At 47.1% G+C, this 57,671-nt stretch carries 45 protein-coding genes; 26 read left to right on the top strand and 19 right to left on the bottom strand.

Features of this window, described 5'->3' with window-relative positions:
* Positions 1-135 precede the first annotated feature (135 nt).
* The 7 genes from rbsD to GMA8713_RS15315 all read left to right on the top strand — a co-directional run bounded on the left by rbsD (position 136) and on the right by GMA8713_RS15315 (position 7,039).
* Positions 136-555, top strand: a complete 420-nt coding sequence (gene rbsD / locus GMA8713_RS15345) for a D-ribose pyranase (RefSeq protein WP_062711705.1) — start codon at positions 136-138, stop codon at positions 553-555.
* Positions 556-640: 85 nt separating this feature from the next.
* Complete coding sequence (rbsA, locus tag GMA8713_RS15340; protein WP_232314456.1) at positions 641-2,095, top strand: ribose ABC transporter ATP-binding protein RbsA; 1,455 nt, start codon at positions 641-643, stop codon at positions 2,093-2,095.
* Positions 2,092-3,072 carry a ribose ABC transporter permease gene (rbsC, locus tag GMA8713_RS15335; protein ID WP_062711702.1) on the top strand — a complete coding sequence of 327 codons (981 nt, stop codon included), beginning with the start codon at positions 2,092-2,094 and terminating at the stop codon, positions 3,070-3,072. Before rbsA ends, rbsC begins: the two co-directional genes overlap by 4 nt.
* Positions 3,073-3,163: 91 nt before the next feature.
* Complete coding sequence (rbsB, locus tag GMA8713_RS15330; RefSeq protein WP_062711700.1) at positions 3,164-4,042, top strand: ribose ABC transporter substrate-binding protein RbsB; 879 nt, start codon at positions 3,164-3,166, stop codon at positions 4,040-4,042.
* 176 nt (positions 4,043-4,218) lie between these two features.
* The gene (gene rbsK / locus GMA8713_RS15325; RefSeq protein WP_062711697.1) at positions 4,219-5,139 is read left to right on the top strand and encodes a ribokinase; all 921 of its coding nucleotides are present in this window, start codon (positions 4,219-4,221) and stop codon (positions 5,137-5,139) included.
* 13 nt (positions 5,140-5,152) lie between these two features.
* Positions 5,153-6,169: a substrate-binding domain-containing protein gene (locus GMA8713_RS15320; RefSeq protein ID WP_062711694.1), complete on the top strand. Its 1,017-nt coding sequence runs from the start codon at positions 5,153-5,155 to the stop codon at positions 6,167-6,169.
* Entirely contained in the window at positions 6,170-7,039 is an 870-nt protein-coding gene (locus tag GMA8713_RS15315; RefSeq protein ID WP_062711691.1) for a patatin-like phospholipase family protein, read from the top strand. It begins immediately after the preceding gene.
* Here GMA8713_RS15315 and GMA8713_RS15310 read toward each other — a convergent pair.
* A complete protein-coding gene (locus tag GMA8713_RS15310; RefSeq protein ID WP_062711688.1) occupies positions 7,033-7,275 on the bottom strand; it encodes a hypothetical protein in 243 nt (80 codons plus the stop codon). The genes GMA8713_RS15315 and GMA8713_RS15310 overlap by 7 nt on opposite strands.
* Positions 7,276-7,359: 84 nt before the next feature.
* A complete protein-coding gene (locus tag GMA8713_RS15305) occupies positions 7,360-8,271 on the bottom strand; it encodes a LysR family transcriptional regulator (RefSeq protein ID WP_062711685.1) in 912 nt (303 codons plus the stop codon).
* Between the two features lie 84 nt (positions 8,272-8,355).
* Here GMA8713_RS15305 and GMA8713_RS15300 point away from each other — a divergent pair, with 84 nt between their 5' ends.
* A complete protein-coding gene (locus tag GMA8713_RS15300) occupies positions 8,356-8,577 on the top strand; it encodes a DUF2798 domain-containing protein (protein WP_062711682.1) in 222 nt (73 codons plus the stop codon).
* Between the two features lie 30 nt (positions 8,578-8,607).
* Here the strand turns inward: GMA8713_RS15300 and GMA8713_RS15295 are convergent, their stop codons facing one another.
* The 4 genes from GMA8713_RS15295 to GMA8713_RS15280 form a co-directional block, all read right to left on the bottom strand.
* Positions 8,608-8,958, bottom strand: coding sequence for a hypothetical protein (locus GMA8713_RS15295; RefSeq protein ID WP_062711680.1), 351 nt, complete (start codon positions 8,956-8,958; stop codon positions 8,608-8,610).
* A gap of 73 nt (positions 8,959-9,031) precedes the next feature.
* Positions 9,032-9,754: a YebC/PmpR family DNA-binding transcriptional regulator gene (locus GMA8713_RS15290; protein ID WP_062711676.1), complete on the bottom strand. Its 723-nt coding sequence runs from the start codon at positions 9,752-9,754 to the stop codon at positions 9,032-9,034.
* A 194-nt stretch (positions 9,755-9,948) separates the two neighbouring features.
* Positions 9,949-11,520 (bottom strand): glycoside hydrolase family 16 protein, encoded by a 1,572-nt coding sequence (locus GMA8713_RS15285; protein WP_062711673.1) that lies wholly within the window; start codon positions 11,518-11,520, stop codon positions 9,949-9,951.
* A gap of 77 nt (positions 11,521-11,597) precedes the next feature.
* On the bottom strand, positions 11,598-13,079 hold the full coding sequence (locus GMA8713_RS15280) for a carbohydrate porin (RefSeq protein WP_062711670.1): 1,482 nt from the start codon (positions 13,077-13,079) through the stop codon (positions 11,598-11,600).
* Positions 13,080-13,906: 827 nt separating this feature from the next.
* Here GMA8713_RS15280 and GMA8713_RS15275 point away from each other — a divergent pair.
* Complete coding sequence (locus GMA8713_RS15275; protein WP_198159521.1) at positions 13,907-17,872, top strand: glycosyl hydrolase family 17 protein; 3,966 nt, start codon at positions 13,907-13,909, stop codon at positions 17,870-17,872.
* Between the two features lie 379 nt (positions 17,873-18,251).
* On the opposite strand, the gene GMA8713_RS15270 is transcribed toward GMA8713_RS15275, so the two are convergent.
* Positions 18,252-19,472, bottom strand: a complete 1,221-nt coding sequence (locus GMA8713_RS15270; RefSeq protein WP_084387752.1) for an eCIS core domain-containing protein — start codon at positions 19,470-19,472, stop codon at positions 18,252-18,254.
* Between the two features lie 954 nt (positions 19,473-20,426).
* On the opposite strand from GMA8713_RS15270, the gene GMA8713_RS15260 reads away from it, so the two are divergent.
* The 6 genes from GMA8713_RS15260 to GMA8713_RS15235 all read left to right on the top strand — a co-directional run bounded on the left by GMA8713_RS15260 (position 20,427) and on the right by GMA8713_RS15235 (position 29,550).
* Positions 20,427-22,040, top strand: coding sequence for an ABC transporter substrate-binding protein (locus GMA8713_RS15260; protein ID WP_062711739.1), 1,614 nt, complete (start codon positions 20,427-20,429; stop codon positions 22,038-22,040).
* Positions 22,041-22,080: 40 nt separating this feature from the next.
* Positions 22,081-23,055, top strand: coding sequence for an ABC transporter permease (locus GMA8713_RS15255; RefSeq protein WP_062711658.1), 975 nt, complete (start codon positions 22,081-22,083; stop codon positions 23,053-23,055).
* A gap of 53 nt (positions 23,056-23,108) precedes the next feature.
* Positions 23,109-24,038, top strand: a complete 930-nt coding sequence (locus tag GMA8713_RS15250; protein WP_422615202.1) for an ABC transporter permease — start codon at positions 23,109-23,111, stop codon at positions 24,036-24,038.
* Positions 24,038-24,991, top strand: coding sequence for an ABC transporter ATP-binding protein (locus GMA8713_RS15245; protein ID WP_062711651.1), 954 nt, complete (start codon positions 24,038-24,040; stop codon positions 24,989-24,991). The genes GMA8713_RS15250 and GMA8713_RS15245 overlap by 1 nt, the downstream gene beginning before the upstream one ends.
* A 14-nt stretch (positions 24,992-25,005) precedes the next feature.
* On the top strand, positions 25,006-25,974 hold the full coding sequence (locus GMA8713_RS15240; protein WP_062711648.1) for an ABC transporter ATP-binding protein: 969 nt from the start codon (positions 25,006-25,008) through the stop codon (positions 25,972-25,974).
* A gap of 117 nt (positions 25,975-26,091) precedes the next feature.
* Positions 26,092-29,550: a 1,3-beta-D-glucan phosphorylase, GH149 family gene (locus GMA8713_RS15235; RefSeq protein WP_062711646.1), complete on the top strand. Its 3,459-nt coding sequence runs from the start codon at positions 26,092-26,094 to the stop codon at positions 29,548-29,550.
* A gap of 63 nt (positions 29,551-29,613) precedes the next feature.
* Here the strand turns inward: GMA8713_RS15235 and GMA8713_RS15230 are convergent, their stop codons facing one another.
* Together GMA8713_RS15230 and GMA8713_RS15225 are read right to left on the bottom strand one after the other, a co-directional pair.
* Positions 29,614-30,636, bottom strand: coding sequence for a LacI family DNA-binding transcriptional regulator (locus GMA8713_RS15230; RefSeq protein ID WP_062711644.1), 1,023 nt, complete (start codon positions 30,634-30,636; stop codon positions 29,614-29,616).
* A gap of 306 nt (positions 30,637-30,942) precedes the next feature.
* On the bottom strand, positions 30,943-31,425 hold the full coding sequence (locus tag GMA8713_RS15225; RefSeq protein ID WP_198159520.1) for a 2-thiouracil desulfurase family protein: 483 nt from the start codon (positions 31,423-31,425) through the stop codon (positions 30,943-30,945).
* A gap of 198 nt (positions 31,426-31,623) precedes the next feature.
* On the opposite strand from GMA8713_RS15225, the gene GMA8713_RS15220 reads away from it, so the two are divergent.
* Positions 31,624-32,511, top strand: coding sequence for an alpha/beta fold hydrolase (locus GMA8713_RS15220; RefSeq protein WP_062711642.1), 888 nt, complete (start codon positions 31,624-31,626; stop codon positions 32,509-32,511).
* Positions 32,512-32,819: 308 nt separating this feature from the next.
* Here GMA8713_RS15220 and speB read toward each other — a convergent pair whose 3' ends face one another.
* On the bottom strand, positions 32,820-33,734 hold the full coding sequence (speB, locus tag GMA8713_RS15215) for an agmatinase (RefSeq protein ID WP_062711733.1): 915 nt from the start codon (positions 33,732-33,734) through the stop codon (positions 32,820-32,822).
* 260 nt (positions 33,735-33,994) lie between these two features.
* Here speB and GMA8713_RS15210 point away from each other — a divergent pair, with 260 nt between their 5' ends.
* From GMA8713_RS15210 to GMA8713_RS15200, 3 genes are all read left to right on the top strand, one after another.
* Entirely contained in the window at positions 33,995-35,122 is a 1,128-nt protein-coding gene (locus GMA8713_RS15210; protein WP_062711640.1) for a patatin-like phospholipase family protein, read from the top strand.
* A 243-nt stretch (positions 35,123-35,365) separates the two neighbouring features.
* Positions 35,366-35,881, top strand: a complete 516-nt coding sequence (locus GMA8713_RS15205; RefSeq protein ID WP_062711638.1) for a GNAT family N-acetyltransferase — start codon at positions 35,366-35,368, stop codon at positions 35,879-35,881.
* A gap of 3 nt (positions 35,882-35,884) precedes the next feature.
* Positions 35,885-36,487, top strand: coding sequence for an HAD family hydrolase (locus GMA8713_RS15200; protein ID WP_062711635.1), 603 nt, complete (start codon positions 35,885-35,887; stop codon positions 36,485-36,487).
* Here the strand turns inward: GMA8713_RS15200 and GMA8713_RS15195 are convergent.
* The 6 genes from GMA8713_RS15195 to GMA8713_RS15170 form a co-directional block, all read right to left on the bottom strand.
* Positions 36,477-37,658, bottom strand: a complete 1,182-nt coding sequence (locus tag GMA8713_RS15195) for a M24 family metallopeptidase (RefSeq protein WP_062711632.1) — start codon at positions 37,656-37,658, stop codon at positions 36,477-36,479. The genes GMA8713_RS15200 and GMA8713_RS15195 overlap by 11 nt on opposite strands.
* 27 nt (positions 37,659-37,685) lie before the next feature.
* The gene (locus tag GMA8713_RS15190; RefSeq protein WP_062711629.1) at positions 37,686-39,032 is read right to left on the bottom strand and encodes a TRAP transporter large permease; all 1,347 of its coding nucleotides are present in this window, start codon (positions 39,030-39,032) and stop codon (positions 37,686-37,688) included.
* Positions 39,032-39,574, bottom strand: a complete 543-nt coding sequence (locus GMA8713_RS15185; RefSeq protein WP_062711730.1) for a TRAP transporter small permease — start codon at positions 39,572-39,574, stop codon at positions 39,032-39,034. The genes GMA8713_RS15190 and GMA8713_RS15185 overlap by 1 nt, the downstream gene beginning before the upstream one ends.
* Positions 39,575-39,662: 88 nt before the next feature.
* Entirely contained in the window at positions 39,663-40,706 is a 1,044-nt protein-coding gene (locus GMA8713_RS15180; protein WP_062711626.1) for a TRAP transporter substrate-binding protein, read from the bottom strand.
* A gap of 122 nt (positions 40,707-40,828) precedes the next feature.
* Positions 40,829-42,004, bottom strand: a complete 1,176-nt coding sequence (locus GMA8713_RS15175; protein WP_062711622.1) for a M20 aminoacylase family protein — start codon at positions 42,002-42,004, stop codon at positions 40,829-40,831.
* 86 nt (positions 42,005-42,090) lie between these two features.
* Complete coding sequence (locus tag GMA8713_RS15170; protein WP_062711619.1) at positions 42,091-42,864, bottom strand: maleate cis-trans isomerase family protein; 774 nt, start codon at positions 42,862-42,864, stop codon at positions 42,091-42,093.
* A gap of 233 nt (positions 42,865-43,097) precedes the next feature.
* Here GMA8713_RS15170 and GMA8713_RS15165 point away from each other — a divergent pair, with 233 nt between their 5' ends.
* Complete coding sequence (locus GMA8713_RS15165; protein ID WP_062711616.1) at positions 43,098-43,583, top strand: Lrp/AsnC family transcriptional regulator; 486 nt, start codon at positions 43,098-43,100, stop codon at positions 43,581-43,583.
* A gap of 70 nt (positions 43,584-43,653) precedes the next feature.
* Here the strand turns inward: GMA8713_RS15165 and GMA8713_RS15160 are convergent, their stop codons facing one another.
* The 3 genes from GMA8713_RS15160 to GMA8713_RS15150 form a co-directional block, all read right to left on the bottom strand.
* Positions 43,654-44,844, bottom strand: a complete 1,191-nt coding sequence (locus GMA8713_RS15160) for a diaminopropionate ammonia-lyase (protein WP_062711613.1) — start codon at positions 44,842-44,844, stop codon at positions 43,654-43,656.
* Positions 44,845-45,000: 156 nt separating this feature from the next.
* Entirely contained in the window at positions 45,001-46,956 is a 1,956-nt protein-coding gene (locus GMA8713_RS15155) for an EAL domain-containing protein (protein WP_232314457.1), read from the bottom strand.
* A 257-nt stretch (positions 46,957-47,213) separates the two neighbouring features.
* Positions 47,214-48,848, bottom strand: a complete 1,635-nt coding sequence (locus GMA8713_RS15150) for a methyl-accepting chemotaxis protein (RefSeq protein ID WP_062711610.1) — start codon at positions 48,846-48,848, stop codon at positions 47,214-47,216.
* Positions 48,849-49,331: 483 nt separating this feature from the next.
* On the opposite strand from GMA8713_RS15150, the gene GMA8713_RS15145 reads away from it, so the two are divergent.
* From GMA8713_RS15145 to GMA8713_RS15120, 6 genes are all read left to right on the top strand, one after another.
* Positions 49,332-49,667, top strand: a complete 336-nt coding sequence (locus GMA8713_RS15145; RefSeq protein ID WP_062711605.1) for a zinc ribbon domain-containing protein YjdM — start codon at positions 49,332-49,334, stop codon at positions 49,665-49,667.
* A 126-nt stretch (positions 49,668-49,793) separates the two neighbouring features.
* Positions 49,794-51,146: an ABC1 kinase family protein gene (locus GMA8713_RS15140; RefSeq protein ID WP_062711603.1), complete on the top strand. Its 1,353-nt coding sequence runs from the start codon at positions 49,794-49,796 to the stop codon at positions 51,144-51,146.
* Between the two features lie 100 nt (positions 51,147-51,246).
* Complete coding sequence (locus tag GMA8713_RS15135; protein WP_062711600.1) at positions 51,247-51,882, top strand: YdcF family protein; 636 nt, start codon at positions 51,247-51,249, stop codon at positions 51,880-51,882.
* 146 nt (positions 51,883-52,028) lie between these two features.
* Positions 52,029-52,808, top strand: a complete 780-nt coding sequence (locus tag GMA8713_RS15130; protein WP_062711597.1) for a DUF1266 domain-containing protein — start codon at positions 52,029-52,031, stop codon at positions 52,806-52,808.
* Positions 52,805-55,594 (top strand): DnaJ domain-containing protein, encoded by a 2,790-nt coding sequence (locus tag GMA8713_RS15125; RefSeq protein WP_062711594.1) that lies wholly within the window; start codon positions 52,805-52,807, stop codon positions 55,592-55,594. Before GMA8713_RS15130 ends, GMA8713_RS15125 begins: the two co-directional genes overlap by 4 nt.
* 718 nt (positions 55,595-56,312) lie before the next feature.
* The coding region (locus GMA8713_RS15120) for a LamG-like jellyroll fold domain-containing protein (protein ID WP_198159519.1) at positions 56,313-57,671 on the top strand (1,359 nt) is incomplete at its 3' end.

Below are 57,671 nucleotides of genomic sequence, written 5' to 3'. Positions count from 1 at the left end.
AATTTCTTCTAAAGACGAATCGAAACGTTTCGATTACTGTCAGCGAAACGTTTCGACGAGATCGGTTTTCCAGCCAAATTTCCCAAGTCAGGCTGGTGATTCATCGATTAATGACCGCTGTAAGAAGGTTTAAGAATGAAAAAAAGCACCTTACTGAACTCTGATATCGCGCACCTGGTCTCTACGCTGGGCCACACCGACGAATACACCATTTGTGATGCCGGTTTACCCATTCCTCAACATGTCGCGCGCATTGATTTGGCGTTGACTCATGGTGTTCCGGGCTTTTTGGAGACGGTGCGTGTTGTGCTGACGGAGTCTCAGATCGAAGGGATCATGCTGGCAGAAGAGTTCGTGGCAGTAAGCCCTGATTGCCATGAGGCACTGATTCAGGAAATCCGTAACGAAGAAACACGCAGCGGTAAATCGATTTCCATCCAATACCTTTCGCATGAGGAATTCAAAGAACGCACCAATGACAGCCATGCGGTGATTCGCACTGGTGAATGCACACCTTATGCGAACGTGATTTTCCAAGCTGGCGTGGTTTTCTAAACGCTTTGAATTTGAGTGAGACGAGGACATTCCTATGACTCAGGCAATATTGCAACTCAGCGAGATTGAGTAAGCTTTTCCCGGAGTGAAAGCGCTGGATAAAGCCAGCCTCAACGTTTACTCAGGCCGGGTGATGGCGCTGATGGGAGAGAACGGTGCAGGCAAATCGACGCTGATGAAAGTGCTGACTGGCATTCACGCGTTGGACGGTGGCTCGATTCATTACGAAGGCAAAGAAGCCGCATTCAAAGGGCCACGTGATTCGCAGCAGGCAGGTATCAGCATTATCCATCAGGAGTTGAACCTGATCCCTGAACTGACGATTGCTGAGAATATTTACCTCGGCCGTGAATTCACTGGCCCATTCGGCCGCGTGCTTTGGGAAAAGATGTACGCCGAAGCGGATAAATTGCTGGCACGACTGAACGTGAAACACAGCTCGCAAACCTTGTTGGGTGCGCTGAGTTTGGGCGAACAGCAAATGGTAGAGATTGCCAAAGCGCTGTCGTTTGAATCTAAGGTCATCATCATGGATGAACCAACAGATGCATTGACTGACACCGAGACAGAATCGCTGTTCAAGGTCATCAATGAGCTTCGGGACGAAGGCTGCGGCATCGTTTATATCTCTCACCGTCTGAAAGAAATCTTCACTATTTGCGATGACATTACTGTGCTGCGTGACGGCAAATTTATTGGTGAATGTCAGGTGAAAGATATCGATGAAGACAGACTGATCGAAATGATGGTGGGCCGCAAGCTGGAAGAGCAATATCCGCGTATTGCCGTGACCCATGGTGACACTTGTCTCGAAGTGAAAAACGTTTCCGGTGCGGGTGTGAAAGACGTCAGCTTCACCCTGAAGCGAGGAGAGGTTCTCGGTGTGTCCGGCCTGATGGGCGCAGGCCGCACTGAACTGATGAAAGTGATATACGGCGCGCTTTCACGCGACGGCGGCGACATCATACTCAATGGCAAAACCGTTAACCCAATCAGCCCACGTGATGGATTGATCAACGGTATTGCTTACATCTCTGAAGATCGAAAAGGCGATGGTCTGATTCTGGGACTGTCAGTGAAGGAAAACATGTCAATTTGCTCTCTGGACAAGCTGAGCAAAGGTATGCAAATCCGCCACAACGATGAAGTCATGGTTGTCGACGATTTCATCCAACTCTTCAACATCAAAACCCCAACCCGCGAGCAGCTTATCGGCAACTTATCTGGTGGTAACCACCAGAAAGTCGCGATTGCCAAAGGCCTGATGACCAAGCCGCGCGTGCTTATTCTCGACGAGCCAACCCGTGGCGTCGATGTGGGTGCAAAGAAAGAGATTTATCAGCTAATCAACCGATTCAAAGCAGAAGGTATGAGCATCATTCTGGTTTCTTCTGATATGCCGGAAGTACTTGGAATGAGTGATCGAATCATGGTGATGCACGAAGGCCGTATTACTGGGGAGTTCGATGCCAAAGATGCCAATCAAGAAACATTACTGGCCTGCGCTGTAGGTAAACACGTTAAGAAGGATGCAGCATGAATAGTAACGCCGTAACCCAACCAAAAGCTGAAGGTAAAAAGCTGTTCAGCAAAGAGTGGTTGATTGAACAGAAATCTCTCATTGCGCTTCTGTTCCTGATTGTCGTGGTGTCGTTTTTAAACCCGAACTTCTTTACCGTCGACAACATCCTGAACATTCTTCGCCAAACGTCAATTAACGCGATTATTGCGGTGGGTATGACACTGGTGATCCTGACAGCAGGTATCGACCTGAGTGTGGGTTCAGTTCTCGCGTTATGTGGCGCATTTGCCGCAACGTTGATAGCGATGGAAGTGCCTGTGCTGGTGGCAGTGCCAACTGCGCTCTTGGCTGGTGCGGTATTGGGTGCGATTTCCGGCATCATCATCGCCAAAGGCAAAGTGCAGGCGTTTATTGCCACGCTGGTCACCATGACATTGCTGCGTGGCGTGACCATGGTTTACACCGAAGGTCGTCCAATCTCTACCGGTTTTACTGATACCGCTGATGCGTTTGCCTGGTTCGGTACTGGCTATGCACTGGGTATTCCGATTCCAGTCTGGTTGATGGTGATTGTGTTTGCAGCGGTCTGGTACTTGCTTAACCACACCCGTTTTGGTCGCTACATCTATGCGCTTGGTGGCAACGAATCTGCTACCCGCCTGTCCGGTATTGACGTAGACAAAGTGAAGATCGGTGCTTACGCAATTTGCGGCCTGTTGGCAGCGCTTGCAGGCATTATCGTGACCTCACGTCTTTCTTCAGCACAACCTACCGCAGGTATGGGCTACGAACTGGATGCGATTGCTGCAGTGGTACTGGGTGGCACCAGCCTGATGGGCGGTAAAGGCCGCATCATGGGTACCTTGATTGGTGCGCTGATCATCGGCTTCCTCAATAACGCCCTGAACCTGTTGGACGTTTCCTCCTATTACCAAATGATTGCCAAAGCGACAGTGATTCTCGCGGCGGTCATGGTCGACAACAAAAACAAGTAACCCTACGAATCCAACATTAAACCAACGATTTACGTGTAGAACGCGCCAGTGTCCCCCTCGCTGGCGAACCAAAAACAAAAGGATGAAGACAATGAAAAAACTATCCATGCTTATCTCAGCCGCTCTGCTTTCCTCAACCGTTTCCGTGGCTGCACAAGCGCAAGACACCTTGGCGATTGTTGTGTCTACACTGAACAACCCCTTCTTTGTCACCATGAAGGAAGGTGCGGAGAACAAAGCGAAAGAACTGGGTTATGAACTGATTGTTCTGGATTCCCAAAACGACCCGAGCAAAGAGCTTTCGAATTTGGAAGATCTGACCATTCGTGGTGTTAAAGCGATTCTGATCAACCCGACGGATTCCGCGGCAGTTTCTAACGCTATTCGCATTGCGAACCGCAGCGAAATCCCAGTTCTGACATTAGACCGTGGTGCGCAGCGCGGCGAAGTGGTGAGCCATATTGCGTCTGACAACGTGGCAGGTGGTGAAATGGCAGGGAAGTTCATCATGGAGAAAGTGGGTGAACAGGCTAAAGTCATTCAGTTGGAAGGTATTGCAGGTACATCAGCAGCGCGTGAACGTGGCGAAGGCTTCATGAAAGTGGTGGATGGCGGCTCAATGGAATTGCTTTCGAGCCAGCCTGCTGACTTTGACCGTACTAAAGGTCTGAATGTCATGGAAAACATGCTGGCAGCTAACCCGGATGTTCAGGCGGTATTTGCGCAGAATGATGAAATGGCACTGGGCGCATTACGTGCGGTGCAAGCGTCAGGTAAAGACGTGATGATTGTTGGCTTTGATGGCACCGACGACGGTATTGCAGCAGTAAATCGTGGCAAACTGGCAGCAACTATCGCTCAACAGCCTGAATTAATTGGTGCTATTGGTGTTGAAGTGGCAGATAAATTGCTGAAAGGCGAGCAGGTTCAGAAATCGATTCCTGTTCCGCTGAAAGTGGTCACTCAGTAAGTCTAATAGGGAAAACCCCAGTCACACCCTCCTCTTGAAAAGGGGAGGGTACGTGAGTGTGATTGCTTCGAGGGAAAGAGTAGAGCCGATTGCTTTAGATTCTTGATAAAGAGCCTAAATCACTCAGTTTTTAGTAAAACAATAAGGTCTCCCTGAAGGAGGCAGAGGATAGCGCGATGAATAAGTTAGTGGTTTTAGGGAGCGTTAACGCAGACCATGTATTGCAGGTGCCTTCTTTTCCCCGTCCGGGTGAAACCCTGCATGGTCGCAATTATCAGGTGATCCCCGGTGGTAAAGGTGCAAACCAGGCGGTGGCTGCAGCGCGTTTGAAAGCTGATATCGGCTTTATTGCCTGTGTGGGCGACGACCCATTCGGCGTGAACATCCGCGAAAGCTTCAAGTGTGATGGCATCAATATCGGTGGTGTGAAAATGCAGGCAGATTGCCCAACAGGTATCGCCATGATTCAGGTTTCTGATAGCGGCGAAAACAGCATTTGTATCTCTGCAGAAGCCAACGCCAAATTGACGGCAGAAGCCATTGAACCTGAGCTTGAACGCATTCGTCATGCTGAATACTTGCTGATGCAATTGGAAACACCGCTGGATGGCATCGAGTTGGCAGCTCAAATTGGCAAGCGCCATGACACCAAAGTGATTCTGAACCCTGCTCCAGCCCGCGAATTGCCTGAAAGCTTGCTGGCTTGCATCGACATCATCACGCCAAATGAAACCGAAGCAGAAGTGCTGACGGGTGTGAAGGTGGAAGATGAATCATCATCAAAAGCAGCGGCTAATGTGCTGCATGGCAAAGGTATTGAAACCGTGATGATCACCTTGGGCGCGAAAGGTGTGTATGTCAGCCAGAATGGCGAAGGCCAAATAGTGCCAGGATTCCGTGTACAAGCAACGGATACGACGGCAGCCGGCGACACCTTCAATGGTGCATTCGTGACTGGTCTAATGGAATCAATGCCTTTAGAATCAGCGATTAAGTTTGCTCACGCAGCAGCGGCGATTTCTGTAACACGTTTTGGTGCCCAGACATCGATTCCAACACGTGAAGAAGTGGACACATTCCTGAAAGAACATGCCTGATTAAGGAGAAGACATGGCGACAATGAAAGACATCGCGAAGTTAGCCGGTGTTTCAACCTCGACCGTTAGCCATGTCATCAACAAAACGCGCTTTGTCAGTGATGAAATTGCAGAGCGCGTGAATAACGCTGCTGAAGAACTCCATTACACCGCGCCGTCTGCTTTGGCGCGCAGTTTCAAAACCAACCGCACTAACACCCTCGGCATGATTGTGACCACATCAACCAACCCATTCTTTGGTGAGGTGGTGAAAGGCGTAGAACGAAGCTGTTATCACGCAGGTTACAACCTTATCCTCTGTAATACTGAAGGCGATGCACAACGGATGAAAGCGTCTATTGATACCCTGATGCAAAAGCGTGTCGATGGTTTCATCCTGATGTGTTCAACGCTTGAAGGGGAGTATTCACAGATCCTTGAAAAGCTTCAATCCGTGCCTGTAGTGGTGATGGACTGGGGTCCAATCTCCCTGCCATGCGACAAGATTCAGGATAACTCCTTGCGTGGTGGCTATTTGGCGACCAAGCATCTTATCCAGCAAGGGCATAGGGAGATTGGCTGCATCACCGGGCCTTTGGTTAAACATCAGGCGCAAATGCGCTATCAGGGCTTCAAACGCGCTATGAAAGAGGCGGCCCTCAACATCAATCCGAAATGGGTGGTGGAAGGCGACTTTGAATGTGAAGGCGGTTATCAGGCGCTGGCAAAATTCCAGAACAGCGGTAAGTTGCCCTCCGCAATTTTCGCGGGTAACGACATGATGGCGATGGGCCTTATCAATGCTGCAAACGAACAGGGGATTTCCGTTCCAGCAGATTTGTCCGTGATGGGATACGATGACATTCACTTGGCGAAATACATGACACCATCGCTCACGACCGTGCATCAGCCTAAGTATCGTCTCGGAAAAGCCGCGGTCGATGCTTTGATTCAACGTATCAGTGACAGTGGTAGCGAACCTCAGGTCGTAGAGTTAGAGCCAACCGTCGTTGAGCGAGGCTCGGTGACGGAGTTTGTAGGAGAAAAATAAATGGAGAAGGTTGGGAAATCTGCACTCATTGTAGAAGGTGGCGCAATGCGCGGCGTATTCTCATGCGGCATTCTTGATTACTTCATGGAGAAAAACTTCTCGCCGTTCGATAGCTTCTGGGGAGTATCTGCAGGCGCCAGCAATCTGGCAGCGTACTTGGCTGATATGCCGGGACGGAACTTAAAAATCTACCTTGATTACAGCCTTCGCAAAGAATTCCTGAGACCGGGTCAGTTTGCCATGGGCGGTGACTTAATGGATCTCGACTGGATGTGGGAAGTCACGCTGGAAGAACTTGGTATCGACAAAGACGTTCTGAAAGCCGATTCTAGGCCGTTCTTTCTCGGGGTTACACGACAGGACAATGGCAAACCTGAGTACCATATACCAGACGTTGAAATGTTGGCCGAAACCATGAAAGCCAGCAGCGCGTTGCCAGTGATGTATCGACACGGTGTGGAACTGAATGGCGTGAGGTACGTCGATGGTGGCGTGGCAGATGCGATTCCTGTTGCAGAAGCGATTCGTCGCGGGGCTACCCAAATCATGGTGCTTCGCAGCCGTCCGGCAAGTTACAGAAAATCTGAGCCTAAATTCGACGCTTTAACTAAACATCTGCTCAAAGATCATCCGGCATTGATAGCGCCGATGCTGACGCGACACATTCGCTACAACGAAACGATTGAACTGATTGAGCATCCGCCTGAAGGGGTGGAAATTATTCAGATTTGTCCGCCGGAAGATTTCAAATTGAAGCGCCTTAGCAGGGAAAAGGCGCCTCTTAAAAAGGCCTATTACCTTGGGTATGAATCAGGTAAAGAAGCTATTATGCGTTGGGATAAACTGAGCCTGGGTTCGTTGACTCAATAGTGGAAAACGTCGTCACGGCTCTCTGCGAATCCCTCGTAAACGTTTGAGAAACGCTTTGGCACGCTTGCTTTCTTTTTCTGCGCCCGCTTTTTCACCGGACGCATATCCATGCTTTCTATGCGTGCCAACTCTTTTGCGTGAAGTTCAGCTTGTTCAATAAACGTATTATCTTTCAAGGCTGTTTTACGGCTTTGGTTAACCCGTTCAAGCAACTGGTCAAACTCTTTCGTATTCATGAGCACCTCCAAATGATACTGTTTATATATACAGTATCATTTGGAATCTCAGTCTCGTCAAGTATTTAAGTGATAGCTTATCTTTTACACCTTCTCTGTTGGCGTCTGTTCATAGTTAATTTCGTTAGTGGCTTTGAGTAAAGCATCGACCAATAACGTCAGCGCAAGGGGTTGGTGCTGGCGCTCGCGATAAACCAAATACGCAGTTCTGTCGGCTCGGGTATACTCAGGCAAAATTTCAATGAGCTTTTTATTACCAAAGGTATGACGAAGAGGAAGAGACGAAACGCCAATACCTTGTTCTACAGCAGTAATTACCGCAACTATGTCATTTACAACTAACTTGGGGTGTATGGAGATAGTGTGCTCAAGGCTCTGCTCGCGATATAAGTTGATGCTCCAGACTTTATCTACCGCTATCCAATCCGCTTGCTTCAGCGCTTCAACAGTTGTGATCTCCCCATGTTTTTCGAGATAACCTTGGCTGGCAAAAAAGCCATGTCTGGCTGTAAAAAGTGGCCTCGCAATGTAGCTTTCAAGACCGGTTAAATCGAAGGTCATTAAAAGATCCCTATCTGTTGTTGGGATCTGTTGTTCTTGGCTTAAAATAATCTCAAGTTTTACCTTCGGGTAATCCTCAAGGAATCGACTAATCACATCCCCAACAAACCCGTGATAGAAGTTATTTGGCATGGTCACCTTGAGGTTGCCAAACACCTCGTTGCTGTCTTGTAGAATTTGCTCAATCCCGGATTCCAGTTGCTCCATGCTACTAATAAGTTTCTCATAAGCTCGCTTTCCCGACTCCGTGGCAACAAGTTCACGTCCCCGCTTTTCCAGTAGTCGAACATTGAGCCTTTTTTCCATCGCGCTGATCCGGCGAGACACAGTAGAGGCGGGCAACCCTAATGACTTACATGCCGAAAGCAGCGAGCCATCACGGATGATTTGGCAAAAGAGATAGAGATCGTCAATGTTTCCAAAAATGGAATTCATGGTTCAAATTGTGCCTGTATATCTCGTTTATGGATTTATTTATCTTAAGTCCAAAGACAAAAGCACAGCAAGTTTGAGGTGAGAATGGAAATGAAACGTTTTTGGATAACAACTGCACTCAGCACGTTGGTAATGGCCATTGCTATGTCTGGGTTGATTTCCGGTTACAAAATGGGATTTTCCGCTGATTGGCCAAAAGCATGGGGGCAGAGTTTTGTGGTTGCTTGGCCGTGCGCATTTTTATTGAGTGTGACTGTGTTGCCGAAAGTTAAGCAGTTTTCAGAGTGGTTAGCGGAAGCGGTATAAAAAAGCCAGAGCAGTGCTCTGGCTTTTTACTTAGCTGCGTTTTGGCTGCTTGTAGGTGCGCCCAGCTGCGGCGTAAGTATCGCGGTTTTTGATGTCGAACTGGGTGAAGAAGAACCAAGCGACAAACACAATCACATCGTCGCCCACGTTCATTACGTGCTCAACAAACTCTTGCTCTTCGCCTTCGTCGTTTTCTTCGGTGAATACGTGATAAACACGGTTTTCACCTTCAATTTCTGCTAGCGCAAACTGTCCGGTCAATGCATTCGCAGCTTCAGCTACTGCTTCGTCTTCGCAGACTTTCAGCATATCGAGCGCTTCAGGGAGGCTGGCTTTTTCGCAAAGGGCCTTTACCAGCGCTTCAAAATCTTTATGTTCCATGGTGGAGCCTTAATCTAGTCAAAAAGTAAAATGCCCGGTCGAACCGGGCATTTAGAACGCAAACGTTGAGGAATTAGGCCTCGACCTCTGCGTTGTGGTACACGTTCTGTACGTCGTCACAGTCGTTCAGCATGTCCATGAACTTCTCAAACGTCGCAACATCGTCGCCGCTCACTGCAGTCATGGTCTGTGGAACGAAGGTGATTTCTTCAACGTCGATAGTGACTTCTGGCATTGACTCAGTCAGTGCGTTTTTTACTTTGAAGAACTCGGTGTGAGGAGCGAATACAGTGATCACGCCGTCTTCACATTCGATGTCAGTCACGTCAGCGTCTGCCATCATCAGTGCTTCAAGCATAGCTTCTTCGTCGTCACCGGCAAACTGGAATACAGCTTGGTGGTCAAACATGTGAGCAACAGTACCTGGGCCACCAATTTTGGAGTTGGTTTTCACGAAGCACTGACGCACTTCCATGTAGGTACGGTTGTTGTTGTCAGTCAGACAGTCAACGATCACTGAGCAACCGCCTGGGCCAAAACCTTCGTAGCGCGCAACTTCATAGTTTTCACCGCCGCCGCCAGCAGCTTTCTCGATAGCTTTTTCGATAACGTGCCCTGGCACCTGATCTTTTTTCGCTTTCTCGATCATGCGCTTAAGCGACAGGTTTGAATCTGGGTCGCCACCGCCGTTTTTCGCGATAACGTAGATTTCTTTACCGTACTTTGAGTACAGCTTAACTTTGGCGCCTTGTGTTTTCGCCATTGAAGCTTTACGAACTTCGAAACTGCGTCCCATGGGGAGTCACTCTCTTTGATATGCGTTTATTGAAGTGGCAGGGATTTTATCAATCACCCGCAGGCTTTTTCCAGCACTAAAAGCGCGATAAGGCTCGGTTTTGCTGAGTTTGATCAAGTGTTGTCCGGGTTAAATGGCTTGATGCAAAAGAAAAGGGAGGCTTTCGCCTCCCTTTTGGGTTTCAAGAAGAGGGACTATTTCTTCTCGTATCGAATGTTATCGAGTTGCAGAACCATCGGTCCTGTTGGCTCCATAACAAAGATATTGCGTAGGCCTTCTACATTCGCTTTCGCGCCTGAAGCAAAGCGGTTGCCATTTCCAATCAGTTCAGCAAAGTTGATGCGAACCTCAGTCCATTGACCGATAGGCGGTACTTCGACATCGATATCACTCGCTGCTGGCCAGCCACTGTCTACTTTCACCATGATCTTGGTTTCAGGTGCTTTTTCTTCAACCAGCAGATCAAAGACCAGCTCGCCACCTTGCATCCATTCGCCCATATTGACTTCTGGAGATTCGAAGTAGAAGTTACCGATCTCACCGGTTTTCTTCATTGCCAGTACATCACCACGGCCTTCAACAGGCTTGGTTTCTGTGTAGATCTTGAACTGTGGGTCGTACTCTTTCGAACGCAGGTGTTTGTCTGGCTTGTCGCCGAACAGCACAAACTCTGGGCCAGTGGCGTAATCCGGACCTGGGATGATGATCTCAGGTGCAGGTGTACCTGCAATAAATTGCGCTGTGTCCTGAACGGTTGCACAACCTTTGCCGGTTTCAACATCTTTCGAACACTCGTATACGCGTACGTAATCCACTTCCATTGTTTGAGGGAAGATAGAGGGATCGATGCCGCCTTCGTTAGCGTTAGATGCCCAAGAACCACCCAATGCAAGGTTCAAAATTAAGTGGAAACGCTGGTTAAATGGCGCATCTGATTCGCCCGTTACCCAACGACCACCTTCTTTATATTGGCTATACCAACCATCAGAGCGCTGAGTTGCGTAATGGATATCATCGATATACCAACGCATTTCGTCCTTTTCCCACTCCAGAGAGTAAGTGTGGAAACCGTCTGCAGGGTTAACATGGTTTGGAAGGTGATATTCCGCAGCGATGCTCACGTTATCTGGCCACTCGCGACCATAGTGAAGCGTACCGTGAATACGTGCTTCTTCCGTGCCAGGCTCTGCGCCCAGTTGGTCAGTAGGGGTTTTCAGGTTAACCGCTTCAACGATATCAATTTCACCAGAAGCTGCCCATCCACCAAATACATAGTCAGTAGGCAGCATCCAAATAGCAGGCCAGGTGCCCTGACCAAATGGCAGTTTTGCGCGGACTTCAAAGCGCCCGTACTTCCAATCGCCTTTGTTCATGGTGCGCAAGCGTGCTGAAGTATATGGAAGGGTTGCTTTGCGACGGCTCTTGCCTTCTGGGTCAGAAGGGCCAGTAAACTGATAATCACGGGCGACGATGTGAAGCTTACCGTCTTTAATGAAAGAGTTTACTTTGCGGTCGGTATAGCATTGGCGTTCATTATTACCGCCGCCATAACAGTTTTCTTCGTGACTCCACTTAGATTTGTCAATTTTGTCACCGCTGAACTCATCGTTCCAAATCAGTGTCCACGAGTCGTTCGCAGTAATCTCCGGTGCACTAGTGTCCTGTGATGCCGTGTCTATTGGAGTAAATTTCTTCGCTTGGCAGCCTGCAAGCACGCCCACTGTCGCGACAGCAATCAATGTGCGCTTGTAGGGAAATGTATTCATGATTGTGTCCTTACTTAATCGGTATCAGTAATTAAATGCAGTATTCTTGGTATCGCATGAACCTTTGTGACCTTGCTTTACCAATACACATCTGCCTGAATACCAACGATTACGTCGCTGCCGTTTTGAGTTTTGTATTGATACCCAGCATCTGGGTCTCTCTCTATGTCACCATTTGCGTCACGTACATAAGACTCGTTTGTCCAAGATTCAGGAAGGTATGTAACCATGAATCGGATTTCAGCACTGGACTCGCCATCGGACATGATAAAAGTTGGGGCAACGGTATACTTTGATTGATAAGAAGAATTTCCGTTGTAGTTTTGTTTGTACCAGCCAATATCCGTTTGAACAAAGAAGTTATCTGCAACAGGGAAGGTGTTGCGCATCATAGCTGAATACCAGTAGGTATATGTGGTGTCATCCTTGCCAGCTTCATCATTATATTGGCCTTGGATTGCTGGGAAGAATCCAATGCCGCTAGAATTGACGTAACCCCCCCATAACAATAAGCGCCCGCTTGTGGCATCTTCATGACGATGGGTGAGCAAGTATTCAGAATTACCGCCCAATGTATTGCGCGAGTAACCTTCCAATCCATCAACAGATGGAGAGGATGGGCCAAAGTAAGGCCAATCGTTGTGTACACCTTGGGTCAAAGAGCCAGAGCGATAGCCGCTATAGTCAGTGATCGTACTGCCAAGAAGGTTACCTGAACCCCGGCCTTTACCAGTTTGCGCGATGACATAAGAGAATGCATTACCTTCCAAGCCAAAGAAATGAGGCATATGGTAAATACCGGTCACATCAAAACCTGTATCAGCCCACTCATTACCGAATACATCCCAGTTGTCAGGCATATATTTGTAGTTACCAATGACCTCGTATCGACCTACTTGATAACCTACACTGAAAGTGTGCATGGTATTATTTAGGTTAGATTGGATAGCATCTTTCTGATCTGCAGTGATAATTCGGTAACGTTCTTCTTCCCAAGTAGAAATAAGCGCACCGCTTGGATCATGGAAAGTTGCGTCAACTAAATCTTCGTAGTCTTCGCTTCTGTCACTGGATAGGTAGGCGAGTGAAAGAAAGCCATCACCGATTTCGTAATCGCTGATGCCCGCGCCAATGCCTTCTAGATCTGTGTAGAAGTAATCGGTCATAAAGATATAGTTATCTTCGTAGATTTTTCGCTTGCCCGCCCACATAGAACCTGATGGCGTAACACCTTCGAATTCGATAAAACCGAGTACGTCATCAGCGTCAAACTCACTAAGTCCAACATGAATACTCAGCTGTTTTTCGTCATCAAAGATGAGTTTTGTTATAAAGTCGATGCCTCCATCATTGTCTGGTTCAATACCCAGACGGCCGAGCATTTCCTTTTGACCAGCAAAGTCGGCTTTTTTGAAGTCGTTTTCTTTACTGGCAAAAAAACCTGCGCGGAAATACCCGTGAAACTCGAACTCTGTCTCCACAGCATAGGCTGCAGAAGGAAGGTAAGAGGTCCCACCCAGTGCCCCAATGAACAGTGTGGATAAAATGGATTTTTTCATTCCTTACTCCATCAAAAAATCATCAGTTACAAGAAAGCGCTTTCTTGTAATGATTGAGTTTCCCGACGAGAGCCCCAGTTCTGCTGGGTGGCGTAAGCAGTATAAGACCATTATATTCGGGAGTTTTTACCTTTCTTTTGTTTGAACCTCTCGGGGTGCTATCCCAGATGTGTGACAAACTAAAGAAAGCGTTGGTACAGCGGACATTAATTTATCAGAGATGTTGATCGCAAATATGACTAACCTAAAATCAGCATTCGATCACATAATCATTACAAATTCGTAACTTTTAGTTGGTTTTAAAGATTGCCTGTACAGGGTTATAGTCATATTCTTTGAAACTACACTCAACGACTAAATTTAAATAAATACATATAAATCATATAGATATTTATTTTTTATTAAATTAGCAATGTCTCATTAATGAGTCTGTACAAAGTGCCTCCATAACAATATCGTTACAAATGCTAGTAGTTGTCCTCGAGTGATGGGTGGTGACCGAATCTCGGGTTTTGCTAATTCATTAAAGAAAGCGCTTTCTTTAATGGTGGGACGCTGAGCGTAAAGTCCATCAACATTCTGGTGGTTGGAATCAGGCAAAGGACAAGCCAACGAACTTCCCTTAGCCGATATAACAGCTGTAACGGATTAATACGATGAAAAACAACTTAGCAAAAATGGCTCTCGCAGTATCACTGTCACTTGCCCTTGGTGCATGTGGTGGTGGCGGTGATGAGCCAGTTACAAACCCTTTTGTTCCATCTAGTGATTTGTCACCTAACCCTGCACCTACCGGAAACTTTCCGAAATCTGTGTCGGGTGACCCTGTGTTAGGCACAACATCTCTTCAGGCGATGTCTTATGGTTCATTTCGTGATACCTCGCGCAGTGAAGCAACCGTTCAGTCGGTTCAAGATCTGAAAGAAGACTTGCGGATCATGCATGAGACGGGAATCAGAGTTATTCGCACGTACAACACTCAAAAGTACTCGGATACTGAAAATCTGCTTCAAGCCATCCGAGAGTTGAAACTTGATGATTCAAACTTCGAGATGTACGTGATGCTTGGCGTTTGGATTGATGCGCTGAACTCTTTCCCCCCAGAAGATGTTGCCGTAATCCATGATACAGAGAACCCTGACAACGACAATGAGATGTCAAAGGCAATTGCATTAGCATCGAAATACAAAGACATAATCAAAGTCATCGCAGTGGGCAATGAGTCAATGGTTGAGTGGGCGCGTGAATATCGTGTTGTTCCTTCCATTATCCTCAAGCGTGTTAATCAGCTTCAAAGTGCTAAGGCCAGAGGAGACATAGGCTCTGATGTTTGGATTACCAGCTCTGACAACTGGGCGGTCTGGGCGCGTGAAGTGGCGAGTGATTACTACAACCAACATGCAGATGACATTGAATCGTTGATAGAGGCAGTCGATTACGTTTCGGTTCACTCTTATCCATTCCACGACACCAAGCACAACTCTGTATTCTGGAATGTCCCTCTTGATGAGCAGTCTTTAAATATTACAGAGCAAGCAGACCTTGCCATGACGCGCGCTGTCGAAGAAGCAGAAAGGCAAATACTGGCTGTACAAAATGCTGTTAGAAAAATCGATCCAAACAAACAAATACATATTGGTGAGACAGGATGGGCGTCCTATTCAACTGATGGCTTCGGTGATGATGGCACGGGTGCAGCCGATGAATACAAACAAAAAGCTTTCTACGATAAGTTAAAAGCAAAACTAGACCAGAATGGCATGTCAATGTTCTTATTCGAGGCATTTGATGAGCCTTGGAAAGGCGAAGCAAGCAACGGTGGTCATTCTGAACAGCATTTTGGTTTGTTTGAATTGGACGGATCGGCGAAATATGCAGTTTGGGATAAAGTTGCTAGTGGTAGTTACAGCAATTTAACGCGTGAAGGCGTATCAATCCGTCAATCTTACTCTGGTGATTCAGCAGCTGTCATTTGTGACATTTTACCTATTCCTTATGCCTACCCTTACAACCAAAAGGTTAGCGGTGACACATATGCGGTATTCGCAGATGAAATTCAAAAATCTTTGAGTACTACTATTTGGGAAGGTGAAACCTCATGGATCGGTGTTGATGGCAACGCAAACACACTAGTTGTTGTCCCTGTAAAACCTAAAGCTTCGTTTGGTTGGGGTGCAAGCCTCGATGTTCCAGGTATTAATGAGCCAGGTGATGTTGGTCAAAACCTAGCAGGGTTTGAAAATGGCTACTTCATTTTTGATGTCAAACAAGAAGCGGATAACGACGGTTACTTGCTGGATAGCGGAATCAGTGTTGGCTTTAGCACTGGTGTTTTCGGCAGTTCCAGTAGACCTCAGTCTATGAACAGTATCTCTCTTGCTGGCAATAGTAGCCGCGCGGTCACAACCGACTGGCAGACTTATAGAATCAAAATTTCAGAGATGAGTACAGCGGGGGCTTCACCAGACATCACTGATGTTACTGCACCATTTTTTGTCAGCTCGGCAAATGGTAATACCGGTTCGGTTCAATTTAGGAACATTCGTTTTAGTAAGTCTGGTGATAGAACCGATCCTGCAAATGAAAATAGCTTGTATTTTGCCGAAAAAGATCCAAGGTGCCAGGGGCGTGAAACCGTTACTGGGCCGACTCCTCCAAATGCAGGTTATATTTTCTACACAGATCAGGCGCAAACTGTGCCGTTGGAAAATATAGATATCTGGAATGGTGACGGCGGTGCGAGCCTTGGAGGTGGCTATGACAGAACCTACAATCCAGTAATTCGGCTCTCTACGGTGAACTGGGGTGCAGTCGCTTGGCGTTCGAATGGTACAGTCGATGCCACGCAATATACAGACGCTGTATTCAAAGCGAAAACGACTCTCGATTCACTTAAAGTTTCTTTTCTAACTACTTCCGACGCAGAAACAGCGAATGTTTATTCTCTGGCAGATGGAACGGATGTGGGCAATGGTTGGGTGGAGATGAAAATTCCGCTGCCTGCTTACACTGATATGAACAGACTCGCGATCATCATAGAACAGCCAGGCTCGGTTCAAATTAGTGACCTCGCTTTGGCAGATTATGATTCGATTGACGGCGGAACCGATGGTGGTACTTCAAGTGCACCAGAAACTTTCGATTTTGAAACGGACGCAACAATATGGGAAGTGTTCGAAAATGATGACGACCCTGCGGTTGAGCTTGTTCCGAATCCAAATTCTTCAGGAGAGAACACCTCAGGTAACGTAGCGAAGCTGATTGCTCGTGCTGGTGGTAAACACTGGGCAGGTGCATCAACGGCAAGCTTCGAGCCTTATGTGCTAGATGATACCAATAACGTCGTTAAGATGATGGTACTTAAAGACACTGCTGGCCCAGTGACAGTCAAATTTGAGAATGCGGACCGAGCCGGTATTCAGGTTAAGGCTGATTACTCAAACGTTGGCGAGTGGCAGGAGCTGACCTTTGATTTCTCTAGCCAATCCCTAGCAAACACAGTAACTAAGCTAGTGGTATTCCCAGACTTTGACCCGAGTGGTGAATTTTCAAGAGATAGTGATGTGACAATGCATTTTGATAATATCTCTTTTGGCGCTCAAAGTGGTGGTACCGATGGTGGTACCGATGGTGGCACTGACGGCGGCACCGATGGTGGTACTGACGGCGGCACAACAGGTGATACTCCAATCGTGATCTTTAACGATGCAGCGAATCCGGAGTGGGTTGCTTGGAATAATGCTACTGATGCCATTCCTCCAGTTGTAATGGATAGTGATCCTGCACATGGTGCGGCTACCTCTTTCGAGATTTTGTCTACACCATCTGTAAATGGCTTTAATACACGTAAAGGAGAGCCGTCTAACCCACTTGATGTGAATGCTTGGATGGTTGATGGCGTTATTTCGTTTGATATTAAATTGCTCGAAGATGGCGCTACACCAGCAACAGTTTGGAATTTCAAAGTGGAATCAAACGGTGGTGACCAAAATGGCAACCCGGGTGAAGCTGTACAGTTAGATCTAAATAAAGCTGTGGAGTTTGACCAAAATACTGAACTGGACTCTGTACCAGAATTGAACACTTGGAAAACCTATACGTTTAGATTGAGTGACCTATCAAACGAAGGCTTAGACCTGACAAATATAGACGTCATCATGGTATTTCCTAAGTGGGAAACGGGCTATGGCTCTAAGTACCTGATTGACAATGTCATTGTCTCGCCGACGGCTACCGATAGTGGCACTGATGGCGGCACTGATGGTGGTAAAGATGGCGGCACCGGCGGTCATGTAGATACCACTGCGGATGTTGTTTCTATATTCAGCGATGACTATACGGATATCACAGTGACCGAATGGGGAGCGTTATGGAATGACTCAGCTAGTTCAATAGTGGATGGAACTTTGAATGACAGCCCAGCAAAAGTGATTAATGTTGGGGCGAATCAAGCCTATGGAGCGATAGATTTCTCGTCGTCGGCGTTTGATGCCACTGGCTTCACGACCTTCAATATGACATATCAGGTTGATACGTTGCTGACGGGTCAAGCGCTAGATATTAAACTATCTATTCATGAAGGAGGTGATGGTGAAACTAGCGCTATCAGCAAGGGCGTAACTGCAACGGAAGGTGTAGTTACACTGGCTTTGCCTCTAGATGATTTTGTGAGTGTTCATTCCTCTGGTTCTTTGTCGAGAAGCGCAGTTGCGCAACTTATTATCACTGCTGCTAGAACTGATATGAGCCAGCCTGTAAATATTACTATCGATGATATTTACTTCAGCAAGTAATAGAATTCTCTAGCATTGCAGAGAAAAACAACTGCTAATGAAAAAGGGGAGGCTTTGATGCTTCCCCTTTTGTCTTTTCGTTTGGAATAGGCAAAAGGCCCTAAATCGTGATTCATCTCACGCTTTGGGGCTTTTTTTCGTTTTTCCGCTCAGTTTTTTACGCGTTTCTTTCCATGTAGGGGTGTCACCCATAAAAACATTCAAGGAAAGAACAGATGGCACTTATCATCGGCGGCGCAGGCGGGATAGCCGTGAGCGCGTTCACCGGCAATGTCATGGCGCTTATCGTTTGAGATATGTGGACGACAATTGCCTATATAAATTAACTCTATCTTTCTCTAATGAGGGAGCTCAAGTAGCTCTTTTGTTGATAACAAGATTATATATCCGTTTCCCCGTCAGAACCGGATCCTCCCGATGAACTTCCTGTTGAACCAGACCCAGAAGAGCCTGTAGAACCCCCTGTAATCAGACTTAGAGGTAAGGTTGCATGACCAAACATCCAATAATCAGCCGCACCTGAGCTTTTGGCTTCTACTGCGGCAGCGTGGACACAGTTGGTTGGTCTCCCTGGTGGTGCGTAATCTCCTGTACCGAGGTTGGTATACCCAAATCCTGCGGGGTGGAAGTCGTATCTGTCTTTGAACCATACGTCGACGGTGGAAGCGGTCCGGTTAACCTGGTAATCAACCCTGTCTATACCGCCAAATGCTAATCTGAAGTTTTCGTCTGAATAATGACCCTGACGAATGAATACATTTCCTCTGTCTGCACTAGCGATAGCATTGGCGACGACTCCCCGGGCACCGGCATCCGTTTTCATCAAATTATCAAGGTTTGTGTGCTCGACAAAGTCTGCCCCACCTCCGGAGATATAGTGGTCAAGATGAGCAACGGCGAGAGGTTTGTTCCGCATCTGAATATGTTTGGCCGCAGTTAACACACTAAGTGGTGACAGCACGGCGCAAGCACATTCCGACTTTTCTTTAATTGTGGTGGGCCGGTTCCACACCGAGACTGATCCTCCTCCTGGTAAATTGATGGTGGTTCTTATTGCTTTGCAGATGCTTCGCGCGTTGGCCTGAACCAGCGGCCAGGCGCCAATCGCAGGGTGGTTATGAGCTGGCCTACCAGGAGTATAAGGAGCTGGCGGTGGCGCAGGGTTAGGAAAGCGTTGAATAAACCTGCTGCCTCCACTTTGCTGAATGACATGAGTCAGCTCATGTGCTAGCAGCTTTCTGCCGTGGTCAGTGTTGGGTTTGTATTGGTTTCTTGCGAAAACAATGTGGTTACCACAGGTGTATGCCTTTGCATGAATGTCATCGGTCGATTTTGCTGCATTTGCACCATCATGGATTCTGACATTAGAAAAACGCATACCAAACCTTGGTTCCATAAACGCTCTTGTTTGGTTATCGAGAGGTCTTCCTTGGCTTGCTAGAGTTGCAGTAACAGAGGGCGGCGCTTTAATATTGCCTTGATTCAAAGGCGATACACTTCGACGTTGTATCAAACGGGATGTCGAAGGGGCTTGTTGACAATTTGGGCAGGAGCCTCCGCAACGACATATTGAAGTGGCAGTTGGCCTTGCACCGCTCATTATTTCATTTGCGATACGATCAGCCTCTTTTTCTAGAGGATGATCGGTGGTTCCAATCGTTAACGGCGAAGGAGAGGATAATTTTGAATGCGAGAGCTGGGAGCGGGCGTTTGACAACTCCGAATTACCCTCTGCAGATTTATCATAAGTAAACAATGCGAGGTACCGTGAAGTGAACTCAGGTTTAAGTCTAGGTAGCTAGATTTCCCAACATGTCTATTTTTAGATAATCCTAAGCATGAACTCAGAAAGAAGGCCTGACGGTTGGTTATCAAGAAACCTTTCAATTCCCGGCTTCATGCAGAACCGATCAGTTAGGCTGAGCGGTAAGCTCTAGATACTGTCTTTTCTGGTGTGGTTTAATGTTTTTACGGGTGTATAGAGTTTCTCCCCCTACACCCATACCCAAACGACCTGCAGATGCTCGCATTCAAAGGGCATCAATGCGTTTAATTCGAGGCAAATTTTACGAGGAATAGTCGTTCTATTTCCTTGGGATTTAACGAAGATGTGGGCGCATTGGAGGCCTCCCTTCGGTCGAGTTGACTGACGTTGTGCTCTTTGTTGTTCCTTTTTGATGGAGATGACGACACCTGCAAAGGAACGCCGCGATCATAACGCCAGTCAATCTCGCTGAATCCTGCATCTTCAGGTTGTTTGGGTATAAAATCCTGCAATCGTCACCACACACCATTCTGCAATGATGTAACCGTTCTCACTATTGATATTCATGATAATTCAATGATTAAGTATTTGTGATCATTGTTACAAAAAGGTAAAAGATGGCTTGTTGAAGTCCTTGGATTTTTTAATATCTATCGCAAAGAAAGCGCTTTCAAACGGGTGATCGTGCGGAAAGTGATTGGCTACGCTCATAACTCAAGTTTTACTGCAAAAGCAGCAAGGGCTTTTCAGTCAACTGATTGGATATATAACGACAAAAAGGACGGCAAGATGTACAACAAGAAAATCTTCGCTTCTCTCGTTTGCAGTGCGTTACTAACTGTGGGTGTTCAGGCGGCTGACATCAAGCAAGGTGGAACGCTTAACGTGCCGATCATCACGACTGGTTTTGTCGATAATTACAATCCTTATACTACGAAAGACGTCTTCCACGGCATCATGTTTGAGCCTTTAATGGTGTTTAATAACATGACTGGAGAGACGGATTTTCGCCTCGCGGAATCGGCTGGTTATTCAGACGATTTGAAAACTATCACAGTGAAAATGCGCAATGGGCTGAAGTGGTCTGATGGCTCGCTATTGACTGCTGAAGATGTGGCGTACAGCTTTCTGCTGACCAAAGAGAACCCCGCATTTGACTCAAAGGGTATTTGGTCTGGCGGCAACTTGCAGTCGGTAGAAGTCACGGTTGATAACTCCGTTGCATTTACGCTAGCGAAGCCAGATTCAACCTTCATTTGGAATCTGGAAAAGTACCATATTCTACCAAAGGCTGTTTGGTCAAAAGTGGACAATGCTACCACCTTTACCAATCCTGACCCGGTAGGTACGGGTCCAATGACACAAGTTAAATACCGCAAGTCCCAGCAAATGGAGCTTTGCCGCAACCCGCACTATTACCTTAAAGGACGTCCTTATCTTGATTGCGTGAGCTTCCGTTCATTCAACGATAATTCTCAGATACAGCCGGCACTGATGAAAGGTGAAGTGGATTGGGGGTCGAACTTTATTGCTGATATTGAAAGCACTTTCGTGAAGCGTGACCCGGACAACAACCATTTTTGGTATCCAGCCAATGACGCGATTCACCTTTACCTGAATACGAAGAAAGTGCCGTTTAATGATCTGAAAGTGCGTCAGGCTCTATCAATGGCATTGGATCGCGAACTGATTGTTGATATCGCAGCATATGGCTATCCAACCGCCAACTTTAACGCGGGTGGTATCGGTGAGCTGTATGAAAAGAGCATAAATAAAGAGATCTCCGACAGATACAGCCATCTCACTGAATTCAATCAGGATAAAGCGGGTGTTAAAGACGTAGATGGTGATGGTTATCGTGATAACCCTGATGGCTCAAAATTGGAGTTCGATATTGAGGTTGTCACAGGCTGGACAGACTGGATTCAGGTCGTACAGATGGTAACTGAGTTTTACGACGAAATCGGTATCAAATCAAATGTGAAAACTGTCGACTGGGCGGTTTATGACGCGAACCTCAAGAAGAGCGAATATGACGTTGCTATAAACTGGTCGATGGTAGCGACAAATCCAATTATTGCTTACCAGGAATACTTCTCTTCTTCACGTGTAGGCAACAGTTGGCACGCGGGTCACGGTGTTAATGATGCTGAGATTGATGCGCTGATCGACAGCTTTGGCCAAACTGGTTCACCGGAAGAGCAAAAGGCGATTTTGGATAAGCTACAAGTGTTTACCGCAGAGAACTTGCCTTTTATTCCATTATTCTCAAATCCAACCTGGTTCCAGTACAGCACCAAGAAAGTGGATGGTTGGCCAACGAAGGAAAACCCATACGTTCAGCCCGTTTGGTATGACGGCGGTAAGCGCGTCATTATCCTCAATAACCTGCACCTGAAATAAGCCGATACGCTGAATTCATGGACTGTTGAGGAGCGAATCGATGGCATTTTTGTTTCGGCGATTCATTTTCTATTTCTGCGCGTTTCTTATCGCGATTACATTCAACTTCATGTTGCCGCGCTTGATGCCTGGCGACCCGGTTGAGGCGCTGTTCGCAGCAGCGCAGGGAAAAATGGATCCTGCACAAATGGATGCGGTGCGTGAAATGTACGGCTTCCTTGATGGTAATGTCTTTGAGCAGTATCTGGCGTACATCAAAAGTGTGTTCACGCTGGATTTGGGACCGTCAGTATTGATGTTCCCCATCAGTGTGTCGGAAGTCATTGGTAATGCACTGCCTTGGACTTTGTTCCTCGCGCTTGGCTCTCTGATCGTGGCGTTGATTATTGGTGTGTCGATTGGCACCTATGCCTCTTACCGCCGAACGGGTTTTGTTGGTCAAGTGGTGCCGCCGGTATTGTCGTTTATCAGTAACTTCCCGTATGTGGTTACAGCCTTGTTCCTGTTTTACCTGTTCGGGATTAAATGGGATTTGTTGCCGATTGCTTACACCTACGACCCGTCGCTGGATCCGGGGTTCAATCTGGAATTTATCGGCAGCGTGCTGAAACACGCCATCTTGCCGGTCGGTTCAATGGTGGTTGTTGGTATTGCTGCATGGGTGTTCAACATGCGTAACGCCATGATTAATGTGCTTGGTGAAGACTACGTGACCATGGCAGAAGCCAAGGGCTTGAGCAGTACCCGTGTGATGTACCGCTACGCTGGGCGTAACGCGATATTGCCTGTGGCAACTGCAGTGGCGATGGCAATTGGTTTTTCCTTTGCCGGTTCGATCATGACCGAAGTGGTGTTCAACTATCAGGGGCTGGGCAACATTCTGTTGAAAGGCATTGTGGCGCGGGATTATCCGCTCATTCAGGCCATCTTGCTGATATTGGTGACCGCTGTGCTCACCGCGAATTTCATCGCCGACTTGCTGTATGTCTGGCTTGACCCGCGCATTGCGAATTAAGGAGCGGGCACATGGATAAGACGATGGAATCGAGCCAGAACAAGCCAGTGAAAATGCCAAACAAAGGCGGAGCGATAAAGCGCGCGGGGAAAAGTATATACGCCTTTTTCTATGGCAATCCGCCAGCAATTCTTGGCACCTTGCTGCTGACCATGGTGCTGGTCGGAGCGATATTTGCCAACGTGTTGGCACCATATTCAGCGGAAAAACGTGTTGCGCGTCCGCATCAGCCACCGAGTGAGAAACACTTGATGGGTACCACACGAAGCGGGCGTGATGTATACAGCCAAGTGCTTTATGGCGCACGTAAAACTCTAACCGTCTCGCTGTTTGCTGGCCTGATTGCGATGGGCATTGCCGTGGCAGTGGGTGTGTCTGCTGGCTACTTCGGCGGCAAGATTGATGAAAGACTGAATTTTTTAACCAATGTGTTCTTGGTGTTTCCACAGCTTCCCTTATTGATCGTCCTGGCGGCGTTTCTGGGGCAAGTGGGCTCATTGGTGATAACGATTTTACTTGGGTTGACCTCCTGGCCATGGGGCGCACGCGTGATTCGCGCTCAAACCATGGCAATTCGCAACAAAGAATTCATTCTGGCTGCAGAAGTCATGGGTGAATCAAAACTGCGTATTATTTTGGTCGAGATTTTACCCAACCTTGTTTCCATTGTGTTCGGCGGGTTCTTGGGTGCCGTCATTTACGCTATGGGCTCCGAAGCAGGGTTGGGTTTTTTAGGCCTGGGTGACGCGACTGAAGTGAGCTGGGGCTCCATGCTCTATTGGGCTCAAACGACGTCGGCACTCTACACGGGCGCTTGGTGGGAAATGATGGTGCCGGCTTTGGCACTGGCTATCACCGGTGGCGCACTGGCGCTGATCAATATGTCGATTGATCAGGTCAGTAATCCGAAACTCAAAACCGGTCCACATATGAAGCTCTGGCGCAAACTGAAAAAAGCGGCAGACAAGAAAAGGGGGTTGTAATGGCAAACTTGCTCGAAATTAACAACCTCTGTGTGGATTACGTGTCGCCTAATGGCGTGGCACGAGCAGTGAACAATGTCAGTGTGAGCATTGCCGAAGGTGAAACGCTGGGTATTGCTGGCGAATCTGGTTGCGGAAAGAGCACATTGGCGTTTGCGATTTCACGTCTTCATAAAGCGCCTGCGCTGATCTCAGAGGGTGAAATCCTCTACAAAGGCGAAGACGTGCTGAAGATGAATGATAAACAGCTGCGCGCATTCCGTTGGAATGAAGTGTCAGTGGTTTTTCAAAGTGCGATGAACTCTCTTAACCCTGTGATCACCATTGGTGAGCAGCTGACAGATGTGATTCTGGCGCACAAAAAGGTGTCGTTGAAACAGGCGACAGAAAAAGCGTCAGAGCTGCTGCAAATTGTAGGGATTCACCCGGATCGTCTGTCAGCGTTTCCGCACCAGTTGAGTGGCGGCATGCGACAGCGCGTGGTGATTGCAGTGGCACTGGCGTTGGAACCAAAGCTCATCATCATGGATGAGCCAACGACGGCACTGGATGTTGTCGTTGAAAGGGAAATCCTGAACGAGCTTTATGATCTTAAAGCAAAGTTCGGTTTTTCCATTCTGTTCATCAGCCATGATTTAAGTCTGATGGGCGAAATTGCAGACCGTATCGGCGTGATGTATGCGGGCAACATGATTGAACTGGGCGATGCGCAAACCGTGTTCGGGGCGCCACAGCATCCTTATACACAAGGATTGCTCTCATCGTTTCCAACCATTCATGGTCCGAAAGAGCGTTTGTACGGGATTCCGGGGAATCCGGTGAACCTGCTGAATACACCGCAAGGGTGTAATTTTCAGGAGCGTTGCAGCAAGTGTTTTGCGCCCTGCACTGAGCAGGATTCGCAGTTGAAACTCATCGCACCTGAGCATCAGGTCGCGTGTCATCTGGTTTAGAGAAGGAGCTTAGAATGGAAAACAAAGAGACCCTTCTTGAAATTAAAAACCTGGTGATGGATTTTCGCATCGGGCATTCCAAGTCCAATTTGATGCGAGCGGTAAACGACGTTTCCTTTGAACTGAAGAAAGGCGAAGCGTTAGCGATTGTGGGAGAGTCTGGCTCGGGGAAGAGTACCGGAGCACGGATCTTGACCCGAATCTATGAACACTCGGCTGGCTCGATTACCTTTAAAGGAAAGTCACTGGCGGACTATGTGTCTGAGAATGGTGAACTGGAATATGCCCGCCAGGTTCAGATGATATTTCAGGACCCGTTTGGCTCGCTGAATCCTGTTCATAGTATTCACCATCACATTGCCCGTCCTCTGCTTATTCACAAGCGGGCAAGCAAACAAAATGTAACGGAAAAGGTTTACGAGCTGCTTGAGTTAGTGGGACTGTCTCCGGTTGTGGAGACGGCGCAAAAATTTCCACATGAACTCAGCGGCGGACAGCGACAACGTGTGGCGATTGCGAGAGCGATAGCCGTCGACCCGGAAGTCATCCTGGCTGACGAACCCATTTCCATGCTGGATGTTTCGGTGCGTCTTGGTATTTTGAATTTGATGGCCGATCTCAAAGACAAGCATGGGATAGCTTTTATGTACATAACGCATGATATTGCTACCGCGCGATATTTTGCAGAAAAAACGGCCGTCATGTATGTCGGTCATATGGTGGAGTGGGGTGAGAGCGACAGTGTGACGCAAACACCTCAACACCCTTACTCGAAATTGCTGTTGTCCGCTGTGCCGGAAGTGGGACGTGCAGGCCGCCGCGATCTATCGGTTAGAAAGGGCGAGATACCGCTGTGGAAACCCAGTAGTGTCGGATGTCCGTTCGCTTCGCGTTGCCCAATTGCGACGGAAGCCTGCATACAATCCATGCCTGAGGCGACGGAAGTCAAACCAGGGCATTACGCGAGGTGTCACCACCTCTAAGGCCATAAGGCCCTATCGAAGCGTAACCTTTTATCGACCTCCCGGTGATGGTTGAAAAATCCACCGGGAAAATTTTAAATTAATAAGAAAGCGCTTTCTTTTTGGGAACCAAGAAATATGGAACATTGTTTTAAACTGGCAAGCAACCCTGTGAAGGGGCAATTCGTTGATTCAAATGGCGAACGCTTTTATCGCATTGAAAATGTCGATCAAATGCCACCCTTCTTTATGAGTGTGGTGTCTGCCAATGATCACTGGGTGTTTGCGTCGTCTACCGGATGTTTGTCAGCAGGCCGTGGCAATCCTGAAAATGCCCTGTTTCCGTATCGCTCAGTGGATATGATCCATGAGAATGCTGAAAACACTGGCCCTAAAACCTTCATCCGTCTTGAAGATGAAATAGGTGATATTGTGACGTGGGAACCGTTTAACCCTCAGCACAATGGTAAGTATCGTGTTATCCGTAATCTTTACAAAAATATAACGGGTGACAAAGTAGTGTTTGAGGAAATTAACCCGACACTGCGCTTGACGTTCAAATATAGCTGGCAGAGCGGCAACACTTACGGTTTTGTCCGCCGTGCAGAGTTGAGCGACTTCTCTGGCACCTCGCGCAAGATTGAAATTCTGGACGGTGTGCAGAACATCCTGCCAAATGGTGCACCAATGGTTGCGCTGCAAAAGAGCAGTGCACTGGTAGATGCCTATAAATGGAATGAGCGCGTTCAAGATACCACGCTGGCGCTTTACACTATGTATGCGAAGCTTAGCGACTGTGCTGACCCCGCAGAAGCACTGACTGCAAATACTGTTTTCTGTATTGATAGCGATGACGTCGAAGTCCTGCTTAGCAGCCAGCAAATACCAGCTTTCCGTCGCGGCGATATCATTGAAAGTGAAACCCTGACACGCGGTGTTCGTGGTGCATACTTCATTCACAAAATGATTGAACTGGCAGCGAGTGAGAGTAACGATTGGTTGTTTGTTATCGACATTGAAAAAGATCATGCCGGTGTCGTTGCTTTGCGTAACAAGCAAAAAGACCCACAGTCACTCCGAGAAAAAGTGGAGCAAGATTGTGTGAAAAACCACAAAGAGCTGGTTTCTCTTATTTCAGCGGTCGATGGATTACAGTTCTCTGAAGAAGAGGCGACCAGTAACCACCATTACGCGAACGTGCTATTTAACAGCATGCGTGGTGGCGTATTCGAACAAGGTTATATTCTGCGCAAAGATGATGTGCAGCAAACAGCAGAAAACGCCAACAAGAAAGTTGTACTGCGCAACCAAGCATTTTATGAAGAGTTGCCAGCAACGTTTACCCATGAAGAACTGGTAAAGCGCGCTGAACAAGCTGACGATATTCAATTGCTGCGTCTTTGTTACGAATATCTCCCACTGACCTTTGGTCGTCGTCACGGTGACCCTAGCCGTCCTTGGAACCACTACGACATCAAAGTCAAAGACAAGGAAGGTAACCCACTGCTCGCGTATCAGGGTAACTGGCGCGACATCTTCCAGAACTGGGAAGCACTGGCTCTGAGCTACCCCGGATACCTGCGCTCTTTCATTGCCAAGTTTGTCAATGCTTCAACCATCGACGGTTACAACCCTTACCGTATCACCAAAGACGGCATCGACTGGGAAGTACTGGAGCCGGAAGACCCATGGAGCAACATTGGCTATTGGGGTGACCACCAGATCATCTATCTGCTCAAGTTCCTGGAGTGGTCTGAGCGCTTTGAACCTGCGCAGCTAACCGCGAATTTGTCCCGTGAAATCTATAGCTATGCAAATGTGCCATACCGTATCGGAGACACACGCACATTGTTCTCGAACCCGAAGGACACAGTGACGTTTGACACTGAGCTTCAGGAGCGCACGGAAAAGCTCAATGAGGTGATTGGTAGTGACGGCCGACTTCTACTGGACACGGACAAAGAAGTATATCTGGTCAACCTCTCTGAGAAGCTGCTGGTGCCTCTTTTGTCGAAGCTGGGTAACTGGGTTGTCGATGGTGGTATTTGGCTCAACACACAGCGTCCTGAGTGGAATGATGCCAATAACGCGATTGTAGGTAACGGTCTTTCAATGGTGACGCTGAACTACATGCGTCGTTATGTGGAATTCATACAAACCCTGTTTGTACAATCTCCAGAGAAAGTGCGTATTTCTAATGAAGTCGCGACTTGGCTGAAAGAAACCAGCGAAATCCTGAATAAAACGCTGCGTGATGTGAAGAAGAAAACCGTTACCCGCCAGACCAAGCACAAGTTGTTGACTGAGCTAGTGGATGCGGCGAGCCGCTACCGTCATCAGGTTTACCAACAGCATGGTTTCAGTGGTAAAACGCTGGTCGACAAGCACGATATCGAATCTCTGCTGAGCACCAGCCTTGCTTTGCTAGACAGCAGTACTCAGCGTAACCTTCGGGAAGACGGTCTGTTTAATGCTTATAACGTGGTTCAGTACAACAGTGAATCACTGGATTCTATGCCACTGTACCCAATGCTGGAAGGCCAAGTCGCAGCATTGAGCTCAGGGGCATTGAGCAGTTCCCAGGCAGTGTCATTGCTGGATAATCTGTTCAACAGCGAAATGTACCGTGAAGACCAAAAATCGTTCATGTTGTACCCGGACCGCGAGCTTGCTGGCTTTAGCCGCCGTAACTGCATTGAAGCAGAAGCATTGCGTAACAACGATTTGTTACGTGACATGAGTAAGCGTGGTGATAAACGCGTGGTGTATGTAGACCTTGATGGTGTGTTCCACTTTAATGCGAAACTCGAAAACTCAGGTGCGTTAAAATCAGTACTGGATGCAGTACGAGCGGATTACCCACAAATGTCGGACGAGCAGTACGAAAATGTGCTTGCACTTTATGAGTCAGTGTTTAACCACAGAGAATTCACTGGCCGTTCTGGTACCATGTTTGGTTACGAGGGTTTGGGCTGTATCTATTGGCACATGGTCTCTAAACTGCTCTTGGCAGTGCAGGAAGTGTACTTCGCAAGTAGGAAAGAAAATCCACACAGCGCGGAAACCCGTAAACTGGCGGACTACTACTATCGTGTGCGTGAAGGTATTGGCTTTAACAAGACACCAACCGAATATGGTGCGTTCCCTGTTGACCCATACTCGCATACGCCAAAACATGCTGGTGCGCAACAGCCAGGTATGACAGGGCAAGTGAAAGAGGAAATTATCACGCGCTTTGGTGAGTTGGGCCTTCTGGTGGAAGGCGGTACGATTACGATTACACCTTCGCTGCTGTTCGAACGTGAATTCTCATCAAAAGAGGCACATTTCCTATATGTTGACCTGCAAGGCGATGAAGTCAGCATTGCGCTCAATGCAGGTGAAATGGCGTTCACTTACTGTCAGGTGCCGTTTCTTTACCGTTTGGCAGAAAGTGGCTCAACCACGATTGTTGTCTCTTTGATTTCTGGTGATGTGGTTTCCATCGAAGGCAATCAACTGCCGGAGTCGCTGTGTAAGAAGCTATTCAGCCGCACAGGTGAGATCGCGCAAATCGCAGTAGATGTTCCGCGTAGTGTTTTGAACCAAGCTGGCTAACAGAGAGTACCAAAAACGAAAACAGCCGCGTTTGCGGCTGTTTTTTATGGAGTGGGTTCGTGATTAAGCTGGCGTGATAGGTGCAGTTTCCAAGGTTCTCACCGAACCGCGTTCCATTAGCGTCGGGAACAAGCGGGTGTTAATGTTGGCTAATGGCTTGCCTTCCAACATATTGAGTACACCGCGCGCTGCTTCGCAAGCCATATCTTCGAGAGGAAAGTGAATGGTTGTGAGACTTGGTGTCATGTACTGACTGTAGGTGTGATTATCAAATCCAACAATTGAAATGTCTTCGCCGACTTTCATGCCTCGGTCATGACAAACGCCATAGGCTGCGAGAGCGATGCTGTCATTGAGGCAGAATATACCAGTGATGCCGCTGTCGCGATCCATCAAACGACGCACGGCTTTATCATTGCCATCGTGATCGAAACGACCTTCAACAACTAAGTTCTGATCGTATTCGATACCATATTTTTCCAGTGCATTGCGATAACCCTGAAGACGTTCCCGGCTGTCGATTTTGCTGAGTTGACCAGTGACGCAACCAATGCGGCGGTGCCCGTTTTGTATCAAATGCTCAGTCGCTATGTAGCCACCCCATTCGTTATCCATGCAAATACATTGATCCGAAATTTCCGGAATGTATCGGTTCATCAGCATGGTAGCGGGTGTCTTTTCAACAATTTGCAAAATGTCAGCGTCACTCATCATGTCTGAAGTGAGTACCAGGCCATCAATCTTTTTCGCATTGAGAAAGCGAATAGATTCCTGCTCTTCATCGTAGTTTTCATGACCACTAGTAATGATGAGGTGGTAGTTTTTTTGACGAACTACCTTTTCAACATGGTGCATCAAAGGACCGAAGTAGGGACCATCAAACGTTCCCACCAACATGCCAATGCTGTGCGATTTATTCGATGCCAATGCTTGGGCGAACGCGTTTGGTTGGTATCCGAGCTTTTCGATGGCATCAAATACCTTCACACGGTTTTTTTCCTTTACCGACTTGTGGCCATTCAACGCTCTAGACACAGTTGACTGGGAAACTCTTGCCAGTTCTGCCACTTCTTTTATGGTAATCAACGAGATCTTCCTTAACTTACCTGATACTGTAACGCCGATATATCTAGGGCGATTTTATCCCTTTGATATGAAAGTGCTTCCTTTAGATAATCCTTATGGATGGTTTTACACACAACTACTTACCGATAGCCATGTTTGCAACCTTATTCATTTAACGCAGCTTTTTTTCAAATAGCGTTAGTTTTGCCACGAAATACGGAGCCTTGCCAAATGAAAAGCGTTCGCATTATTCACAAATGTTCACTGATTAACACTTTTAATACCAAAGTACTCAATGGTGAGTTACTAATTTCACTGAAATCGTTTTCATAATTCTAGTGCAGCCAGCGCGTCTTCGACGTTAAACTGACTGAACACGGTGATACCGTGTTGTCGGAGGAGTGCAGTGGTCACGCCATGACCAGAGACCTTGGTGCCAGCAAATTGGCCATTATAGATAAGAGTGCTTCCACAAGAAGGGCTAGATTCAGTAAGAATAGCGATTTTGATGTTATGCTGTTTGCATAGTTCGAGTGTTTTTTGAGCACCTGAAACGAAATGCCCAGTCACATCTATTTGCTGTACGGAAATGACTTTTCCTTTCCCTGCGACCACCGCCCCACCGTCCGCGACATCAATTTCTGCCGGTGGGCGTGGTGTGGGCAGTCCTCCTGCGACTTCAGGGCAGAGCGTCACGATATCTGCTAACTCCACTAAACGTTGAAATAGTTCAGATTCTTGGGTAAGGGCGTTGCCGTCATAGCGAACTTTCTGCCCCATTAGGCAAGCGCTGACCAACACTTTTTTCATTGAGTATCACAATAACTGGAAAGTAGTAGTTGTGATGGTATCGGATCTAAATGAAAGGGAAACAGACTTTTTTTTACTCAATAGTTGAGGAAATGTGAAATCAGTCAAATAATTAGTGTTGCCCCCTTATCAGACAAAAGCCAAAAATGTTGGTGTATTGTGCGGGCATCCGGGGATCGCGTAGGGAGAAATCAAACCATGTCTGAAATGCTGCACCAATATCCAATCATTAACGGACGGGAAATTCACGTCCGAGCATGGAACCCTGAAGGTGGGGAAACAGTGATTTGTTGGCATGGTCTGGCGCGGAACAGCATTGATTTTGTCGAGCTGGGTGATGAGTTAGCAAGAAGAGGCTATCGGGTACTAGCACCGGACACTTTGGGTCGTGGCCTTTCCCAATGGGCTGATGATCCAAAAAACGAATACAGTTACGCTAATTACATCGATATTACGGTTAAGCTCATGGACTTTTACTGCTGTGATAAAGTGCATTGGGTTGGCACCAGTATGGGCGGACTGATTGGTATGTTGATTGCCTCCAATCCGGAATATAACCACCGTATTTCAACGCTGGTGATGAACGATATTGGCCCTGAGGTGCCCAAAGATGCGTTGGAAAGGATTGTTAATTACGTGCAGAAGCCCATTGCATTCCGCCGCTATAACGAAATCAACCAGTACCTCCAGACTTTATATCAGCCATTCGGTCCACATACTTGTGAGCAATGGCATACGATCATCTCTGCTTCTGTTCGCAGGTTGGAAAACGGTGATTACACCACGCACTATGATCCTGAAATTCTCGCTCAATACGACCAAAACTCACTTCCAATGGATCTTTGGTGCCACTTCGGTAACTTAGATCTTCCCTTAATGTTGATGCACGGTTTGCACTCAGATGTTCTTACCAAAGATATTATTAAAAGAATGCGGGAGACCCAGCCTGAAATGGCTGTGAATTATTATTTGGGATGCGGTCATGCGCCGAATCTGTTCTACAAATCGTATCGGCATGATGTTGAGCACTTCATTGAAGCACATCCGATTGAAAAGGTTGTCAGCCAAAAACGAAATACTGGCTGACTAGGGGCTGTTGATCTTTGGTGGTTAAATTTTGTTCTCGCTATAAGCGTTTTGGGCGCGGCGAGGTGTGTGCCGCCTAGCATTCTAAGCAAATACACCTCAACAAAGCATAAAACGCTTAGAGCAGAACCCTTCGGGCAGCGTTTGTGGGGAATTTCTGCTGCGTTATCGGCTTCTCATGTAGGCTAGCTACACATCGACGCCTCTGCCTTGCATAAAATCTCCACAAACTGCTGCAAAAATCATCACCAAAGGTCAACAGCCCCTAGCAAATCCAATGCGAGATTAATTTGCGGCGTAACGCGAAACTATTTTGCCGCCCAAAGGTGCAGAAGTTCTGTAGCAATTGTTGCGCCAGCGAGCGCAGTAATTTCACTGTTATCAAATGGCGGACTGACTTCAACTACGTCCATCCCCACTAGATTGATCCCCCGTAATCCGCGTAAAATCCTCAGTGCTTTGTCTGATGTGATTCCTCCAATCACAGGCGTACCGGTTCCTGGCGCATAAGCTGGATCCAGGCAGTCTATATCAAAGGTGATGTAGGCTGGTTTCGCACCTACCAAGGCTTTGACATGATTGGCGATTTCATCCGGCGTCATATCATTGGCCGCCTCCGCGCAAATCACGTTAAACGCATGATGGTCCCTGTCGTAATCTGTACGAATACCAATCTGAACAGACACTTTAGGGTCTATCAAACCTTCTTTGGGCGCGTGATAAAACATGGTGCCGTGGTCATACTGGCTACCTTGGCTATAGGTGTCGGTATGGGCGTCAAAGTGAATAAGTGCCATTTCGCCGTGTTTGGCATGGTGTGCACGAAGCAGCGGCAGCGTAACGAAATGGTCACCGCCTAAAGTCAGTAACGCTTTACCTGCTTCTAGAATTTCACTGGCTGCTTTTGTGGCGGTAGTAAGGAAATCTTCACTATCCCCACATGTAAACACTAAATCACCCGTATCGACGATATTACAGCGTTCCCGTAAATCAAAAGGCCAAGGGTAACGAAATCCCTCCCATGCGAGATTAACCGAAGCACGTCTTACTGCATCCGGTCCCAGACGTGCCCCTGAACGTCCAGTTGTCGCCATGTCATAAGGCATACCTAGAATCACTACATCAGCTGCTGTGTCTCTTGGGTCTTTAACCATGGGAAGGCGAAGAAACGAATAAGGATTGGAATACAGAGAGTCATCTTTTCTTGCAAATACGTCTTCCATATCAGCCTCTTTGGTGTTGATGGGTGTTTTATATATCAAACACAAATTAAGTGATCGTTCAATATTCCTATAAAATAGCAGCATCAGCAAAATTCTTTGTCTATTTTCTGCATCAGCGAACAATTCACTGAAAGGCATGAAAGTGAACACCTCAAACTGTGATGACTTCGATCTTGTCCCAATTTGAACAAAAAAGTTAACCTTAATGCCTAAGTTATTGGTCTATAAAGACTCCAGTTAAATAACATGGAGACAGGAAAATGGTGACAAATAGACGCAATAAAAAACCTAAGGTTTGTCTGGTACTGCAGGGTGGCGGCGCGTTAGGGGCATACCACATTGGTGCCTACCAAGCGATGAAGGAAGCGGGATTTGAACCAGACTGGTTTGCTGGCATCTCCATTGGCGCGTTAAACTCAGCGGTTCTGGCAGGGAATAAACCAGAAGACCGATTAGGCAAACTGGAAACCTTCTGGGAGCGAATTTCTCGCCCAGACACTGACGCTCACATCCCGAGTTCTTTGGCGATGGCTTTTAATGCCATGAGTGCCTCCTCAGCGCTGATGTTTGGACAGCCGGATTTCTTTACGCCGCGCCCAATCAATCCTTGGCTAGCGCCTCCAGGCGAGGCTGCAACCAGCTTCTATGACACCTCTCCACTTTTTACCACCTTGGCGGAATTGGCTGATTTTGACCTCATCAATCAAAACAAAACCCGTCTAACAGTAGGTGCCACCCGTGTGACTGATGGCGAATTGGTTTTTTTCGACAGTAAAACTGATGAGATTGTCCCAGCACATGCTGTGGCGAGTGGCTCACTTCCGCCAGGTTTTCCCGCTACCCAAATCGGTGAGGAGTACTTCTGGGATGGAGGTGTAGTTTCTAATACACCAGTCAACGGTATACTTGATTTGGCCGGCGATGAAGAGCTGCTGATCTTTATGGTCGACCTCTGGAATGCCAATGGCGAACTTCCTAAAACCATGAGCGAAGTACTTTGGCGTGAGAAAGAAATCCAATATGCCAGCCGCACCAGTGAACATTTGGAAGCACTTATCGCAAAACGTAATCTCGACCATGTGTTGAAAACCACACCAGGACTGGTCGGTAGTGCTCAAGTACCAGATGTAACAACACTGAAAGCCGGCAAGAAAATCGACATTGTGCATATCACGTTTGACCCACTAGAGGGACATATTCCATTGAGCGATGCTGAATTTTCACGCCGTTCAATCCGTTTGCGCCGTGAGTGTGGTTACAACGACATGAAACAGGCCTTGGAAGAATCCCCTTGGACACAGCCAAACGAAGGATTACCGTGTCATTTGCATCGCCGCAAGTTTGAAGGTTGTTGGGTGGAGGATAAGAAGCTAGATAAAGCATCTTAACTCGTCGAAAAAGGGCTAACGCTTAATAACTAGGCGTTGGTTCCTTTTCAATTACCTCAAAAGCTTTTTTATCATTGCCTTATTTGTTAACGAATTTAGATATGTTAGCAGAGCGGACATCATCACGAACCCTCTATTCACCCTCTGAATCAATTTGATAAGAGCCGCTTCTATCTTCGAGGTACATATGGCGTATAATCTGTTCGTTTTAAAGCATCGTTTGTTTTCCTTTAAGGCTAAGAAATGCAAATCCAATATTTACCTGACTCTGAAGTCACCCACATCATCGACCAAAAACTCAGATTACTCCTTAGCGCTAGCTTCTTAAACAATCAGGATTCTGAACATTTTGCCCAACACCGTTACTACAAAGAAATGCCTCAACACCGATTTATGGCTTGGGAAGGTGACGAACTTGCTGCGCATATTGCCGTCCACGAAAAACAGGTGTCAATTGATGGAATTGAGTATTCCATTGCGGGTATTGCTGAAGTTTGTGTCAATCAGGCATTTCGTGGCCAGGGGCTGGTCAAGCAGTTACTCAAAGAAGTGCACCAGCACAGGTTGGCCGCAGGAGATGATTTTGCGTTGTTGTTTGGGGAAGCAGAGATTTACAGCTCCAGCGGTTATGAAACGACGACAAATGTTCTTATGCTGAACCCGGAAAATGGGTGGGTATTGGCTGGAAAAACCATGGCGAAGGCACTCAATAACACGTGGCCCTCAGGCGATGTAAAACTGATTGGCTTGCCGTTCTAACCCATGAACTTAGCGCTCTTTGATTTCGATGGCACCCTCACCAAGGAAGATACCTTTACAGCGTTCTTATTTTACGCAACCTCAAAGCGGCGGTTAGCGATTGGCTTTGCGCTGGTTTGGCCAATCATCTTGCTTTACAAGCTCGGTCTGCTTCCTGCCAGAAAAACACGCCCTGTACTCGCGTGCATTGCGTTTTGGTATCGCCGTGAAGAAGACGTAGATGTGATTGCTAAACGATTTGCTGCTGAGTATCTACCAACCGTATTAAGACCAGATGCGATGGAAATGCTCGCTAAGCACAAGGCAAACGGTGACGACGTGTATCTTGTCTCTGCCACGCTGAATATCTACCTCCGTCATTTCTGCAAACGCCATGATATGAAGCTGCTTTGCAGCACTATGTCAGTAAAAAATGGGCGGTTCACAGGGCGATATCTGAATGGTGATTGTAGCTGCGAAAACAAAGTTGCTGCAGTGCAGAAAACGGTAGATCTTAACGCGTATCCCCAGGTCTATGCTTATGGGGATACTGATGAAGATCTACCTATGCTTGCCTTAGCGGATGTGAAGTACTTGTGTGGAAATAGAATCAGTACTAACCAATAACAGGCAGTTTGTCCCAGGTTCTCGGGTGTAAAAGTTCACACCCATTTTCCGTGATAACGATATTGTCTTCGTGCACCATCATACGGTTGGGGGCAAATGCCATGCCTGGTTCCAAGGTAAGCACCATGCCGGGCTTTAACACCACATCCCCTTTAGGAATAAAAGAAGGCCACTCCGTAAGTTGCATGCCAAGACCGTGGCCCATTCTCCCAACATCGTTGCCAAGTGCGCCCGCTTTTTCTAGTACTGACCACATGGCTTGCCACACCTCACCCGTTGTTCGGCCGGGTTCGGCAGCGCCTAGTCCTGCTTCTGTGGCCGCATAAACGGCTTCATAGGCGTCTACCGTTTCTTTGGCTGCGCTAACAAACGCGTAGTTTCGGTCAAAATCGCAGAAGTAGCCGTCAAAGTTGGCGCCCGTGTCGATAATGAGCACATCACCTTCGGTAAGTACCCGATCGGTAGGACCCATGATGATACTGTCGTAACCGGCGGGGCCAGAGCCTGATATGAGATAAGGGCACGAATCCGCCCCAAGTCTGAGCATTTCCAAATGCATGGCTTTGCAAGCTTGTCTTTCAGTAATGCCCACTGATAAATGTTGTCGCAGGTAGTCAAAGGCTTCAGCGGCGATGTTGCAGGAAAACCGGATCTTTTCTATCTCTGCTTTGGATTTGACGCTTCTTATGATCTGGATAATGTCCGAGACATCTTCCCATGAATGGTGTAATAGCAAATTCTGCAGCGAGGCAAAGTTGTTCGCTGGCATACGCAAATGGGTTTCCGGACCCAGCATAGCGCCAATGCGGCGAAACCGTGCACTGACTTCATGAAGCGTTGTTGCTAATAGACTGATGCCATCGTCCTCAGGTCTGGGCGAAGGCCAGCTACGAACATCTGTTATCCAGGTGAGTTCAAAACCAGAGACGCCAATTTCAGGGACGACCGCAATGGGTTTTCCTTCGGTAGGAACAACCAGAAACCAAGGTCGAGTTGGGCTTTCCCAGAACTGCGATTTAAAGCCACTGAAATAGCGAAACTCAGCCTCAGTCGTGAAGAAAACGGCATCAAGTTGTTTCCCCCGCATCTGTTTTTGTAACTCGTAAGTGCGCAATTCAAATTCACTTTGCGCAAAGCCTCTGGCTGGTGGATTCAGCGGCGATAAGGGCATTCCTTTGTTCTCCTTGATTAGCAAATATTATTTACTGAATAGTATGTCTCTCGGCAAAAGTGCAATATCCGGCAGGAAAATCAGCAATGCTGACATCACCAACAAAATGAGGAAGAAGGGCAAGGTGCCACGAATAACCTCAAGATACGGCCGCTGAAAAATTGCGATGGCGGTGAAGATGTCGCAACCGAAAGGAGGCGTCGCAGAGCCAATCGCCATTTGCAGGGTGATAAGCACACCTACGTGGACGGGGTCCAGCCCTGCGGCATCAACAATGGGCGCAAATATAGGTGTCAGGATCAGCAATACCACCAGAGAGTCGACAAACATACAGCCGACAAAAAAAGCCAGTGCGATAACAAACAGAATGTATTCATGAGAAGCGCTGCTGAGATCTAACGGAGCCAGCAAGTCCTGCGGAATTTGTTCGAACGAGATGTACCAGGAAAAAGCCTGTCCAATCCCAACCAAAACAAATACGACTGCGGTGATCAGGCCTGTGCTTAATGCCGCATCAAGTACATCCTTGGTACCTAAAATTCGGTAAAACACACACTCAACGACAATAGCGTAGAGTACGGCGAATGACGCCGCTTCTGTGGGTGTGACAATACCTGAATAGATCCCGCCAATGATCAGAGCAGGAAAGCCTAAAGGAAGGAGAGATTTTCTAATCGCTTCCATTTTTTCTTCACGGTTGGTTTCTTCAACCAAACTGATGCTGTCTGCATGTTTGCGGCTATAAAAGTAGCTGTAAGTGGCAAAGAAGATAGTGAGGACAATGCCAGGCCCAATGCCCGCAATGAAGAGTTCACCGACACTGGCATTGGCAAGCGTGCCATAGAGAATCAAACCGATACTGGGCGGGATCAGAAAAGCAATGTCGCTGGCGTTGATGATAAGTGCCATGACAAAGCTGTCTTTATAACCAGCTTGCAGCAATTTAGGCCGCATGATTTGTCCCACGGATACCACGGTCGCCTGTGTTGAGCCAGAGACAGAACCAAATAATGTACAACTGATGCAGGTGGTAATCGGCAGGCCGCCTTTTAAGTGGCCAACAAACGCTTGAATAAGACCGAGCAGATTATTAGCAGTGTGGCCGCGGGTCATGATGTCCGCAGCGAAGATGAACATCGGCACGGCGATAAGTGCGTTGGGGGAAATCCCTGTCACCATTTGCTGGATGAGCACTTCAGGATCGACGAGCGAAAAATGAAGCAGGCCTATTAAGGCTCCGACTGCCAGTGGCACGACCATCGGGAAACTTAGGAAAAGCAGCACAATCATCACGGAAACGAGCGTGAATGTGATGACATAAATATCGAGTTCACCCGCGACGATGTCAGATAAGAATTGGATGATGTCATTCATTAGAGTGCTCCCATACTGTCTTTTTCTTCTTCCTCAGTGACATCCAAAGAAACGTAGATTTCCGGGTGAAGGAGGTTCATGGCAAAACTCATGGCGTACTGAAGACCTGCCATCGCGAATCCAATCGGAATAATGGCGTAGATGTAATACACCGGAAATTGCAGTGCAGGGCTGAGCCTGTTAATGCTTTTAAGTTCAGCAACATAAAACATAGACAGGTACGCGAGGTAGAACAGCAGAAGGGCAGTAAAAAGAGCGATGATAGTCGTTAGAACCTTTCTGGCTTTGTAGCCAAGCGCGTCATAAAGCGCGGTCATTCTGATGTTACGTCCTTTCCGAACAGCATAGGCAAAGCCGATGAATGTCACGCCGACAATCAGGAATTGATTAAGCTCTTCGGAAAAGAAAATACTTTTATTAAACGCGTACCGTCCAATAGCGTTGGCGGTGGAATTTACCATCATGGCAATGATGCCGCTGATAATTAGAACCCGCTCCAATTGCTCAGTAAACGCACTGATTTTCTTCAGCAGATGTTTCATAAAACGTCCCACATCTTGTCTGCTTGCCTCGAAGAAAGGCAAATGTGCCTTCAAAGAGCGCATCACAGTGCTCCCTGAAGGCAACCGATTACTGTTGTGAAGCCGCGACTTTGACTTCCTGAATCAGACTTTCGAGAATGGCTTTAGCCTCTTTCCTGGCCGCAGCTTGTTCTTCGGCGGGATAGGCATTTGCGACAACATCGAAGTAAGTTTCGTGCAAGTTTTTGCTCAGCTGCTTAAATCTCTCTCGCTCTTCCTCATTGAGCTTCACGACCTGCATATTCGGACGTTCGGCCATAATTTTGTCGAGGTTTTCTTGGTTGATTCGCAGCTGATAGTCATAAGCGGCTTTGTCGGCTTCTTTGATCGCTTTTCTCACCATGGCTTGCTTTTCAGGCGCGAGTTCGCTGAACCATTTGCTGTTGGTGGAAACCGTACTGACGTAAGGCTGTTGGCCAGGGAACATCAGGTAATCCTGTACTTCATGCCATTTAGCGTTGTAGATGAAATAGATAGGGTTAACCATGCCATCAATGGTTTTCAGTTGCAGAGAACCATAGACTTCACCCCAAGACAGTGGTGTTGGGGTTGCCCCAAACGTTTTATAGGTTTCAACAGGGATGGTTGACGTAAAGGTGCGGATCTTTTGGTCAGCGAAATCTTCGGGGGTGCGAATGGCTTTGTTAGCCCCCCAAACCATTTCGCCTTCTGACATCATTGAAAGCAGCTTGAGGTTTACGTTCTCAAACTTAGCAGCAAGGTTTTCATAAATGGTCGGGCTTCCTGTCAGTACTTTATGGGTCACAACTTCATCCGTACCTAATACGTAGGGAAGGCTGACTGCTTGCACTTCTGGGACATAAGAGCCAAGGTGTCCTGACCCGACAGACACGAATTGAATGGTGCCCTTGGCTGCCAGCTCAACGATGTCATTCTCAGTACCGAGTTGACCGTAATAGTAAATACGGACGCGTATATCTCCGTCAGACTCTTTCTTGATCACCTCCGCGAACTTTTGCGCGTAGATGTCTTGCACGTCGGTTTTGTCCTCTTCAGACGCAAACTTCCACGTTTCTGCCTGAGCACTGAAAATCATGCCAAGACTCAATAACATAATGCCAAATTGCTTCATCCTTACATTCCTCGTATGTCGAAATTCAGACAGCACTGTCCCTCGCAAGAGGGTGATTCCACTTGCGGTTATTGTGCTTTTGGATCTGTGCCCTATGAAGAGCGGGAGTCGCTTATGAGAGGTCAGCCATTGGGCCTACCAAGTCGGTCTTTGACCAGTTGGATCCAATAACGGGCACCCAAAGGCAGGATGCTGTCATTGAAGTCGTATTTAGGGTTGTGGAGGGCGCAGCCTCCTACCGATTCTGTGCCATTTCCCAACAGCACATAGCAACCGGGTTTGACTCTCAGCATGCTGGAGAAATCTTCTGAGATTGTCAGTGGCTCGCAACGCGCATTGACCTTGCCTTTACCAAGTACTTTTTCCGCAGCCTCCACCGCATAGGCCGTTTGCAGTGGTGAATTGACGGTAGGATAAAAGGTATTGGTGAATTGAAAGGTGTATTTTGCGCCTGCTGATTCACAAATGCCGGCAACGATTTGTTTCATTCGCTGCTCGATGTGTTCCAGCGTTTTCTCGGTGAAACAGCGACAATCGCCTTTGATAGTGACCTTTCCGGGGAGCACATTGACGGTGCCATCAGTAATAAATTCTGTTGCTGAAATCACAGCCGTTTCACTGATCGCGCTGAGATTGCGGGATACGATGGTCTGTAACGCAAGAATGACCTGCGCGCCGGTGACAAGCGGATCAACACCTTGATGGGGAAGGGCGGCATGACCACCAACGCCTTCAATGTTGATTTCGAATCCGCTTTCGCTGGCCATGAGTGAGCCGGGACGAACCATGAGCTCGCCTTCTGCCAAGCCGGGAAAATTGTGAATGCCATACACTTCGTCAATGGCAAAACGCTCAAACAATCCGTCATCAATCATCGCCTGAGCGCCACACCCATGCTCTTCGTCTGGCTGAAAAATGAAATACACCGTGCCATCAAAGTAAGAGTTGGCTGCCAGATAGCTCGCCGCGCCTAGCAGCATCGCCGAGTGACCGTCATGCCCACAAGCATGCATTTGTCCCTCGTGCTGAGAGGCATGATCAAACTCGTTTTGCTCATGAATGAACAAAGCGTCCATGTCTGCACGTAAGCCGATGCTGGCATCGCTGGTGCCATTTCGGAGTATGCCAACCAAGCCAGTTTGTCCGATGTTACAGACCACCTCAATGCCAAAGCTCTTTAGCTTATCCGCGATGAAATCAGCAGTAAGGTTGACGTCGAAACCACACTCAGGAAATCGGTGTAGGTGGTGTCGCCATGCAACCATATCGCTGATAAGTTGTTGGGGCAGGTTGGACATAGTTTTGAAGCTCTCCTTAGCTCTGGGTTGAATGTCTCTTTTTGACTGTCTCTTTTGATTGGCGCCGTGTTAGATCCCAGATGGCGCTAATTTGAATCGCTTATTGAGTATGGCGTTTCCAGAAGCACGCCATATCCATTTATTGGCGTTTTGTCATTCAAAAGCGTCATCGTATGCCAAACTAGGGCAAGGTTGCTGGTGACCACAGGCTTTTCGATGACTGCTTCAATACGCGATACTACCTCAGCGGCGCGCAGTGCCGTACAAGATATAAACAGCGCATCGGCCTCCGGGTCACAAATCGTTATGGCGGCTTGAGCAATATCTTCCGGAGAGATAAACGTCATTGCGGTATCGTCTTCAAAGTCAAAGCCGGCAATGTTAATAACCTCCAAGCCTTGGGTTTCAAAAAATGAAGCCAGTTCCCTGTTCACCGCCTCTGTGTAGGGTGTCAGGATAGAGATATTTTTAGCGCCCAAACTATTGAAGGCAGCCAGAGATGCACTGACAGGATTTGTCACCAAGGCATCGGGGCGCGCTAAATGGATTAATTCTCTAATCTGATTATCGCCAATGGCAATCGTGCCTGAGGTGCATGCATAGATAATCACATCGAGATCTGTGCCTGGCAGAATACAATCCGCAGCACGCGTAATATCTGGCGCCATGGTTTTTAGGTTTTCGATAGTCAGTGGATTGATGTTTTTTACCCGACTGGTAAAAGCACGAATATCTTCAGGAAGAAGTTTCGCAAGCTCGTACTCAATATTGAAATCCGTCGCCAGTGCGATAACCCCAACACGCCCACCGGGTGCCAGATGGCTCAAACTGTATTGTGGCGAGAGGGCTACGGCTTTCATTACTACCTCATTTGTATTGATGACATTTCGTTAACAACACCATCTTCTCGCGACGACATTGAAGAAAAACCAAAATAACGAAGCTTTTAACGAGGGAAATCCGCAATTTTTGTGGTCTATAGTGAGATTTAAGTTAATGAGGAAAATGCGCCTTCAAAGCGGATAATCAGGCTTCGGGTTGCTAGCTTTTCTTGATAGCGAGTGAAATCAACATAGACAGGGAGTAAAAGAGCATGGGACGCTCATCAACGTTTTCTATCGACAGTTTTGACCGGAAAATTCTCAATATTATGCAGGACTCCAATCGGGCGACATCTGATCAAATTGCCGACATGGTGGGTCTGTCTCCTGCGGCAGTTCAGAGAAGATTAAAAAAGTTACGGGAACAGAAAATCATCAAAGCTGATGTATCTGTTATTGATCCTAAAGCCATAGGGAAAGCGATGACGTTTGTTGTGCAAGTCACTCTTGAAAGAGAAAGGGTGGATCTGATGCATAACTTCAAGAAGGAAATGAAGGCTAACAAGTCAGTACAGCAGTGCTATTACGTGACTGGCAGCTCGGATTTTATTCTGATTGTGACCGCGGCTGATATGGAGGAGTACGACGTCTTCACACGAGAGGCCTTTTTCGACAATGTGAACATCAAAAGCTTCCATACCAATGTAGTGATGGACAGGGTAAAAACAGGGCTGACCGTTCCTATTGACGAGTCGTAAGAAGGGATACTGCTTTGTAAAAAGGAGGGCAGTCAATCATCTGGGCTGCCCTCAATGTGGTAACGAAACGTTAGCCGACAAGTTGTTTATACAGCTCTGGGTCAGTCGCACCTTCCGTGCCAAAAACCAACACACGACTGTTCTCGTCAAGGGAAAGAGCCTCCGAGAAGAAGGGAAGAGATCGCGCGATAATCGCGGCAGCCAGACCGGGAACAGCGGACTCACCGGCTTCAATGGTTGGGTCGCCTTCAAAACCTTTGGCCAGCATTTTCATTGTGGCTGGGATAGCGTCCTCTGACAGTGTCATAAAATCATCGGCACCATTGCTGAGAATCTTCCAGGCGAGTTCTGACACTTCACCACATGCTAAGCCAGCCATCAGGGTTTCCAGTTCACCTTCAACCACAACTGGCTTTCCGGCTTGGGCACTGAGCTGAAGACAGTTTGCCTGCTCGGGTTCAACGATGATGAATCTTGGTCGTTTATCTCCCCAATAGTCCCAGAAGTAACCGCAAACTGCGGAAGCTAAGCCTCCGACACCACCTTGGACAAAAACATGGGTAGGTATTTCACCATCCATCTGAGAGATGATTTCTGACAACATAACGGTATAGCCTAGTGCGACATCTTTGGGGATCTCCATGTAGCCTTCATATGAGGTGTCGGAGACAATCACACGACCATGCTTTTTCGCTTCAGCGTCGGCAATTTTGATGGAGTCGTCGTAATTTCCGGTGATTCTTACGACGTCAGCTCCGAATGATTCCATGGCTTCCTTACGCCCTTCAGACACGTCGCGGTGAATATAAATCACGCAGCCGCAGCCAAACATCTGGGCGCCCCACGCAACCGAGCGACCGTGATTACCATCAGTAGCGCATGTCACCACAATTTCACTGGCTTGTGATTTCCACTCGCCGGATAGTAACTCGCCTATGGATGGTGTTTGGCCATGTCGTTGCGACAAAATAGCCTGAAGTTGGCGGGCGACGGCAAATGCGCCGCCCAGAGCTTTAAAGCTTTTCAGCGAAAAGCGTTTCGATTCATCTTTGTACCAAATTTTACCCAGGCCACTTACACGGGCTAAATCAGAAAGGCTCAAAAGCGGAGTTTCTTCATAACCCGGCCATAGGGTAATGTCAGTGATCGCACTTTCTGCTGCACTAACACTCAGAACTTCTTTTTGCTGGTCAGAGTAACAAGTTGAAGGATCAGATTTTGGGTTAGCAAAATGACTAAGATTTCCTGAGATAAGCGGCATTGAAGTTCATCCTTGTGCTGTTTGGTATGCAAAGCTTAACAACGTCTCATGGCGGAAATTCTTCGTCTTGAGTGGCAGGGTTGGGGAATTCCCCCCTTTTTGCTATCGGCTTGCGGAAATCCCTCATTACATGGTCAACAGCCCCAAGTGTCGAAACTAAAAGAGCTTTTCAATATCTGACTTACTCAGTGCCTTGTGATAGAAATATCCTTGGGCAATGTCGATATTGCACGCCAAGACCAATGAAATCTCCGTGTCATTCTCGACACCCTCTGCAATCACAGTGTAGTGCATCTCCTCCAGTGCCTGGCTGATGTGTCGGTAAAGTACTTGCCCAGATTCGCTGGAAGTGTTTTCCAGAAACTGCCGATCCAATTTAACGAAATCGGCACTGAGGCTAGCCAGCATTGAGAGGCTAGAGTAGCCAGAACCAAAATCGTCGATGGCCACACTGAAACCTTCTTTTCTTAGTCTGTTTATTGCCTTTTGTGCTTCTCTTTGGTTCTTTATGTAGCTGGACTCAGTGACTTCAACCACGACAGGTAAACCTTTTAAATGTGTAATGAATAAAGTGATGTAGTCACTGTCCAAAAGCGCATCCACTGTTATATTCATACTGACCTTATGCGTTAATATCCCTCGTTCCTTCCAGTCTTTTAAGTCGAAACTGAGTTGATCCAGCACCCAGCGGTCTATGGGTAGACTTAATCCAGCGTCATTAAAGTCGTTCAAAAATGATGGTCCGTAAAAATGGTCACCCGTTTTCAGCCGAAGCAAGGCTTCCATACCTATTAAATGACCTGTTTTTAGGTTGTATTGCGGTTGATAGAACAAAACCAATTCACCCTCAATCAGCCGTTTCATGTGGGTATTAACTTTATCGAGCTTTTTATCAAATTTGAGTTGGGCTTCATTAAGCAACACGTCAGATGATGAGAGTACATTGGAATTTAGGCGTAATTTACGCATTAGTGTATCTCTCATTCCCTCATTACTCCTATCTTCAAAATACCTAATAAAGGGGCGATAGATGGCGACACCGAGAGAGATAAGGGCAATTTGCAAAAATACTGCAATGACATCGCCTCCCGTAATAAGCCAGGAGTTCATCAGTATCGGTGTTACCCACGAAATTGGCTCGTTTATAATCTCTACCGGTATTAAAGAAAGAAAAGCAAAAGCTAGTATATGGTTCAGTAGCGGAACGATCACGAATGGAATAGCGAGCGCCGGATTATATATTACAGGTAAGCCAAAAAGCAGGATTTCATTAATGTTCATTACCGCAAATGGAATGGAAATCTTTGCGACAGCTCTTCCGTGTGAATTTCTTGAAAATAACAGTAACGCAAAGATGAGAGACCAAGTACTACCAGCACCACCATAAACGACGAAAAGGTCGAAAAAGTTGGTGAAAGGGATGTTAGAAACATAAATATCTGAGACAAACTGTGTATCGAAAAAGGTATAAAAAGCGGCCGCACCATGAATTCCCGTAATCCAAAAAAGATGGATAAACAAAGTGTATGAGAAAGCCTGTAACTGTAGCGGAAGGCTGGCAACCCACTCCACAAATGGAGAAAAAGTGATCAGGTGCAGTTTTGGAACCAAGAGTACCGCGACGATATAGATGATGATGTAAGGCAGTGTCGCATCGACATTACGTGTCAGAGATCGGTTTAAAACGCCCTTCGGATCGATGGTGATTCTTAGATATTTGTTGAGTAGGACATACATAAAGCAGACAAATATCGGTATGGCGATAGCCTGTGGCAAAACAAATTTATCACTGAGTTCTAATCCCTGTTCACCAAGTCGAACAAAGCCTGAAAATTTGAAGAAAAGTAGCACGGTCAGAATAGTCGCGTGGACCCGTTCATAAGAAAAACCAAGTGCTAGGTGTGAGGCCAAAGACATTGCTAGGAGTGGCGGGAAACTTAAGTCGAACATTCTAGACAGAGTGTCCGCAGTTTCCATGTCCAATATACCAACCTGTTGGTTGAATATATAGAAAACAATCCATAGAGACCGGAGAAACATAAAGGGTAGAAGTGCCAATACCGCTTCACGAAAGCTCATTGCGAATATCTGGAACTGCGACATTCTTTGCATGTTGAGCACTGCATAAACTCCTGAAAAATGACACCCAATAAAACCAAAGCATTGCTTGGCTATATTGGATTAGATGAATAAATATGCCTTATCTTACCGCGTGTCATCGTGGTATTTATGTGCATTTTTAGAGACGAAGAGATTGTTTTTCAGCAGACAACACTGACGTAAAACGAATAAAACCCCAAAAAGGAGCTTTATTCGTTCTCTTACCCGGCAGTGGGCAGGCAGGGGGAAGTGGGTGGCAAAGGGACAATTTAAAGAGCGTTAGACACTTTAAATCTTCCAACTGATCTTCTGAATTTTCCAACTAGATCATTAACTTGTCTTGCTGAGCCCTGAACATTTTCAGCAGATTCGTGATTATTAGCTGCCATATCGGCAATACCCTGAATACGTCGAGCGAGTTCTTGATTGGCGTTAGTCTGTTCGTGCAGTGAACGTGACACTTCTTCAATGATGTTGATAAGGTCCTTCGATTTCTGATGCATTTCACGGACAGATTGCTCGGCACTGTGGGTCTGAGACATATTGTCACTTACCACGGATACGCTGTCCTCGATATGGTTGACAGTCGCTTCAATTCCGGTACGAAGCTCCTGAATCGTTGAAGCAATTTGCTTGGTGGAGTCGGAAGTGCGAACTGCGAGGTTGCGCACCTCGTCAGCCACAACGGCAAAGCCTCGCCCTTGATCACCAGCGCGCGCTGCTTCAATCGCCGCATTCAAGGCAAGTAGGTTTGTTTGTTCTGCAACATCGTTAATCACGCTGATGATGCCTTCAATTTCTTTCGAGTGTTGGTCGAGTTCAGCGACGGCAGAACTTGAACGCTGCGACTTCTCAGACATCTGGTCCATGTTGCTAATGGTTAACTGCATGGTATTGGCACCTTGCTGCGCTTGCGCACCATTTTCATTAGATAGAGACTTCATCTTGTCAGCATCATGGGAAATGGTATTAATGCTGGCCGCAAACTCTTCCACCAAAGCCGCAATACTTCCGGTATCTTCAGACTGTTGGTTGGAGGCACCAACGATGTGATTGGAGAGGTTTTCCAACTTGGACACTTCGCTATTTAGTTGCGTTGCGCCTTGCGCTATTCCTGTCAGAGTTTCTTCAAAAGCACTCATCAGGCTATTGAACGCACGACCAAGCTCTGTGATTTCGTTTTTCCCTTTCAAGCGTGAGCGGACGGTCAAATCCATATTTTGCTCTGCGGTTTGAAGTAGACTCTTTAACTTATTTAAAGGTGTGGTGATGCTTCTGGCTATCGTGTAGGAAATCGCTAACAAGACAAGCGATACAGCAGCCACTATCAGCAGCATCTTACGTACATCCTGATAGAAAACGGCCTCGACATCATCGACGTAAAGTCCTGTGTTTAATACCCAACCCCAAGGTTGGAAAGGCAGGGAGTAGGCAATTTTTGGATATGGGGTCTCATCAGCCCCCGTTTTTTTCCAGTGATAAGCGACGAAACCGCCGCCGCTTTTCGCCTTATTCACCTGCTCCAAAATAATGTAAACGCCGTTCACGTCCTGTAGGCTGGCGAGATCTTTACCAATCAGACTACTGGTAATGGGGTGGTGCACCATAGTGGCGTTCATGTCGTAAATCATGAAGTAACCGTTGGTGCCGTATCGCATTGCATCCAAAGCAGTAATGGCACGCTTCTGGGCTTCCTGAACCGAAATATCCCCGGCTTGGGATTGTTGGTAGAGGCGGGTGACCAGACTCTCTGCGGTTTCAACCAGCAGCTGAATCTGGTTTTTCCTTTCCTCGAGCATGTTGTCTCGTTTAAAAATTAACGAGATAGTAGTGACTGAAATCAAAGACAGCAGAGCAATCACAATGATCAACGATAAACGTTGCCGGATGGACAGCGCGTTCATGTTTATCTCCCTAAGACCTAACTAATTAAAATGAAGGGCTTTGTTACAGATTCATATTAGCAACTGATTTTATATTTTATGGCCGATAAAAATACTCAATGTATTGCATTTATGTTATCAGAAAGGCAGGGTGTGCTGTCTGGCTAGGCAGACAAAGGGCTGTAGCCCTAACGATTGTAGATTCATAGTTGTAATGAATTTATTGTGACGAATTAACATTTTCCAGAAATGTGATCCAGTGCATTTAAATGTAAGAGAGTTGTTTGGTCGGTTACGAAGATGTGGGTGTTAATGTGGCTCGATTTGTGTCTGGGTGTTGTAGGTCGTGTGCTAAATAATCTTAAGTTTAGAAAAAGTGTGTGCTTATTACTTTTCGCTGTATGCGAAGCTGGGGGTTTCGTTTAGACTAGCGCCTCTTTGTACCAATCGGACTGACGATATAGTCCAGCTGGTATTCTCCATCCTTACCGAGGTGATCAATCAATGTCTTTACCAAATTGCCCGCAATGTAACTCTGAATACACCTACGAAGACGGCACTCTGTATGTATGCCCTGAGTGTGGTCACGAGTGGTCTCAGGATGCATCTGCTGATACAGAAGAGACGAAGGTAATTAAAGACTCTAACGGCAATGTTCTTCAGGACGGCGACACGGTGACTGTGATCAAAGACCTGAAAGTGAAAGGATCGTCACTGGTTGTTAAAGTGGGTACCAAAGTGAAAAACATCCGTCTGGTTGACAGCGACCACGATATCGATTGTAAAATCGATGGCATCGGCGCAATGAAGCTGAAGTCTGAGTTCGTGAAGAAGGTATAAGCCCTCGCTTCCCCGAAAAACCGCGCCCACGAGCGCGGTTTTTTTGTACCTAGGTATATGCTCGGTGAACGATTCTCTGTTCGGTTCGTACTGGTTTTAGGGAAAACAACAAAAAGGACACACATCGTGGCTGAGTACGACGACGGTAAAAAGGTGCCTAGCAATCGAATGAGCAGAGTCGGTATGTTTGGCTCTGTGATCACCAAAGTAGCGACCAACATGGCGGCAGAAGGTGCCAAGCAATTGATTGCAGGCAAGCGCCCCAAAGCGAAGGATCTGTTGCTGACCCCGAAGAACATTTCCAATATTACCGACCAACTTGCCCAGCTTCGGGGAGCGGCAATGAAAGTTGGTCAACTATTGAGTATGGATACTGGTGATGCCCTACCCAAAGAACTCACAGATATCCTCGCCCGACTGCGCTCTGACGCCGCGCCAATGCCCGCCAAGCAACTTGCTGAAGTCCTAGCCAGTGAATGGGGCAGTGACTGGCAGAAACATTTCCTTTCCTTCAAATTTAAGCCTATCGCCGCAGCGTCAATTGGTCAGGTGCACTTCGCTTATGACGACGATGGTTCGGAGCGGGCGGTGAAGGTGCAGTACCCTGGTGTGAAGAAAAGCATCAGCAGCGATGTCGACAATGTCGTCACACTGCTTCGCCTGACAGGGCTAGTGCCTAAAGAAGTCGATTACAAAAGCCTGCTTGAAGAAGCCAAAAAACAACTTTATGCCGAAGCGGATTATCAACTGGAAGCAGAACATGCCAAGGTGTTTGGTGAGCTGTTGAAAGGTGATAATCGATTCGTCGTGCCTTCAATCAATAATGCGCTGACCACGTCGTCGATCTTGACCATGAGCTATGAGCAGGGCGAACAGATTGAAAATCTCGGTGACTTGCCTGATGCGCAGAAAACCGAGCTGGTTTCCAATCTGTTTACCTTGTTGTTCCGCGAAGTGTTCGACTTCCAACGTGTTCAGACAGATCCCAACTTTGCCAATTATCTGTATCAGCGAGAAACCGGAAAAATTGTATTGTTGGATTTTGGCGCAACCCGTTTGTATTCAGACACGATAAGCCAAGGCTACCAGAAGTTGCTGACGTCAGCGATGCACAACGACAGGGAAGGGGGGGCGGACGCCATGTCCCAAATCGGCTTTTTCAGCGAACATATCTTCCCTGAACAAAAAGGCGCAGTGGTGAATCTGGTGATGACGGCCTGTGAGCCTCTGCGCCATAACGGGCCCTATGATTTCGGTCGCAGCGATCTTGCCAAGCGCATTCATGATGCCGGCATGGCACTCAGCACCGAGCAAGGGTATTGGCACACACCACCTGTAGATGCACTTTTCCTTCACCGGAAAATTGGTGGTTTGTACCTGCTTGCAGCGCGCTTAGGTGTGAGTATTGATTTGCCTGAACTGTTTGCTCCGTTTGCATGGGAAGCCGAGTTTGAGTCTGCAAAAGTGGTGGCTAACTAATCAACTTCTACTGAATTTCAGAAAATGCGTGTCATTGCTTTGAAATGAAAAGGCGTTAGGAGTATTGGTAACTATACAAAACCAATCGGGAATACTAAACATGCCTGCACGCCTTTATAAACATATTGAAACCATCTGGAATTTCCACCTTATGGGGCATGAAGTTACGCCCGCAGACTGCCTGTTTGTATTGTGCAGCAACGATGTACGAGTCGCTGAATATGCAGCTGAACTTTACCGCCGAGGTTTGGCGCCTTATGTATTGGTCTCTGGCGGAAAAGGCAGGTTCACTGAAGAAGTTTTCGAGAAATCGGAAGCGGAGACGTTCGCTGAAATCCTGCTCGATGAAGGGGTTCCTCACAGGGCAATACTTCTGGAGAAAGAAGCCACCAATACGGGTGAGAACGTGACGCTGTCACACTCCCTTCTAGAACAGAAAGGGCTGAGGTTTCATCGTTTTATTCTCGTGCAGAAACCTTTTATGGAACGGAGAGCTTACGCAACGTTCCTAAAGCAGTGGCCAGATGAAGTTCAAAGTGTTGTTTGCACTTCCCCTCCTATCCCGTTTTTGGAATATCCCAATATTGATCTGACGTTTGATCATGTTGTTGAAGCGACGGTAAGTGACTTCGAACGAATTAAAGATTATCCAGCACAAGGCTACCAGATTGAGCAGTCGATCCCGGATGAAGTGATGTCTGCTTATAACGAGATTAAGAAAGCGGGACTTTGGTGAGACACCAGCAGGATTTAGATGATTAAAGCGGTTTAAAGTCTAATAACCTGATCAACCTCTCTACACTTTGGCACCTCAAACCGTCATCCTAATCTGATGAAATATTGTTCTAATTGCATGAAGCGATTCAGAAAAGCAGGTTCAGGATGACGGCGCATACTTCCAATAACTTTGACCCCTCCCTCCCACATTGCCAATGGTGGTTGGCGATAACCTCGCCACAAATAAGTTATAACCGTGGCGATTATGACTACGATTTGCCCACATTAAAACGTGACCTGGATGACCCAGTAGAGTGGGGTAAGAATTTTATCGACTGGTGGGGAATTGATACCCGCCGCGAATGGCATGAAATGATACACCGCTTGGCAATGGCCGAGGTGCATGGTGATGTCTGGGCGGGTGAATTTGGGCGCCGTGCCTGCATGAGCGCCAATGAGTGGCAGCAACGAATCGATCGTGTGCAAAATCCTGTGGCAAAGGCTGAGATGAGTTATCTGGATGCGGCATATCGTCACGTTGGTGTGGCGGGATTCAAAGGCTGGGATTTTTGCAGGGGTTCTTTTCTGACACGTGCGGGCTTCTGTGCTGGCAAAGTCACGCAGGAAGAATTTGCTTTCTTGCTCAATTACTTCAGCCGACAAATTCAAGCGCACTTCTCCAGTTGGGAGCAATATACCCAGAGTTTCGTTTTTGGTCGTAATTACTGGGAGTATATGAACGACCAGGACGAAGACAGTGACAATATAAGTTACCTACTCAACAACGGTTTCTATGTTGGGTTCAGTAGCTTCTATCAATGTTTAGAAGAAGACACAGACTGCCCTATCCCAGCGCTGGATTGGAACGTGGAACTGCCTAACATTCGTCAACCAGAATCGCTGAGAGCTATTTTGAGCGATGAAGAGGGGGAGGCAAACGCATGAATATGTGGGAAGTGCTGAACCTTGAGCAGACCGCTGACGAGTCAATCATCAAAAAAGCCTATCGCGTTAAACTTCGCCAACACCATCCAGAAGAGGATCCGGAGGGATTCAAGCTGGTTCGTGAAGCCTATGAGAATATTCTTCAATGGCTTAAAAACGGCGCTGAAGAAAGTGCGCAACAGGAACAGGTACAAACTGCCGAAGCCAAAGAGCCTGCTGAGGTACATCCGCACACTGAAGCGTTTAACCAATTGCTTCAGGACCCTACAAAGCGCATGGTTCTGGCGAACTGGAAAGCCTGGACAGAAACCAGCCAGATGCTCCAAATCGATGAGCAGCAAAAAATTTCCGACGACGCGATCACTGTGGTGCTGGCAAACCGGTGGCTCCCACCTTCCATCATTGATGTGCTTTGGAATGGATTAAGCTGGAATTTGTTACTCAACGGGGAGCAACAACAGGTTGAACTGGGTGAATTTCTGGATGAATGGCGCGAGCTACCGCTCTCAGTCAGCTTAGATGAATTAGTTGAGTTTAGCGCGCCGGAGCAACGCGCTATTCTTAGCTTCCTGCGTCCTCTTCACATCGCGCTGGCCCGAGGGCAATTAGATGCTCTGGAGTACCATCTCCAGCAATCACTGACCTTTGTACTACCTGATCTTCTCAATGTGAAAATCAGTGTACTTAAATCGCTGGTGGCGCTAAAAATTAAATCCTCAGTAGTTTCAGATGCTTTGGTTACTGAACTTATTCAACTGCCCGCTGAAAACTTAACGGTTGCTCAGTGGGAAACTGTGGCTGGAACCGCCAACCTCACTGGTAACGAAAAAGCGATAGATTCGGTCACTGAGAAGTTACTCTCTCTTGATGCATGCGCAGAAGCTGCGGAACTGCAATATTCCGCAGCATTGAAGCATGACAAGCTGTTGGCGATGAGCCTCGCTTGTCTGCGCCAACGGTGGAATCCGCTGCCGCCTGTCTATTGGCGAAATGAGCGTCAACTCTTCCCAGCGCCGGAAAGTAGTTCTGAAGAGCTGATGTTCAACTGGCTATACGGTCAATTAGTTAGTCATAACAATGGCGCAATAAGCCATCGTCTGGATTTTGTCGGTGCAGAAGGACGAACAGCGCTGATTGTGAAAGCGATTTGGGCTGCACATTCTGGCAGTTGGGCTTGGATGTCCTCATTGAGGCAAGAGCTTATCGAAACCCTCAGCTTGGCCGAAACGCAAAGCGAACGCGTCGCGATGACCTTGGTGTTGAAATGCTTGCAGGAAGAGATGCAAAAACAAGGTGGCTCAGAAACACTTCAACAAAAACTCGCCCACTACGAAACCGACGCTTTCTTTTCTCAGGAAGCGTTGACGATGGAAGAACTGAGCTCACTGTCAAAAGAAGATTGGCTTGAATGTGTTCGCCGTCATCCACTGTTGCCAGACAGCTGGTATCGACAGTTGGAACAAGCTGAAGTGCTGGTGATTGATGAAATCCGAGAGGGTTCCATTTATCCGTTTTACATAGACTCTCTTTGCTTCTATCGAAGCGCTAACCCAAGTTATGCATTGAGCAGTGTCTGGCAGAACAGCCCTTTCGAAAGTGTATTTGATTGGACGTTATTCTTTGTTTCACACCTCGGCACAGGAGGTTTGCCAAAGCAGTCAATTGTTGATGCTCTGCCAACATTACCGGAGGCTCAGCAAGAAGGGCCGATTTCCCTGATCCTACTGTTTGCAGCTAGGCCAGATGAGTACTTGCCAGAAAGTGTTGAGTCATTTTCGAAATACCCTGACCAGTTTATTTATCGGCTTGTAGTCGACAGGCAGGTATCGCTTCTGGTTGAAAAAGAAAAGCCAGAAGTACTGATGGAAAAGGCCAAAGCGCGGGATTTTTGCGCCACTATGGCACTTTCCCGTCTGCTAGAAAAAGAACATTTTGATGAGGCGGTCGTTTTCTGGAATTTAGTGGCGGCGAATGTGGATTCAAACCCTCAGTTCCATTTGGTTGTGGACTGGCAACAGCAATCACTGATGCGCTTAAAAGAAGAAAAAGGGCTCGTAAAAGAAACCTATCACTATATGAAGCCAGAGTTTCTTCACGCCATGATTACCAACAACCGAGAATGGTTTGCACCACCGGAAGAGTTTGAAGAGCATTCACCGGAAGATGAGGCGAAAGACTTTCACTATCCCATGTGCATTCTTCTTACCCAACTTCATTTGGGCTTGGAAGGGGATGGATATAACATGGCTTCGCTCAAAGCTTTGGCAGACAGGCGCCAAAAACAAACCGAACTTCAACAGGACACCACGGACGTGGCCGTTAAGTATCTTGACGAAATGTATCACCAGAAGCTGGAGAAAGACATCTCAGAGAAAGGAGAAAAGGCAGCAACCTTCAGCAAAACCAAACTCAAGTTCCTTTCTTTTGTCTTCTTCGCTGCTTGGGTGTTTGTTTTTCCAATGACTGTGATGAGGGGTTTGGAAGTCTCTGAGGAAACGTTAGGTGTTATGATTATCTTTCTTTTTATCACCCACAGTCTTCTTGCTTGGCAGGTTTCACGCCCCATCATCACCAAGGGCAACCGAAAGAAATACCTTTTTTACAGCATTTTTACCCTACTGGCAGCGATGATATTCCGTTCAGTCTTCCTGGCTTTCATCAATGTTATCACTCACTACCTGACGGCTAATGGACTCAACGATCTATATTCCCGCGGAGGTTGGGACAGAAAAGTGGTGGCGAGAAGGGAGATTAATATGAGAAAGGTGTTAGGGTTTAGGGATTAGGTAAATGGGTAATTGTAATAGTGGTAATGTAATTGCATTTGACGAACAATCAGGAGTTAATTGCAATCTGGCGTTTATAAGGCTCCATTTGATTTCTTTATCTTAATATTCCTATTATAAAACAATTTTAATAATATCCTATATATTTTCATGATGTGAAGCTTGGGCTTTCAACCAGATCACTATCCTTAATTCTGTATCATAAAATAGAATAAAAGACCGCTGTCAAATAAGTCGTATATCAATGATTACAAAGTTATTCATTGGTGGTTAACATTGGGGCATCAATATCAACCGCTGATGAATTATGAGATTAGTTTCATTGCTACTGTTTTTGATGTTCTTTGTGGGAAAGTTAAGTGCTTCGACTTACTCATTTGAATATGATGATCTGGGTAGGCTAATTACCATAAAGGAAAATAGCGATCCTGTTTCTAACTATATATACGATGGAGCAGGCAATATTATTCTCGCTGGTGCTTCAGACAATGAAATTCTCTACGAGCGGATAGATATACTTAGTCCAGCGATGAATGAGGAAATAGCATCGGATTCAGTTAGATTGAAATGGTCACGACCTAATGGAGTGAAGTTTTTTGATATCTACATTAGTGATGAGGAAAATTTCGTTAAATATAGCTCAGGTATAACTAGTAATGAGATCTTAGTTTCCTCGGAATATCTAACCCTTAGAAATAAAAACGCAGTGAAGTGGAGGGTGGTTGGATATAGTGATCTTGATAACAGTATTGAGTCTGATATCTACGAGTTTTCATTCAGTGATAAAGATAATGACGGGCTATATGACTTTCAAGAAATTGGAGGGTGTAACAGTGTTGATAATTACGACTCAGACAACGATGGGCTCTCCGATGGTCTTGAAATAGAGAATGGGTTTAATCCTTGCCTCTTCGATACTGATGGGGATGGAATTTCTGATGGTTATGAATTTACCAATTCAAGCGATGTTTTATTGGCTGACTCTTGGGAAGACTCCAATTCGAATGGTAAAAGTAACTGGTTTGAATACGCGAAATCTAATACGAATGATTTAGACATTGTAAATGGCGACCGTGTTCTGGAATTAAGGGACATGGATGCTTATGCATTAACAGGTTTCCATGCAGATAGCGAGTCTTCCATGACGCTAATGTATTGGGTGATGCACCATGAATATGATGGAGAATACCAGCTTACTGGCTCTAGAGATGGGGGCGATCATAGATTTTACGTTGGCCGAGATGGAAGTAAATTAATAGCGGGTGTTGGTAGGAACATCGAGTTCTCCTCTCAAGATAAGTTCGATCCATTGGTCATCTGGAACCATGTGAGTGTTACCTATGACAAGGATTCTAAGACACTTTCTGGTTACCTGAATGGAATAAATGTTTTCAACAAATCAAATGTTCGTTTCAAAGGAAAATCCTCCCGCTCTATGTTTATCGGCGCAATGAACAATTCATTTGGCGGTGCTTTTTTCATCAACGGGCAGGTAGACGATGTTCAGGTGTGGGGCCGTGCACTGAGCGACAGTGAGGTGCAGGGTTACATGCTGACGCCACCGGTGGCGGGTGAAGCAGATTTATTGGCGTACTACGACTTCAGCCGCGCGAAGGGCCGCTGGGTGGAGAACGTGGCGAGTGGCGAGTTTGATGCGTTGTTGTCGGCGGACGGTCTGCTGAGCCCGGCTGAGGCACTGGCGGACACAGACGGAGACGGTATCCCGGACCGGCATGAACTGGCGATGTGTACCGACAGTACGTTAGCAGATACGGACGGTGACGGGCTGAGCGACGGCGATGAGCTGGGCGTGAGCGGTACACAGGCCCCGAGTAATGCGTGCCGTGCTGACAGCGACGGTGATGGCATTCCTGATGGGGTTGAAGCGGCATTGGGCAGTGACCTGATGGTGGCCGATACGGGGCAGGATGCAGACAGTGACGGGGTCAGTAACTGGTCGGAATACGTGGCGTTGACCGCGTCAGAGGAAGAGCCACTGATGAGTGGTGACCATACCCTGGATCTGCGTAGTCTGGAGGCGTATGCCACCACAGGCTATCACGCGTCGGGGAATACC

Origin of the sequence: Grimontia marina, assembly GCF_900060185.1 — a bacterium.
In the GTDB taxonomy this organism is placed as follows: domain Bacteria; phylum Pseudomonadota; class Gammaproteobacteria; order Enterobacterales; family Vibrionaceae; genus Enterovibrio; species Enterovibrio marinus.
Note: the sequence above shows the minus strand (reverse complement) of the source record. Positions and strands in the feature narration are given on the sequence as shown.

Excerpts from the sequence above, each read along its gene's own strand:
- GMA8713_RS15130 (WP_062711597.1), top strand. The coding sequence starts at position 52,029 with ATGACGGCGCATACTTCCAATAACTTTGACCCCTCCCTCCCACATTGC.
- GMA8713_RS15165 (WP_062711616.1), top strand. The coding sequence starts at position 43,098 with ATGGGACGCTCATCAACGTTTTCTATCGACAGTTTTGACCGGAAAATT.
- rbsB (WP_062711700.1), top strand. The coding sequence starts at position 3,164 with ATGAAAAAACTATCCATGCTTATCTCAGCCGCTCTGCTTTCCTCAACC.
- GMA8713_RS15235 (WP_062711646.1), top strand. The coding sequence starts at position 26,092 with ATGGAACATTGTTTTAAACTGGCAAGCAACCCTGTGAAGGGGCAATTC.
- GMA8713_RS15185 (WP_062711730.1), bottom strand. The coding sequence starts at position 39,574 with ATGAAACATCTGCTGAAGAAAATCAGTGCGTTTACTGAGCAATTGGAG.
- speB (WP_062711733.1), bottom strand. The coding sequence starts at position 33,734 with ATGGAAGACGTATTTGCAAGAAAAGATGACTCTCTGTATTCCAATCCT.
- GMA8713_RS15160 (WP_062711613.1), bottom strand. The coding sequence starts at position 44,844 with ATGCCGCTTATCTCAGGAAATCTTAGTCATTTTGCTAACCCAAAATCT.
- GMA8713_RS15295 (WP_062711680.1), bottom strand. The coding sequence starts at position 8,958 with ATGGAACATAAAGATTTTGAAGCGCTGGTAAAGGCCCTTTGCGAAAAA.
- GMA8713_RS15125 (WP_062711594.1), top strand. The coding sequence starts at position 52,805 with ATGAATATGTGGGAAGTGCTGAACCTTGAGCAGACCGCTGACGAGTCA.
- rbsD (WP_062711705.1), top strand. The coding sequence starts at position 136 with ATGAAAAAAAGCACCTTACTGAACTCTGATATCGCGCACCTGGTCTCT.
- GMA8713_RS15135 (WP_062711600.1), top strand. The coding sequence starts at position 51,247 with ATGCCTGCACGCCTTTATAAACATATTGAAACCATCTGGAATTTCCAC.
- GMA8713_RS15205 (WP_062711638.1), top strand. The coding sequence starts at position 35,366 with ATGCAAATCCAATATTTACCTGACTCTGAAGTCACCCACATCATCGAC.
- GMA8713_RS15310 (WP_062711688.1), bottom strand. The coding sequence starts at position 7,275 with ATGAATACGAAAGAGTTTGACCAGTTGCTTGAACGGGTTAACCAAAGC.
- GMA8713_RS15210 (WP_062711640.1), top strand. The coding sequence starts at position 33,995 with ATGGTGACAAATAGACGCAATAAAAAACCTAAGGTTTGTCTGGTACTG.
- GMA8713_RS15170 (WP_062711619.1), bottom strand. The coding sequence starts at position 42,864 with ATGAAAGCCGTAGCCCTCTCGCCACAATACAGTTTGAGCCATCTGGCA.
- GMA8713_RS15190 (WP_062711629.1), bottom strand. The coding sequence starts at position 39,032 with ATGAATGACATCATCCAATTCTTATCTGACATCGTCGCGGGTGAACTC.
- GMA8713_RS15240 (WP_062711648.1), top strand. The coding sequence starts at position 25,006 with ATGGAAAACAAAGAGACCCTTCTTGAAATTAAAAACCTGGTGATGGAT.
- GMA8713_RS15175 (WP_062711622.1), bottom strand. The coding sequence starts at position 42,004 with ATGTCCAACCTGCCCCAACAACTTATCAGCGATATGGTTGCATGGCGA.
- rbsK (WP_062711697.1), top strand. The coding sequence starts at position 4,219 with ATGAATAAGTTAGTGGTTTTAGGGAGCGTTAACGCAGACCATGTATTG.
- GMA8713_RS15245 (WP_062711651.1), top strand. The coding sequence starts at position 24,038 with ATGGCAAACTTGCTCGAAATTAACAACCTCTGTGTGGATTACGTGTCG.
- GMA8713_RS15200 (WP_062711635.1), top strand. The coding sequence starts at position 35,885 with ATGAACTTAGCGCTCTTTGATTTCGATGGCACCCTCACCAAGGAAGAT.
- GMA8713_RS15225 (WP_198159520.1), bottom strand. The coding sequence starts at position 31,425 with ATGAAAAAAGTGTTGGTCAGCGCTTGCCTAATGGGGCAGAAAGTTCGC.
- GMA8713_RS15195 (WP_062711632.1), bottom strand. The coding sequence starts at position 37,658 with ATGCCCTTATCGCCGCTGAATCCACCAGCCAGAGGCTTTGCGCAAAGT.
- GMA8713_RS15280 (WP_062711670.1), bottom strand. The coding sequence starts at position 13,079 with ATGAAAAAATCCATTTTATCCACACTGTTCATTGGGGCACTGGGTGGG.
- GMA8713_RS15150 (WP_062711610.1), bottom strand. The coding sequence starts at position 48,848 with ATGAACGCGCTGTCCATCCGGCAACGTTTATCGTTGATCATTGTGATT.
- GMA8713_RS15180 (WP_062711626.1), bottom strand. The coding sequence starts at position 40,706 with ATGAAGCAATTTGGCATTATGTTATTGAGTCTTGGCATGATTTTCAGT.
- GMA8713_RS15285 (WP_062711673.1), bottom strand. The coding sequence starts at position 11,520 with ATGAATACATTTCCCTACAAGCGCACATTGATTGCTGTCGCGACAGTG.
- rbsC (WP_062711702.1), top strand. The coding sequence starts at position 2,092 with ATGAATAGTAACGCCGTAACCCAACCAAAAGCTGAAGGTAAAAAGCTG.
- GMA8713_RS15290 (WP_062711676.1), bottom strand. The coding sequence starts at position 9,754 with ATGGGACGCAGTTTCGAAGTTCGTAAAGCTTCAATGGCGAAAACACAA.
- GMA8713_RS15315 (WP_062711691.1), top strand. The coding sequence starts at position 6,170 with ATGGAGAAGGTTGGGAAATCTGCACTCATTGTAGAAGGTGGCGCAATG.
- GMA8713_RS15270 (WP_084387752.1), bottom strand. The coding sequence starts at position 19,472 with ATGAGCGGTGCAAGGCCAACTGCCACTTCAATATGTCGTTGCGGAGGC.
- GMA8713_RS15305 (WP_062711685.1), bottom strand. The coding sequence starts at position 8,271 with ATGAATTCCATTTTTGGAAACATTGACGATCTCTATCTCTTTTGCCAA.
- GMA8713_RS15260 (WP_062711739.1), top strand. The coding sequence starts at position 20,427 with ATGTACAACAAGAAAATCTTCGCTTCTCTCGTTTGCAGTGCGTTACTA.
- GMA8713_RS15145 (WP_062711605.1), top strand. The coding sequence starts at position 49,332 with ATGTCTTTACCAAATTGCCCGCAATGTAACTCTGAATACACCTACGAA.
- GMA8713_RS15220 (WP_062711642.1), top strand. The coding sequence starts at position 31,624 with ATGTCTGAAATGCTGCACCAATATCCAATCATTAACGGACGGGAAATT.
- GMA8713_RS15155 (WP_232314457.1), bottom strand. The coding sequence starts at position 46,956 with ATGCAAAGAATGTCGCAGTTCCAGATATTCGCAATGAGCTTTCGTGAA.
- GMA8713_RS15300 (WP_062711682.1), top strand. The coding sequence starts at position 8,356 with ATGGAAATGAAACGTTTTTGGATAACAACTGCACTCAGCACGTTGGTA.
- GMA8713_RS15320 (WP_062711694.1), top strand. The coding sequence starts at position 5,153 with ATGGCGACAATGAAAGACATCGCGAAGTTAGCCGGTGTTTCAACCTCG.
- GMA8713_RS15255 (WP_062711658.1), top strand. The coding sequence starts at position 22,081 with ATGGCATTTTTGTTTCGGCGATTCATTTTCTATTTCTGCGCGTTTCTT.
- GMA8713_RS15250 (WP_422615202.1), top strand. The coding sequence starts at position 23,109 with ATGCCAAACAAAGGCGGAGCGATAAAGCGCGCGGGGAAAAGTATATAC.